The sequence below is a fragment of the Kribbella sp. NPDC055110 genome (genome assembly GCF_053607525.1).
Genome location: NZ_JBSGTS010000007.1, coordinates 1 through 57,671 on the forward strand (window position 1 = coordinate 1; position 57,671 = coordinate 57,671).

The window sequence follows — 57,671 nt, forward strand, 5'->3', positions numbered from 1 at the left end:
AACGACACTGCCTCGCCCCCCCCGCCCCCCACACGGAGTCCACCCGGCCGGCCCCGACGATGTCGGGGCCGGCCGTCCTCTCGTTGGTCGGTGTTCGAATCAACTCAGCTCTGAGCGAGCTGCATCATCTGCTTCGGCAGCGTCGTCATCTGCGCCGGGATCGGGAGCAGGCTGCCGATCACCGACAGCAGGCCGGCGGCCGCGCCCGCGATCGGCAGCGGCAGGGCCAGGCCCAGCGATGCCAGCAGCGCGTTCACGAGGGCCAGCACCGCGCCCAGGATATCCAGGCTCGGCACCGGAAGACCGGCCCAGGCCTGGATCGGTGTGCCGGCAGCGCTCATCGTGCCGGTCGGTTGCGCCTGCTTGGCCTTCCCCTTGCCAAGCAGTGACGTCAGGGCGAGCCCACTGGCGGCGTTCACGAACGTGCCGGTGGCCTCGTCGTAGTTCCACTTCTGCCCGTCGCCGCTACGGCAGGGCAGGACCAGCAGTGGAGCAGAAGCCGGCACCTTGGCCAGGTCCGCGCCGCTGTCCAGGCAGGCTCCGGTCGTCGCAAGGGCGCCACCGACGCTCTTGCTCATTGCGACCAGCAGCTGGCCGGACTCGGTGTAGATCCACTCCTGGGTCTTGCCCTCCTTGCCCGGGGCGCACGCCATCATGACCGCCATCGGGACCTTGTCGGCCGTGACGAAGGTCAGGCAGTAGCGCGTGTCGGAGCGAGTGGCGATCTGTTGGGCCACACCCACCGATACGCCCGGGGTCTTCGAACCACTGGGTGCCGGGTTCGCGGCTTGGGCCGGTACGGCGGTGGCAATGGCCACGCTGACCGCGAGCACCACCACGCCGGTGCGACTGAACAGCTTTCGGATGATCAAGACAACCTCCAGAGGTCGTGCCATCTCGTGGCGTCGGGTCGTCGGGACCCGTGGCGCGAGCCGGGTATGCCGGCAGTGACTCAGCGCGACGTTGACGCCACAACCAGTAAGGCACAGGTGTGACCGAGGGGGTTATGCCGATCCCGCGAAACTTGATGCCAATGGCAACTAACTGCCATCCGGATGTCGTTGCGCAAGGCATCGATATCCGGTTGCCGGGTCGCCGTGCGACCACCGTGCGGAGGCTGTGAGGCTGCTGAGATATTACAGCAATGCAGGGGATTTCGGATAGCTACTGATGCCAAGGGCAACGGTGTTGATCAGTGGGGCTGGTGGGTCTCGGCGGACTGCTCCTCGATCGCCGCAGGCTCATCGGAGGCGGCGTCAGTGGCGTCAGTGGTGGCCCCGTCGCGCTCCGTGGACACTTCCGGGACGCTGTCACCCGAGGTGACCTTGGCGCGCAGTTGGCGCATCTCCTTGCGGCGGCGCAGGTCGCGCCCGAGGCCCTTCTTGAGCAGCCACAGGCCGACGAGGAGGGCGGCGCCGGTGAGCGCGCCGAGGAAATAGATGGTCGGCACCGAGACGCCGAAGTCGACGCCGAAGACCTCCAGCTTGGTGGAAGCGGTCGACGAGACCGAGACGCCGAGCCCGAACAGCACGACCAGCACGATCAGGACGATTCCGAGAACGGCCATGGCGACCCCGCCTATCTGCCGGCTACTGCCGGCCCTTCAGGCCTCACTGCTCAGTAATGCGGAGAGCAGCGCCACGGCGCCGCTCTTGTCGAGTGGGTTGTTCTGGTTCCCACACTTGGGCGACTGTACGCACGACGGACATCCGTCCGTGCATTCACAGTGTGCAATCGCCTCGCGTGTCGCCGTCAACCACTCGCGCGCAGCGGCGTACCCGTGTTCGGCGAAGCCGGCGCCTCCGGGGTGGCCGTCGTACACGAAGACCGTCAGTTGGCCGGTGTCGGCGTGGCGGGCGGTGGAGACGCCGCCGATGTCCCAGCGGTCGCAGGTGGCGAAGAGTGGGAGCAGTCCGATGGACGCGTGCTCGGCGGCGTGAGCGGCTCCCGGTACGTCGTCCAGCCCGAGGCGCTCGACGACGGTGTCAGGCATGGTCCACCACACGGCCTTGGTCCGCAGGGTGCGCTCGGGCAGGTCGAGCGGCTGTTCGTCGAGTACGTCGCCGGTCGCGATCAGCTTGCGCTGGTACGAGATGACCTGACTCGTCACCTGGACCCAGCCGCGCGACAACTCCGCCGTACCCCAGGAGCACGTCTCCTCGGTGGCGAGGATGCTGATCTCGGTCACGTCCCGCGCGAAGGTCGTGTAGTCCGGAGAGGCCGGCTCGACGACCGCGGCGTGCTCCTCGAGGTCGAGCGACCGCACCAGGTACGACTCACCCGCGTGGACGTAGACAGCACCCTCGTGGACCGACGCGTGGGCCGAGCCGCCGTCGACCGTGCCGAGCAGACGACCGGTCTGGTCCTCCACGATCTGCACCGTCTTCCCGCCGGCCGACCGGATGTCGATGGCGTCGACGGCCCGCTCGCGGCGCGTCCAGAACCATCCGTGCGGCCGTTCGCGCAGTGCGCCCTGCCGCACGAGCTGTGCGATCACCTGTGGCGTCGTCTCACCGAAGACCTCGAAGTCGTCGGGTGTGAGTGGTAGCTCTTGGGCGGCCGCACACAGCTGAGGACCGAGCACGTACGGGTTCTCCGGGTTGAACACTGTTGCCTCGACCGGACGCCCGAAGATCGCTGCTGGATGCCGCACCAGGTAGGTGTCCAGCGGGTCGTCCCGTGCGATCAGCAGCGCGACCGCGTCCCCACCGGCCCGGCCTGCGCGTCCAGCCTGTTGCCAGAGCGATGCGCGCGTACCAGGCCAGCCAGAGAGCAGTACGGCGTCCAGCCCGGCAATGTCGATGCCCAGCTCGAGAGCGTTCGTCGCAGCGACGCCAGTGAGCTCACCGCTCTGCAGCATCCCCTCGAGCCGCCGCCGTTCCTCAGGCAGGTAGCCGGCCCGGTACGCCGACACCTGGTCGATCAGCGTCGGATCGACCTCAGCCAGGTTCTCCCGGGCCGTCAGCGCGACTGACTCGGCTCCACGCCGCGATCGGACGAAAGCGACCGTACGGACACCTGTGACGACCAGATCGGTCAGGAGGTCCGCCACCTCGGCTGTCGCGGACCGACGTACCGGTGCGCCGTTCTCGCCGCGCATAGAGGTCAGGGGCGGCTCCCACAAGCCGAACGCGATGCCGCCGCGCGGAGAGCCGTCCTCGAGCACCTCCACCATCGGCAGCCCGGTCAAGCGCTCACCTGACACCGCCGGCTCGGCCACTGTCGCCGAGGCGGAGACGAAGATCGGATGGGCCCCGTACTGCGCACACACCCGACGCAGCCGCCGCAGTACGCCGGCCACGTGCGCACCGAAGACGCCGCGGTAGTGGTGGCACTCATCAACCACGACGTACTGCAGGCAGCCCAGGAAGCGCGCCCAGCGTTGATGGTTCGGCAGGACCGACCGGTGCAGCATGTCCGGGTTGCTGAGCACGTACGTCCCGTGGTCACGCGCCCAGTCGCGCTCGGTCCGCTCCGAGTCCCCGTCCAGCGTCGTAGCCCGCAGACCGGGCACGGTGTACGCCGAGACCGCGCGGAGCTGATCGTGTGCGAGTGCCTTGGTCGGAGACAGGTACAACACAGAGGCCGTACGGCGGTGTGGTGAAGCCGCCTGCGCGATGCTCAACGTGGCAAAGGCCGGCAACAGGTACCCGAGCGACTTGCCGGACGCCGTCCCGGTCGCGACGACCACGTGTTTCCCGGCGTACGCCGCCTCAGCCGTCGCCACCTGATGAGTCCAAGGGGCCGTGATGCCGGCGTCCCGCAGCTGGTCCAGGACCTCGGACGGGACCCAGCGCGGCCAAGCACACGTCTGTCCCACTCGCGGCGGCACCGACTCGACGTGCGTCAGCCGGTCGTCGCGACCGGCGGCCAGGCGCTTCAGGACGGCAGCCGCCTCACCACCTGCACGCATACCCGGAGCCTAGGCCCTGGCACGGACAGACCGCCTTGCTGAGGACCAGCTGAGAGCTGCACGGTCGGATGCACGCGTTATTTCCGGACGGGAATCGACTTCGGGTGGGCGAGATGAAAGAGTTTTCGGCAACGGGTCTCACTCACGGTCCGTACATGGTTGAATGCAGCAGTTCACCGAGCGCATGCGAGTGAACCAGCATGCACTGCACGGGATCGGAGGCCGAAGTGGATCTGTCGCTGACCGCGCGCGCCGAGGGCGGGCGCACCGTCATCGAGGTGGCGGGGGAGATCGACGTCTACACCGCACCGAAGCTCCGCGAGAAGATCGCCGCGCTCGTCGACGAAGGGGTCTACGACCTCGTCATCGACCTGGAACGCGTGGAGTTCCTGGACTCCACCGGACTCGGCGTTCTCGTCGGCGGACTGAAACGGGTGCGCACCCATGACGGATCCCTGTCCCTGGTCTGTACCCAGGAACGGCTGCTGAAGATCTTCCGGATCACCGGCCTGACCAAGGTCTTCGACATCCACCCGGACGTCGCCTCGGCGATCTGACCCGGCGCAACGGTGTCCACCTCACTACGTTCGGTGATCGTCGCGCCCAGGTTCCGGCACAGCACTTGCCGGGCCGACCGGTTATGACGTAGACCACCCTGTCGTCAGGTCTGGTCAGGAACCCGTTAGAGTAACCCACCGCGCCAGGCACTGGCGCTGTGTCGTATTTCCCAACCCTTCGGTTGCGGCAGACGGGGCCGTCAAGCCTGGATGGGTTGCCTACAAGGAGGACGGATGTCCGCGCTGCTTGCTGCACAAGCGGTGGATCTTTCGTCGAGCAACACCACACTGGTGATCGTCGTCGGGGTGATCGCGATTCTCGCGGTCGTCATCGCGATGGTCTTCCGGGGCCAGGTGCTTGCCGCGAACGATGGCACCGAGAACATGAAGACGATCGCCGCGGCGGTTCAGGAAGGCGCTTCGGCGTACCTGAACCGGCAGTTCCGGACATTGTCGATCTTCGCCGTGGTCGCGTTTCTGTTGCTGTTCCTGCTGCCGGCGCACACCGACAGCGGCAACGAGACCACACTGAAGATCTTCCGCTCCGTGTTCTTCCTGGTCGGTGCGGGCTTCTCCGCCGCGATCGGCTACCTGGGGATGTGGCTCGCGACCCGCGCCAACGTCCGGGTCGCCGCCGCCGCGCGGGCCGAGGGCCGCGAGCCGGCCATGCGGGTCGCGTTCCGCACCGGCGGCACCGTCGGCATGGCGACCGTGGGCTTCGGCCTGTTCGGCGCCGCGCTGGTCGTGCTGCTGTTCAAGGGTGACGCCCCGACGGTGCTCGAGGGCTTCGGCTTCGGCGCCGCGATGCTCGCGATGTTCATGCGGGTCGGCGGCGGTATCTTCACCAAGGCCGCCGACGTCGGCGCCGACCTGGTCGGCAAGGTCGAGCAGAACATCCCCGAGGACGACCCCCGGAACGCGGCGACGATCGCCGACAACGTGGGCGACAACGTCGGTGACTGCGCCGGTATGGCGGCCGACCTGTTCGAGTCGTACGCCGTGATGCTGGTGGCCTCGCTGATCCTCGGTAAGGCCGCGTTCGGCGAGCAGGGCCTGATCTTCCCGCTGATCGTGCCGGCCATCGGCGCGCTCACCGCGGTCCTCGGTGTCTTCCTGACCCGTCCGCGGACCGGCGAGAACGGTCTGCGCACGATCAACCGTGCGTTCTACATCTCCGCGGTGGTCTCCGGCGTGCTCTGTGCGGTGGCGGCGTTCGTCTACCTGCCGAGCAGCTTCAAGGACCTCACCGGCGCGACCGAGTCGATCGCCGCGACCGATGGCGACCCGCGGCTGATCGCGACCATCTCGGTGATCATCGGCATCGTGCTGGCGGCCATCATCCTGGCGCTGACCGGCTACTTCACCGGCACCGAGGACAAGCCGGTCAAGGACGTCGGCAAGTCGTCGCTGACCGGCGCGGCGACCGTGATCCTGTCCGGTATCTCGGTCGGCTTCGAGTCCGCGGTCTACACCGCCGTGGTGATCGCGGCGGCCGTGTACGGCGCGTTCCTGGTGGGCGGGTCCGGTGTGGTCGCGCTGTTCGCGATCGCGCTGGCCGGTTGCGGTCTGCTGACCACCGTCGGCGTCATCGTCGCGATGGACACCTTCGGACCGGTCTCCGACAACGCGCAGGGCATCGCCGAGATGTCCGGTGACGTGGACGGCGAGGCGGCCCAGATCCTGACCGAGCTGGACGCCGTCGGCAACACCACGAAGGCCATCACCAAGGGCATCGCGATCGCGACCGCCGTACTGGCCGCGACCGCGCTGTTCGGGTCCTACACCGACGCGATCCGCAACTCGCTGGCCGAGAACTACGCCAAGTTCGAGGCCGACGCGCTGGTGTTCAACCCGGGGACGCTGGTCGGCCTGATCCTCGGTGCCGCGGTCGTGTTCATGTTCTCCGGTCTTGCGATCAACGCCGTCGGCCGCGCCGCCGGTGCGGTCGTCTACGAGGTCCGTCGCCAGTTCCGCGACATCCCCGGGATCATGGAGGGCACGGGCAAGCCGGAGTACGGCAAGGTGGTGGACATCTGCACCCGCGACTCGCTGCGGGAGCTGGCCACCCCGGGTCTGCTCGCGCTGACCGCCCCGATCGCCGTCGGCTTTGGTCTCGGCGCCGCGGCGCTGGCCGGCTACCTGGCCGGTGCGATCGGTTCCGGCACCCTGATGGCGGTCTTCCTGGCCAACTCCGGTGGTGCCTGGGACAACGCCAAGAAGCTGGTCGAGGACGGTAACTGGGGCGGCAAGGGTTCGCCCGCGCACGAGGCCACCGTCATCGGTGACACCGTCGGCGACCCGTTCAAGGACACCGCCGGTCCGGCCATCAACCCGCTGATCAAGGTGATGAACCTGGTCTCGGTCCTGATCGCCCCGGCCGTCGTCGGGATGTCGGCGATCGGCGACAACCCGAACAAGGCGCTCCGGATCATCATCGCGGTCGTCGCGGTGATCATCCTGGCCGTTGCCGTCTACATCTCCAAGCGCCGGGAGTCGGTCATCTCCGACACTCCGGCCGAGGTGAACGCCGCAGCCTGATCGCAGGAGCTGCTGAAACGGCCCGCCGGTTCCGACCGGCGGGCCGTTCCGTTTGTCTGGACCCCGACGGTCCGCTCACTTACTGTCATCATGTGAGGATTGCCCGAGTGCCCGCGCTGCTGCTTCTCGTTGTGGCAGGCGTTCTGGCCATCGTGCAACCGGCGAACGCGGCGACACCGCAACCGGATGTCGCTTATCTCGACACCGCCCACCAGCTCAACCTGACCATCATCGAGGCCGCCCACACCGCGGCGACCAAGGGCCGGACCTCCTGCGTACGGCGGGTCGCGGGTCAGCTGGAACGGGACCATCGCAAGCTCTCCGCGCAGGAACTCGACGTCGCCACGCGGCTCAACATCCTGCTGCCGACAGCACCTACGGCGGCCCAGCGCCGACAGCTCGACGTACTCGCGGCCAAAGCCGGGACCACCGCGTACGACGCCGCTTGGCTGACCCTGCAGCGCCAGGAGCACCAGCAGTACCTGGCACTGGTAGAAGGTGATCTGCCGATCAGTGCATCGCCTGCCGTCGAGGCACTGGCCGACGGCGCCAAGCCGGTGATCCAGATGCACCAGCGCGCGGTCACAGGTACCTGTCGCGTGGAAACCACCACACCGGTGGTGCCAACCGGCGAGGGCGGCCAGCAAGCAGCGGCCAACCTGGCCCGCTCCCGGGCCGCCCTGATTCTGATGGGGATCGGTGTCGTCCTTCTCCTGGTCGGCAAGTCGATCTCGATGAAGCGGCGTCTCGTGGGCATCGCTGCGCTGGCGGCGGGTCTGGTGATGATGTTCGGAGGACAGCCCACCAACACCGGACAGGTCCCGGCCGCGGGCAAGTCGTCCGCGGACCGGGAGGCCGCCGTACCTCCTGTCCGTCTGAAGCTGCCCGGTGTGCTGGAGGCGTCCGTGCTGCCGGTTGCGACTGGCGGCGACGGTCGACTGCAGGTGCCCCAGTCGTCAGCCGACGTGGGCTGGTGGGCCGCTGGTGCGGCGCCAGGCTCTGTTGGCGGCACAGTGCTGCTGGCTGGTCATGTGGACACGGCCAAGGGGCTTGGGGTGTTCGCACCGCTCTCCGGCGTACCGGTCGGCGCCAGGGTCGCGGTGACGGGTGGAGACGGCGGCGAGCACTGGTACCGCATCGTCGCGCGCCGTACCTACCGGCAGGAGGCCCTGCCGGCCGACCTGTTCCACGGTGCAGCCAAGCCCCGGCTGGCGTTGGTGACGTGCACGGGCTCCTATGACCGTACGGCGCACCGCTACAGCGAGAACCTGGTGCTCTACGGCGTTCCGGTCGACTGATCTTTTGGGAGTGACTTCCAGCAACGGTCGACCGAAGTACGCCGTACGTCGACTTTCGGCTGATGTGCGCACCCGCGGGATGGGGGATCGTCGGGGTTGTGCTCAGGGGGTTAACCGATAGCAGCCGCCCGCGGATCGACGGCAGAATCAACCCACGGGTGGACACACCGGGTCCGCCCGGGGTCCGATGCCCGGCACCCCTCTGGCCTCGATACTGATCTCATCACGACCCAACCCGCCCGACCGGGGACGAATTCACGCCAGGAGAACGAGGAGCGCGGCGATGATCGAGGCAAAAGGCCTCACCAAGCGATACGGCGCAACAGTTGCCGTTGACAACCTGTCTTTCGAGGTCAAACCCGGCAGGGTGACCGGCTTCCTCGGCCCGAACGGGGCCGGCAAGTCCACCACGATGCGGATGATCCTCGGACTCGACACCCCGACGTCCGGCGAGGTCACCATCGACGGCCAGCGGTACCGCGACCTGCACCGGCCGCTGACCAAGGTCGGCGCGCTGCTGGACGCCAAGTGGGTGCACCCGAACCGTTCTGCGCGCGCCCATCTGACCTGGATGGCCGCGTCCAACAAGTTGCCGAAGTCATCGGTCGACAAGGCGCTCGACATGGTCGGCCTGACGTCGGTCGCGAACAAGCGGGCCGGTGCCTTCTCGCTGGGTATGTCGCAGCGGCTCGGTATCGCCGGCGCGCTGCTCGGCGACCCCGAGGTGCTGCTGTTCGACGAGCCGGTGAACGGTCTCGACCCGGAGGGCATCGTCTGGATCCGGACCTTCATGCACCGACTGGCCGACGAGGGCCGCACCGTGCTGGTCTCCAGCCACCTGCTGTCCGAGATGGCACTGACCGCCGAGGACCTGGTCGTCATCGGCCGCGGCAAGCTGATCGCGCAGAGCACCACCCAGCAGTTCGTCGACCGCGCCAGCGGTACGACGGTGAAGGTGCGGACGCCGCAGCTCGACCAGTTCGCCGGCGTGCTGAACGAACAGCACCTGGCGACCCGGATCGAGGACGTCGAGGACGAGGGCAAGGTGTTGTTCGTCGAGGGCGACCTGACCACCGACCAGATCGGTGAGGCGGCCGCCGCGCACGGCATCGTGCTGCACGAACTGACGCTGCAGCGCGGTTCGCTGGAGCAGGCGTTCATGCAGATGACCGGTGATTCGGTCGAGTACCACGCACACGAGGAGATCGCCGCCGTGACCTCGCTCGACGCACCGGAGGCCGTCGAGGTGGCCGCGGGTCCGAAGGAGGACAACTGACATGTCGGTGATCGCAGTCGAGCGGATCAAACTCTTCTCCACCCGCTCGCCGTGGTGGTGCATGATCGTCGCGGCCGTCCTGACCCTCGGCCTGGCCGCGCTGGCCTCCGGCTTCAGTCAGGGCCCGGTGACCATCGGCCTCACCCAGGGCGGAGCGCAGCTCAGCCAGATGGTCATGATGGTGATGGCGGCCCTCGCGGTGACGACGGAGTACCGGTTCGGCACCATCCGGACCAGCTTCCAGGCGGTCCCGCAGCGTGCGGCGCTGCTGCTCGGCAAGACCGCGGTGGTCGCCGGGCTGTCGGCGCTCGTCGGGCTGATCGCGTCGTTCGGTGCCTGGGGCATCGGCAACATCTTCAAGGACGGTGCGGATCTGTCGATCAACACCGCCGGGGAATGGCGGCTGCTGGCCGGCCAGGGCCTGGTGTTCGCGCTGTCCGCGGTGATCGCGGTGGCGGTCGGCATCCTGATCCGGCAGAGCGCCGGTGCGATCGCGATCCTGATCCTGTGGCCGCTGCTGGTCGAGAACCTGTTCAACCTGATCCCGAAGATCGGCGACGACATGTCGCGCTGGTCGCCGTTCCAGAACGCCGGCTCGTTCCTGAACCAGGGGCAGGACTTCGGGGTCAACGGTCCGCAGGCCGACGCGCAGTACGCGTTGGGTCCGTGGTGGGCGTTGCTGTACTTCGCGGGCTGGGCGGCCGCGCTGATCACGATCGCCCTGCTCTCGGCGAGCAAGCGCGACGCATAACGAGTCCACCCCGGTCGGAGTTGAGGGGCCCCGACCGGGGCAGGGGCCCGGCCGGGCTGAGGGGTCCTGGTCGCGACGGCCCGTGGTGCATCCGGTCTCCGGGTGGGCCACGGGCCGTTTCCCTTTCTGGTCCCGAGGTGGCCGGGTGGCCCATCGACGGATTACGGTGCCGCGCATGACGGACTGGGCGCAGGTGCGTGAGGCGGGGTTCGCGGTTCCGGAAGGGCGGCCGCTGGGGGAACTGGTGGCCGAGCTGGTCGGGATGCTGCGGTCGCCGGATCCCGTCGTACGGGACCGGGAGGCGTACTCCGTGCTCGCGACCTGGATCTCGCGCGGCGTGCTGTCGCCGGACGAGCTGCGGGCGCTCGGCGACGAGATGGTGCCGCGGTTCACGGATCCGGAGATCCAGGCGCGGACGTTCGCGCCGTTGATCCTGGACGTGATCGTGACGACCGGGGTCTTCGAACCGAGCTGGGTGCCGCCGTTCGAGCGCTGGTACGTCGCCGAGGAGGACCTCCGGGGGTACGACGAGAAGCTCGGCTGGTTGCACGCCCTGGCGCACGGAGCGGACCTGCTCGGGACGCTCGGGCAGCACGCGGCGGTGGAGCCGGTGCAGATGCTCCGGCTCGGGATCGGGCGGTTGCTGACGCCGACGCCGTACGTGCTCCGGGACATGGAGGACGACCGGCTCGGGTACGCGCTCGCGGCGACGCTGACGCGGGCGGAGCTGACCGACACCGACGCGACCGACTGGCTCGATCCGGCGATCCGGCAGCTCTCGAACCCGCCGGTCGAGGGGATCGCGCCCGAGGTGACGAACACGATCCGCACGCTGCGGGCGCTGTACGTGCTCGCCGACCACGGGCTGCGAGTCGGGGATGCGAAGAAACTCACACGGATTCCGCACGCCGATCAAGTCAAGACAAAGCTCGCGGACGTGCTGCGGATCGTCACGCCGTACTATCTCTGAGCCAGATGTGGTCGGAGGCAACTAGCTGCCGGGTGAAGGCGCATCCGACTTTCGTCTCGACTTTCCCTGAATCCTCCCCGAGGAACGGCATGTCGTAGTCCAGGGCGGAGTACAGGTGGTTTCAGGTGGCAGTGGAGGCTCGGTCCGTGACAAGGTCTCTGCTGGCAGGCCATGGCCCCCTCCCATGGTGGTGTCAACGCCACTACCGGAGTAGTGCCAAGACCATCAGATCTGGTCCCCGGCGAGGTTAGCTTTGAGTAACAAGCCGTTGGGGCAGCGGGTTTAGAGAGGGCGCGTGGAAGTCATGGTTGCGACATACCTGAAGAGATGGGTCGGCAACCGCATTCTCAACAGGACCACTCGCAAGGGTGGTCTCGACCTGTCGAAGATGCGGATGTTCCCGCGCCAGGTCTCGATGCCGTTGCGCCGCGAGGGACTCGATCCGGTCCCGGAGCTGGCCCAGGTGCGCGAGACCGAGCCGGTGCACAAATTGGCTCATCTGTTCGGGCTGAACGTCTTCGTCGTGAGCGGTCATGCCGAGGCGAAGGTGGTGCTGGCCGACAGCACGAACTTCAGCAACGACATCCGGCCGCTGGTCGGCTCGGACCCGAACAAGCCGTCGGAGGGCATCGGGGGTCTCGGCTTCACCGATCCGCCGGACCACACGCGGCTGCGGAAGCTGCTCACGCCCGAGTTCACCAAGCGCAAGCTGGCCCGGCTGGAGCCGGCGATCGAGAAGATCGTCAACGACCAGCTGGACCTGATGGAGGCCAAGGGCCCGGTCGCCGACATCGTCGCGGACTTCGCCTTCAACGTGCCGTTCCTGCTGATCGCCGACCTGCTCGGCGTCGAGGAGTCCGACCGTGATCGGTTCCGCGCGCTCGGGCCGGCCCGGTTCGACCTGTCCGGCGGCGGTATCGGGGTGTTCGGGTCGGCGTCGGAGTCGCGGGACTTCCTGTTCGAGATCGTCCGGAAGCAGCGGGCGAACCCCGGCGACGGGCTGATCGGGTCGATCATCCGGGAGCAGGGTGACGACCTCGACGACATCGAGCTCGGCGGTCTGGCGGACGGCGTGTTCCTGGGCGGGTACGAGACGTCCGCGAGCATGCTGGCGCTTGGCACACTGGTGCTGCTGCGCGATCCGGCGAACTTCGAGCGGATCCGCAACGAGCCGGGTGCGGTCGACGTGATCGTCGAGGAGCTGCTGCGGTACCTGACCGTGGTGCAGGTCGCGTTCCCGCGGTTCGCCAAGCACGACCAGGAGCTGTTCGGTCATCAGGTGAAGAAGGGCGACCTGGTGGCAGTGTCGTTGTCCGGCGCGGATCGGGACAAGTTGGTCTTCGGCGCGGACGCCGAGGACTTCTATCCACGGCGTACGGTGTCGTCCGCGCATCTGGCGTTCGGTCACGGCATGCACCGGTGCGTCGGCGCCGAGCTGGCCCGGATGGAGCTCCGCGCCGCGTTCACAGCGCTCGCACACCGCTTCCCGGACCTGTCGCTGGCCGTCCCCGAGGAACAGCTCCGCTTCCGCGACTTCTCGATCGTGTACGGCGTCGAGTCGCTCCCGGTCCGCTTACACGCAGCCGCCGCCGAACAGGTCGCCGGCTGACCCAGCGCACAGGCCATGGGGACTGTGGACAAGTTATGACCTGTTCACAGCCCCCGAGCAATGGGCTCTGGTACGGCGAGCGGGTGGCTTACGTCAGCTGGAAGCGTTCGGCGAAGCGTGCGAGTTCGTCCAGGTCCGGGGTGGTGACGACCAGCCGCGTGACGCCTTGGGACTCGTACGCCGCCACGGCTTCTGGTGTCAGGTCGATGGATCCCCAGCGGGTGTACTCGACGTCGTTGCGGCCCGCCCTGGCCAGCTCCCATTGAGCCGCACGCTCGTCCGGCGTCAGCGCGCCTCCAGGAAAGTACCCGTCACCCCGGCTGCCGGCGCGGCGGGCGGCGGCGCGGCTGGAGCCGCCGATGTGGATCGGCAGTGTTGCCAGCGGATGCGGGAAGCTGCTGAGGTCGTCGAACTCGAAGAACTCACCCGAGTAGCTGACGCGATCACCTGACCACAGCAGCCGCAGTACGTCGATCGCCTCGTCCGTACGCCGCCCGCGCGACGCGAAGTCCACTCCCACCGCCCGAGCCTCGCCCGGCAGGCTGCCCAGGCCTACGGTGAGCAACCGCATCCGCCCCTTCGACAGCACGTCCAGGGTCGCCAGCCGCTTCGCCAGCACCACCGGGTGGTGGTACGGCAGCAACAGCACAGCTGTCCCGAGCAGGAGCCGTTCTGTGGACGCTGCGACGAAGCCGAGTAACTCCAGCGGATCGCCGTACGGCAGATCGGTCGGCATCTCGTAACCGCCGAAGGTGGCGCCGCGATACAGCGCCACATGCTCCGGCACGTACAACCCCTCGAACCCGCACTCCTCGGCCCGTCGCGCGAATGCGACCAGTCGCTCCGGATCCATCCCGTACGCCGGCGTGCTGTAACTGACCGCGAATCTCATCACCGCACCGTAGAACCTTGTCCCCGGGGTCAACGCAAACGATTGAGTTATCCGTACGCCGAGTGCGCTTCTTGTGGCACTAGGTGGTCGTTGGCTGGATCGGGTCGTGACAGAACCGGGGGTGGGTGGTCACAATGGGCGGTCCGGCCCGAAGTGCGGGTGACGGGACAGGGGAAGGGCCGTCGGCGGTATGGGCAATGGCGAGATGGCGGCGGACGATGCGCTGACCGTACGGATCGCCGCCGCGATGACTGCGGCGCAGTCGGGTGGGCATGCGACGGCGGCCGCAGAGATCGAGGCGATCCGGACCGAGCTGGCCGGTGTGCCGAGCTACCGGCTGGCGGCTGCGGAGTATGTCCGCGGTGTGACAGCGCACCACGCCAGCGACGCCGACGAGGCGTTGCGCGCGGTCGACGCCTGTATCGAGGTCGCCCGCGCGATCGACGAACCGGGATGGGAAGCGAACGCGCTGCCGATCCGCATCATCAACCTCGCCCGCAGCGGCCGCGGCGGTGACACGGTCAACGACCTGGTCGCGGCTGAGGCAGCCTTGAACCGCACCAGGGACGACGGCCTGACGGCCTGGGCGCACACCGGCCTCGGCTACGCGTACGACGTACTGCGGCTTTTCGAACTGTGCATTCCGCATTACGAGCTCGCCAGCCAACTGGAGGTCGATGTCTTCGAGCTGGCCGAGTCGCCGGCGATCAACCGGTTGAATCTCGCCGAGACGTACCTGCGCTGGGCACACGAGCTCGAACGGCTCGGCGATCCTTTGTATACAAGGGAGATCGAGGAGCGCCTGGCGTCCGCGGCGTACTGGGCGCGCGAGGCCCAGCGGGTGGTGGTCGACGACGAGACGCAAGAGTTCTGGAAACTCAGCGCTCGCTTGTGGATCGCCGCCGCCGCGACCACCGCGGATCCGGACCAGGCCGTCGCCGACCTGACCGAGATCCGCGACGAGATCAGCAAACTGGGCGAGACCGAGCGGCTCGCGATCGCGGGCGCCTACCTGGCCCGGGCCCTGCAGGCGCAGGGGAACTCCGACGAGGCCAAGGCCGCGGCGGATCGGGCGGCCGACGATCTGATTCCGTTGGCCGACCCATCGACCCACGTCCTGGTGCTCCAGACCCGCTCGGAGGTCGAGGCGGCCGACGGTACGCCGGGCGCGGCGGCCGGACTCGCGTACGCCCGATCGGTCGCGCGGGCCTGGTGGAAGGAGCGGCAGCGCGCGCTGAACGCCGTACGGCATGCGCTTGCTGCGCACGACCTGCCGGCCCGGCACGATGCCGAATGGCACGCGGCGCGGCAGGATCCGCTGACCGGGGTGGGGAATCGGCGGGCCCTGGACGAGCGGCTGACCGCGGCTCGGGACTCGGGCCGGGCGGTCACGTTGTTGGCGATCGACGTGGACGATCTGAAGGTCGTCAACGACACGTTCGGGCACGCCTGCGGGGACGAATTGCTGCAGGTTGTTGCAAATCTGCTGGTAGAACAGGCGCGAGCGACCGATGCCGTGATTCGATCGGGTGGCGACGAGTTCTTCGTGGTGCTCGACCAGCCCGACGCCAAGGGCGGTGCCTCGCTGGCCGAGCGGATCCGGATCGCCGTCGCGGCGATCGCGGCGACCACGGACAGACCGTGGCTGCGCCGGCTCGGGTTGAGCCTCGGGTACGCCGCGACCGCCGAGGGACTCGCCGTGGAGCAGCTGATCTCACAGGCGGACCGGCGCCTGTACAAGGAGAAGCGCCGCAAGAAATGACGAAGGGGGAGGTGTGGTGCGGGAGACGTCCGGGGTGACGACGCGGATCGCGGCAGCGATGACGCGGGCGCAGTCGGGCAGCCCGGCCGAGGCGTCACTCGAGCTGAACGCGCTGCTCGCGGAGCTGGACCCGCAGCCCAGTAGCGAACGAGCCGCCGCGGAGTACGTGCGGGCCGTCGCGGCGCATCACGCCACCGACTCGGTCGAGGCACTGGACGCCGTCGACAGCTGCATCCGGGTCGCCCGCGCGATCGACGAGCCGGGTTGGGAGGCGAACGCGATCGCGATCCGGATCGTCACCCTGATCCGGACAGGCGAGGGCGGGGACTCGGTCGCCGACCTGGTCGCCGCGGAGAACGCGCTGTCCCGGACTCGCGACCTCGGCCTGGCGGGCTGGGCGCACACCGGCCTCGGCTACGCCTACGATCTGCTCCGGCTGTACGAGCTGTGCATCCCGCACTTCGAGCTCGCCGCCGACGGCGACCACGACCCGCTCGGTCTGCCCGAGGCGCCGGCGATCAACCGGCTGAACCTGGCCGAGTCCAACCTGCGCTGGGCCCACGAGCTCGAGCGGCTCGGCGACACGACGTACGACGAGGAGATCAAGGAACGTCGACGCGACGCGCACCGCTGGGCGGGCGAGGCGGTGGAGGCGATCCTCGCCGCGGATCTGCTCGGGTACTGGCCGATGGCCGGACGGATGTGGCTCGCGGCGAGCAACGACACCGCCGACGCGGGCGAGGCGGCCGTGATCCTGAAGGACTGCCGGGACCAGCTGGCCAAGCTCGGCGATCTCGAACTGGCCGCGATCGCGGGCGCGTACCTGGCCAGGGCGTACCTGGCGCGCAACCGGATCGGCGAAGCGATGGACGCCGCGGACCGGGCGGCGAGCGACCTGCCGCCGACGTCGGACCCGCCCGTGGAGGCGCTGATCCGGCACACCGCCGTACAGATCAGCGCAGCAGCCGGAGACACTGGTGCGTCCTCCGGACTGCAGTACGCGCGGGCAATCAGCCGTGGCTGGTGGGCGGAGCGGTTGCGCGGGCTCTACGCCGTACGGAGTGCACTGGCCAACCACGAGCTCTCCATCCGGCACGACGCCGAGTGGCGGGCGGCGCGGGAGGATCCGCTGACCGGCGTGGGAAATCGGCGGGCGCTCGACGAGCGGATGTCGGTGGCGCAGGACTCCGGCCGCTCGATCGCGGTGGTCGCCATCGACGTGGACAACCTGAAGGTGATCAACGACAGCTACGGGCATGCCAGCGGCGACGAGGTGCTGCGGCGGGTCGGGACGCTGCTGACCGAGCAGTGCCGCGCGGAGGACGTCGTGGCGCGCGCGGGCGGGGACGAGTTCGTCGTCGTACTCGACAACCCGGACGAGCGGGGTGCACCTGAGTTGGTCGAGCGGATCAAGGCTGCGGCGGATCGTGAGGCGGAGCGGGCTTCAGAGCCCTGGTTCGCGATGTTGCGGTTGAGTGTCGGGCAGGCGAGCAGTACGGACGGTACGGCGGTTGCCGAGCTGCTGACCGAGGCGGATCGGCGCATGTACGCCGAGAAGCGCCGACGCCGGCGCGCTGGTCAGTAATTCAAGAAGCCTTCTATTACGAGGTTTCTGATCTGTGGGAGGTAGTCGGAGAGCACGTCGACGATCGGTCGGTCCATCAGGTCGGCCAGCGCGGCGAGGATCTGTCCGGTGCTCAGGTCGCCGTCGCACGCGCCGACGAAGCCGGCCAGGACCGTGTCGACCCGCTCGGCTCTCCGCATGCCACGCTGCCGTCTGAGCACGATAGTCGCCGGGTCCTCGGCTCCGGGCTGTCCGGTGGTCTCCTGGATGACGTCGTCGGCCACGCGCAGGTGCAGCCCGGTCAGGTCGGCCGGGAGGCCCTCGATGCGTTCGAAGCGGTGCAGTACGTGCGGGCCGATCGGGCGCTCGATCTCGTACGGCCAGGCCTCGGCGTCGAGCGATCCTTCGACGTTGTGCAGCGTGATCCAGCCCATGCCGATCGCCTCGACGTTGTGCTCGTCGAGATAGCGCATCCATTCGTCGTACCTCGTGGTGTACTGCGCTGAGCCGTGCAGGCCCGCGTCCCGGAGCCAGAGCTCGACGTACTCGGACGGGTCGAGTTGCTCGCGCTGAACCGCCCAGGCGGAGCGAGTACCTGTCCAGGCGGCGATCCGGTCCTGCCAGTCCTCGCCGCGAACACAGGTCCAGTTGGCGAGCAGTTGGCACCAGCCGCCGTCGGTCAGGTGGTCCGGCGCCTGCGTTATCAGCTGCTCGACGACTGAGTCACCGGCGTACTCCGTCTCGCGGTAGGTCAGGTCGCCGCCGGGCGGAGAGATCACGTACGGCGGGTTGCTGACGATGAGGTCGAAACGCTCGCCTCGGACGGGCTCGTACAGGCTGCCGTCGCGGAGGTCGAGGTCGATGTGGTTCAGCGCGGCCGTCGCTCTGGCGAGCTGAAGCGCGCGCGGGTTGACGTCGGTTGCTGTCAGTTGGTTGACGCGATCCGCCAGATGCAACGACTGGATGCCACACCCGGTGCCGATGTCGAGGGCCCGGTCCGCCTTGATCGGGACCGTGAGGTGGATGAGGCTCAGACTGGCCGGCGCGATCCCAAGCACATAGTCGGACCGCATCGCCTCCCGCCGCCCGTCCAGCCCCGGCGTCAGATCCGCCACCACCCACCAGTCCCGCCCATCCTCCGCAAACGGCCTGATATCGACGGCCGCCCGCACCTCACCTGCACTACGCTCAACGATGCCCAGAGCAACCAGATCGACTCCCGGAAACGCCTTATTTACAACGTTTTCCGGCACGGCTCGCTGGAGCAGAAACAATCGGATCATCGTGTCGAGCGCATCGCCCGCCGCCGTACGACGGGCCGCTGCCGCGGTCTCGTTCCGCGCCAACGCCGCGTTCGCCTGTACGCCGAGCCGCGCAGCAACCCCGTCGGTGGTGTACCCCGCCCCAACAAACGCCGCACGCAACCCCACCACCACACGCCCCGCAAACTCCCGCATCCCCACATCCTCGCACCCACCCACCCCCACCCCACCCCGCCCTTCACCCACCCCGCCCATCACCGCACCCGCGGCGCATCACCCCACCCGCGGCGCATCGCCCCACCCGCGGCCCATCGCCCCGCTCGCGGAGCATGACCCGCCCGCGGACCATGAGCCGCCCGCGGCGCATCACCCCCTCGCCCCACCCCTCGCCCCGCCCGCGGGCCATCACCCCGCTCATCACCTCGCCCCTCACCGCGCTCGCGGCGCATGACCCTGCCTGCGAGCGCGGTCACCCACCCGCGGCGCATCACCCCGCCCCTCACCCGGCCCGCGGCGCAGCACCCGGCCTGCGGCCATCGCCCCGCCCGCGGCGCAGCGCCCCGCCAGCCAACCACGTCTGCGCCGGCGGCGGCGTACGGGGATGGATATCCCCTCGTGTTGGGGGTTATCCCTTCGCATACCAGCAGAGAACCCCCAACACGAGGGGATATCCGGTCTTCGGATTGTTGCTGCGCTGCCCCGAAGATCCCCGGACGGGGCTGGGGGCCGGCGGGCATGGCGGGGTGCGGGGGCGGGGGCGGGGCGACGGTGGGGACTGGGAACAGGAGTTGGTGGGCGGCGACAGGGAATGTCAGGTTCTAGCCCACCATGGCCTGTTCCAAGTCGCGGATGTGGTGACCATCACCCACACATCGGATGCGCGAGACGGTTGATCCGTGCGGCGGTGGGTGATTGACGGGCGGGTCGACGGGTGCGGGCGCGGGTTGAGGGGGTGATTGACGGGCGGGTCGACGGGTGCGGGCGCGGGTTGAGGGGGTGATTGACGGGCGGGTCGACGGGTGCGGGCGCGGGTTAAGGGGGTGATCGACGGGTGCGGGCGGGTTGATGGTCGCGGGTGTTCAGCGCGCGGCGCGTCGCGCGGGGTGGTCGCGGGGCGGGGGAATGGGTGGGGTGCTGGCGGGGTGCGGGCAGGGTGACGGGCGGGGAACGGGTGGGGTGCCGGCGGGACGACGGGCGGGGAACGGGCGGGGTGACGGGCGGTGTGCCGCGAGGTGACCGGGGTGCGGGCGGGGTGATGGGGTGACCGGGGTGGCGGAGTGGTTGTCGGTGGGGAAATGGGCCGGGTGAGGGCGGGTTCACGGGGTGGGTCCCGCGTGGAAAGCGGCGGGGTGCGGGGATGTTGGTTGAGGGGCCACCCGTGGGGTGGTGGGGTGGCCCCTCGGGTGGAGTTAGGGGTTACAGGTGAGGTTGGCGTCCGCCCAGTCGGCGTGGTCGCTGGTGTTGCCGTCGCCTCCGTCGGTTACTTGGAGGGTCAGGGTTTGGGCGCCGGTTACGTCGACTGTGGTGGTGGCGGTTGGGGAGGTGCCGGTCAGCTGGTCTGAGGTGTAGCGGGCGGTGCCGTCGGTCAGGACCTTGAAGGTGACCTTGCCGCGGTCCTCCATTTCGTCGTCGATGCCCAGTTTGCTGGTGAAGCTGGTGCAGTTGCCGCCGAGGCGGACGCTCACCGACGAGGGGGCGTGGGCGCCGAGCCCCTTCGCGTACTGGACGCCGTCGAGCGTGATCGGGCCGCCGTCGCCGGCTGCGTCCTCGCCGTTGCTGTGGTCGCGCTCGACCGGGCCCCAGCCGTTGGTGGAGTCAAGGAACTCCAGGTCGCTGACCCAGTTCTCGCCGGTAGGTGCCGGTGGCAACGGCTTGTCGGCGATCGTGGCCGCGAAGAAGCCCAGTCCGCCGCCCGGCAGCTTGATCGCCTTCACGGTCTTCCCGGGATCGAGCGGTACGGCGGTGTAGAACACCCGGTAGTCCGTCGTCGTATTGCTCAACCCGGCCGCCGTGTACCGCCCCTTGACCGACACGGCCAGCTTGGCGCCTCCCGTTGTCGGGTCCTGGCAGCACCAGTTCGGCAACTGGAATGTGCCCTCGGAGGTCGACCCGTCGGTGTAGATGACCGTCACTGTCCCGCGAGCGTTCAGACTCGCACCGGCGCCTAGCAGTGCTAGATGTGATCCGGTGCCCGTCACGAGGATCGGAGCCGACTGGTTCTTCACCAGGTTCGGCGTACCGGGCGCACCGCTCGGCCAGGTGAAGTCGGCGCCCTGGACGTTCACGGTCGCACCAGGTGTGTACCCGGCCGTCGCGAGCGCCTCACCGTTGAAGCTGTTGCCCGATCCGTCGAAGTTCCCTTGTTTGTACGTCGACGCGTCGCTCACCCCGACCACGTTCGCGGCCTGCGACAACGAGGCGTACGGCAACTGCGCCGTACCGGTCGAGGTGTTCGCATAACTCTTGCCCTGAGCAACGTACGACGCGTTCAACGTCAACGTGAAGCTCGCGGGTTTCACGTCCGCGCCGGGCGTGACCTGCAGCTTGGTCGTCACGGTTCGGCCGGGATCCACCGACGCGAAGGTGTTCGCGCCGCTGACGCTCCACCCGGCCGGCACCTGTACGTCGAGCCGTACGTCGCGCACCGTCGTGGCGGTGCCGTTGCGGAACGACGCGGTCACCTCCGTCGCCTGGCCCGGAGCGTTCCACAATGACGGCGTGGTGAGTTCAGGCGTCCCGAAGGTGTTCGTGACATCCGGTCCACCCACTGCGGACGTGCCGGACAGCACGACCACGGCGCTCCGGGACGTTGGGATCGAGGCGGTCTGCACCTTCACCACGCCGTCCGCGTAGGTCCACTGAGCCGGGCGGCCGTCGATCGTGACGTTGTGCGGGGCGGAGCCGGTGTGGACGGTCAGCTCGTACGGGCGGGTCGCCGGCTTGCCGTCGTACGAGCCGATGCTGGCGCCGATCTTCACGGTCACGTCGCCGCGGCCCTGCGTCGGCGCGTCGACCGCGAACGTCTGCGTCGCGGACTTCCCGGACCGGGTCACGCGATCGTCCTCGTACATCGAGAACGACGACTTCCCGGACGGGTAGATGTCGACGCTCACCCGGTCGCCGAAGCCCTGCTCGGCGGCGTTGTTGATCCCGGACTTCCACATCGGCACCACCGCGCCCGCCTTCACGAACAACGGCAGCGTGTCGAGCGACGCGTGGTACCCGTTCACGGTCGTCGGGCCCTGGTACACACGGCCCGTCCAGTAGTCGATCCACCGGCCGGCGGGCAGGTAAATCCCGTTCTTCACTTCGTCCGCGCCGTACATCGGAGCGACCAGGAACTCCTTGCCGGCCAGGAACTCGTACTTGGTGGTGTCGTCCCAGGTGCGAGGGTCGGTCGGGTACTCCAGCACCAGCGACCGGTTCAGCGGCGCGCCGGTCCGGTGCGCTTCGGCGGCGTACGTGTAGAAGTACGGCAGCAGCCGCTCCCGCAGCTTCAGGTACTTGCGGTTGATCGAGGTGTACGGATCGCCGTACGCCCAGGGCTGCTTGTACGCCGGCGTCGACCAGCCGGACATGGTCATGAACGCGGGGTTGAACACCTTCCACTGCAGATCCCGCACGTACGACGTCGCGGAGCCACCGAAGATCCCGTCCACATCGCCTGCGCTGTAGGCGATGCCGGAGTTGCCGGACCCGGTGATCGCGGGGATCTGCCACTTGATGGCGTCGAGCGAACCGCTGTGGTCACCGGTCCACTGGACGGCACACCGCTGCGCGCCGGCCCAGCCCTCGACCATCCACGCGAACCCGCGGGCGTTGCTGTACTGCTCTATCCCGTCGTGCGCGGTGTCGCAGGCAGTCAGTGCGTACCGGTACCCCGGACCGACCCACGCGACGTCGAGCTTCCGGACGCGGACACCAGCCTCGCCGACCTCGGCGGGCTGCCGGTCCAGGTTCGACTGCGTCCACAGACCCATCTGGATGTTCCGTGCGCGCAGGTCGTCGCCGGCCTGTTTCAGTGCCGGGATGTCCCGCTTACCCCACCAGGTGCCGTCGACCTGCTCGGACTCGGTGTTGGCGGAGTACCCGCAGCCGTAGTCGTCGTTGACGAGCATCCAGCCGCCCGGCATGTCCTCGTCGTGGAACCGCTGCGCGACCTTGACCGCGTCCAGCGTCGTCACCTTGTCCGGGTTGACCTTCCAGTCGTTGCTGGGGTCCGGGTCCGTCCCGTAGTGACCGCGGTTGTAGCAGTCCGAGTCGCCGTACTCGAGCCCGTAGATCGGCGGCATGAACGGCCGGCCGGTGAGCTCGGTGTAGCGGTCGAGCGAGGTCTTCAGGTCGCCGACGAAGTAGTACGCGTCGAACCGCTTCTCGTCGTGACTAGTGACAACGGGACTAGTGAAGTTGTAACTACCCGGGCTGAACGTGTTCCGGAGTACGCCGTACCCCGCCGTGCTCATGTAGTACGGCGAGGCGTTCGGGTTGCCGCCGTCCTCCCAGTTGAAGTCCCGCGAGATCTTGATCGTCTGGTCGCGGTGCGAGAACCGGCCGTTCTGCATGCCGCCGCCGAAGAACTGCTCGTTCGCTCCGCGGCCGAGTGTCTGTGTGGTGGACGTGTCGGTCCAGGACAGCGGCGCCGCCTCGGCCCACACCAGCTGGCCGTTCGAGCGGTACACCGAGAACTTCAGCGGCTGCTTCTGAGCGCGGACCTCGATCTTGCCGGTGCTCAGCGAGTAGTACGTGCCGCGGTCCCTCCAGGTCGTCCGCGGCGTCCCGTAGTCGGTCTTGGTGACGATGTTCGAGCCCTCGCCGGTGTTGGCGGGATCGGTGAAGTTCCCGTCCGGCGCCATCCACAGCCGGAACACGTCGTCCTTGAGGAACACGACCCGGACCTTCGCGGGCCCGGCGCTGAGGGTGTACGTCGCCTGGTCGGCGGCGAACCCGCTGATGTCACCGAGCGTGGTGCCGGCGGCCTGCGCGGAACCGGCCGTGTACACCAGCGCACCGGCTAGCAATGCTAGGGCAACTACTGAACGTTTCATGCGGACAAAGATGCTCACGATTGCCTCACTTCACGCATCAATGAACAAGATGCGCACATTGAAGCTCACCGGCCCCGGATTGTCATCAGGTCAGCTTCATCAAGTTGAGACGGTGTCGCTATCACGGAGTGAAACTCCCCGATGACGATGAGTCGCATGACGAACAGGCGTCCCAGCAGCCCCAGCAGTCACGTCTTCACCAGGCGTCACGTCCTGTCGGCAGGTCTGCTGGCCGGACTGGCGGCCGGCGTCGCAGCCGCGACACCGGGCCTGGCGCAGGCTTCGCCGTTCGACCCGGACCGCCTCGGCCCCGACCGCCTCGCTCCTGACCGTCTCGGCGGGATCCGTTCGGCGGGTGATCCCGATTTCCACCCGGTGCGGTTTCGGCTGCCACAGCCGACTGGGCGGAAGGCGCTCGGGACGACCGCGATCCACCTGATCGACCGCTCCCGCCCGGATCCGAGCATGCCGAGCGGCCGGCGCGAGCTGATGATCAGCCTCTGGTATCCGGCCGGCATGTTCGGGGCAGCACCGTTCGCGAAATACATGCCGCCAAGGACCGCAGTCGAGGTGGACGACACTTGGACGAGTGATTACGGGCTCGCCCTCCCGAGCGGCTCGTTCGACTTCGCGAACACCGAGACGCATGCGCGCGTCGACGTACCGATGCAGCGGTTCCGGCATCCCGTCGTACTGTTCTCGCCCGGGTATCAGTACAGCCGCTTCGTGAACACCGCGCAGGTGGAGGATCTGGTCGGTCGGGGGTACGTCGTGGTGACGATGGACCACTCGCACGAGACGCCGGTGGAGTTCCCCGGCGGGCGGTTCCTGCCGGGCGCACCGACGGCAGAACCGGCTGATCCAGACGAGATCCGGAAGGCGCTCGTGACCCGGACCGCGGACGCGCGCTTCGTGCTGGACGAGTTGGAGCGGCTCGCCGGCGGCCAGAACATCGATGCCGGAGGCAAGGATCTGCCCAGCGGGCTCGCGGAGGGGCTGGATCTGCGCAAGATCGGCATGTTCGGGTTCGCGCTCGGTGGGTACACGGCCGCGAACACGATGCTCGAGGACGAGCGGGTGCTGGCCGGGATCGACCTGGACGGCACGTTGCAGGACGACCGGCTCAAGGGGCCGCTCGGTGAGGTCGCGGAGCGGGGACTGGACCGTCCGTTCCTGCTGTTCGGTTCGGCCGAGACGCAGCGGACCGATCCAGGTAAGGAGTACTACGACAAGTCGTGGGCGAGTTTCTGGGCGGCGCAGCGCGGCGGGAAGCTGAACCTGACATTGGGCAGCACCAAGCAGCGGGCCTTCACCGACTACCAGTTCATCTTTTCGCAGCTGTTCCATGAGATCTACGGCGAGGACCCGATCATCACGTCGGTGATGAAGGCGCTCGTGGGCAGCGCGAAACCGGCGCGCAGCGTGCTGGCGCAGCGCGAGTACGTCGCCGCGTTCTTCGACCAGACGCTGCGTCGCCGACCGTCCCTCCTGCTGCGTGGAGACTCCTCCAAGTTCCCCGAGGTCCGGTTCGCCCGCTGAGACGGCGTACTCTCGTTGGGCGCCCCAGGGCAGTCTGTGGCAGTCTCGCGACGCGCGGTGACGGTGGGTTGTTCGACACTTTCTGGAACCCTGAGAGGCATGAAGGGGGCCGCAGCGGTTACCGTGCGTTGAGAAATGCGTTGCCGTCGGCCGTACCCTGTCCTCGGACGGGGTCGGTCTGTGCCCGGGGGAACAGACGACGGAGTAGGGGCGTTGTCGGCAGGACGAGAGTAGGGAGCGCAGTGGCAGGGGCAGCAGGGACGAAAACAGCCGTAGGGACCCGTCTCGTGATCGTGGAGTCGCCGAAGAAGGCGCGGATGATCGCGGGTTTCTTGGGGTCCGGGTACGTGGTGGAGTCCAGCTTCGGCCACATCCGCGACCTGCCGAGCGGGGCGGACGAGATCCCCGCCAAGTACAAAGGTCTCCCGTGGGCCCGGCTGGGCGTGAACGTCGACGACCACTTCGACCCGTTGTACGTCGTGCCCGCCGACAAGAAGGCCCAGATCCGCAAGCTCAAGGACCTGCTCAAGGACGCCGACGAGCTCTTCCTGGCGACAGATGAGGACCGCGAGGGCGAGGCGATCGCCTGGCACCTGCTCGAGGAACTGAAGCCGAAGGTCCCGGTCAAGCGGATGGTCTTCCACGAGATCACCCCGAAGGCGATCCAGGAAGCGGTCGGCAACGCCCGGGACATCGACGAGGCGCTCGTCGACGCCCAGGAGGCGCGCCGGATCCTGGACCGGCTGTACGGGTACGAGGTCTCGCCGGTGCTGTGGAAGAAGGTCATGCCGAAGCTGTCGGCGGGCCGGGTGCAGTCGGTCGCGATCCGGATGGTGGTGGACCGCGAGCGTGAGCGGATCGCCTTCCGCAGCGCGTCGTACTGGGACCTCGATGCGACCCTCGACGCCGGTGAGAGCCGGACGCCGCGGCAGTTCGGTTCCCGCCTGGTCTCGGTGGACAGCAAGCGGGTGGCCCAGGGCCGCGACTTCAGCTCGGTCGGTGAGATCAAGAGCGCGAACACGGTCCACCTGGACGAGCAGACCGCGACCGCGCTGGCGTCCGCGCTGCGCGACTCGCAGTTCACCGTCCGGTCGATCGAGTCCAAGCCGTACACCCGCCGGCCGTACGCGCCGTTCCGGACCACCACGCTGCAGCAGGAGGCCGGCCGCAAGCTCGGCATGTCCGCGTCGCAGACCATGCAGGTCGCCCAGCGGCTGTACGAGAATGGCAACATCACCTATATGCGTACCGACAGTGTCACGCTGTCGGACACCGCGATCACCGCGGCCCGGGCCCAGGTCCGGGAGCTGTACGGCGCGTCGTACCTGCCGGACAAGCCGCGCGTCTACACCTCCAAGGTGAAGAACGCCCAGGAGGCGCACGAGGCGATCCGGCCGGCCGGTGAGGTCTTCCAGACTCCGGCGCAGACCGGTCTGAGCGGTGCCGAGTTCCGGCTCTACGAGCTGATCTGGATGCGGACGATCGCGTCCCAGATGAAGGACGCCGCAGGGAACAGCGTGTCGATCAAGATCGACGCGACCGCGTCCAGCGGCGAGAAGTGCGAGTTCACGTCGTCCGGCCGGGTGATCACGTTCCACGGGTTCCTCAAGGCGTACGTCGAGGGGCAGGACGACCCGTCCGCCGGGAGCGACGACCAGGAGACCCGGCTGCCGAACGTCGAGGAGGGCGACGTCCTGCCCGCGATCGACGTTGCCGCCTCGGGGCACGAGACGAAGCCGCCGGCGCGCTACACCGAGGCGACGCTGGTCGGCGGGCTGGAAGAGCGCGAGATCGGGCGGCCGTCGACGTACGCCTCGATCATCGGCACGATCCAGGCCCGCAAATACATCTACAAGAAGGGCCAGGCGCTGGTTCCGGCCTGGCTGGCGTTCGCGGTCGTCCGGCTGCTCGAGGAGCACTTCACCCGGCTGGTGGACTACGCGTTCACCGCGACGATGGAGGACGTGCTCGACGAGGTCGCGGCCGGTGACCTGCAGCGCGAGGGCGTGCTGTCCCGGTTCTACTTCGGCGACGACGACCTCGAGGGCCTGAAGTCGATGGTCACCGACCTGGGCGACATCGACGCCCGGGAGATGTCGACCTTCGGCGTCGGCGGGGACGACAGCGGGATCGTCGTCCGCGTCGGGCGGTACGGGCCGTACGTCGAGGACAAGGACGAGCGGCGCGCGAACGTGCCCGAGGACCTGCCGCCGGACGAGCTCACCGTCGACAAGGCGAAGGAGCTGCTGGAGCAGCCGTCGGGCGTCGAGCACGAGCTGGGTACGGCGCCGGACAGCGGTCTGCGCGTGGTGGCGAAGGCGGGCCGGTTCGGTCCGTACGTGACCGAGGTACTGCCGGAGGACGCGCCGAAGAGCGCGAAGCCGCGGACCGGGTCGCTGCTGAAGTCGATGACGCTGGAGTCGATCGGGCTCGACGACGCGATGAAGCTGCTGTCGCTGCCGCGCGTGGTCGGGAAGGACCCGGAGTCCGGTGACGAGATCACCGCGCAGAACGGGCGCTACGGGCCGTACCTGAAGAAGGGCACGGACTCGCGGTCGCTGTCGTCCGAGGAGCAGATGTTCGACATCACGCTCGAGGAGGCGCTGGCGATCTACGCCGAGCCGAAGCAGCGGGGCCGGCGGGCCGCCGCGCCGCCGCTCAAGGAGCTGGGCGAGGACCCGGAGTCGAAGAAGCCTGTGGTGGTGAAGGAGGGCCGCTTCGGTCCTTATGTCACCGACGGGGAGACGAACGCGACGCTCCGCAAGGACGACTCGGTGGAGACCATCTCGCTGCTGCGCGCGGCCGAGCTGCTGGCGGAGAAGCGCGCCCGCGGTCCGGTGAAGCGTGTGGCGAAGAAGGCTCCTGCCAAGAAGACCGCGGCCAAGAAGACGACGACTGCTGCGAAGAAGACTGCGGCGAAGAAGACGGTGGCCAAGAAGACCGCCGCAAAGAAGACGACCACCAAGAAGACAGCCGCGAAGAAGAGCTGACCGGCCTCAGCCGCCGAAGCTGCTGAAGCCGCGGATGATGAAGTAGAGCACGAACGCGAAGAACGCAGCGAAGAGGATCGCGACCGGTACCGCCACCCACAGCGGCGGCCGCCGGGCGCGGAGCGAGGCGCCGGTGGTCTGGCTGACCACCTGCTTTGCGACGACGCGGCCGTTGCGCCACTTGCCGGCGACGGTCACCTGCTCGCCGTCGGCGACCTGACCCTCCAGCGACACCCCGCGCAGCTCGACCAGCGCGGGCTGCAGCAGCTTCCCGACGGAGTCGTGCTGCTCGAGCTGGAAGGTCAGTACTTGGACGGACCCGTTGTCGCCGCGCAGCTCGGAGCGGAACTGCACGTTCCGCACCACACCGCTCAGCTCGGCGGCGCCGCGGCGTACGACGGCATTCGACTGATCACTCATCGCAGTTCCCCAAGGTGTGAGACGTCGTACGCGGAAAGTACATTGGTTTGGGTGCTCACCGGGCGACGGCTCGGTAGCTGAAGCCCGATTGCAAAGGAGCGCGGATGACGAGTGCGGTCGAGGTCAGCGCGCAGCGGTTGCGGGAGCGGGGGGAGCGGGTCACGCCGGCGCGGCTTGCGGTGGTCGAGGTGCTGGCGGGGACCGAGGAGCATCTGAGCGCCGAGCAGATCGGTGAACGCGCCGAGCAGCTCCGCCCGGGCATCCACCGCGCCACCGTCTACCGGGCGCTCGACGCGCTGGGTGAGTTCGGTCTCGTCACGCACGTGCATCTGGGCCGGGCGGGTACGACGTACCACCTGGCCGGGGACCTCGCGCCGCGACACCTGCACCTGCGCTGCTCCGAGTGCGGCACCGTGTACGACGCTCCCGGCGACGTGCTCGAGTCCGCCCGCAAGAAGCTCGCCCGCGAACTCGGCTTCCACCTCGCGCCCGAACAGGTGGCCCTCGTCGGAGTCTGCAAGAACTGCCAGGGCTGAGGCACTCTGTCCATATCTGTTCATCGGTGTGGATTCATGAACAGAGTTGGCTTAGGGTCGACTCCTGTGACGGACTATGTCGAGGACTTTGCTTCCGGGTCGAACGTGCTGGCGCCGCGGGCCTGGCTGGATGACGACTCCGGGCGCGTGCCGCTCAGCGGGGACTGGAGCTTCCGGCTGTCCCCGACCGTGGCGGACGCGCCGGACGACCTGAAGGACCCGGACACCTCCGGCTGGGACACCATCGCGGTGCCGGGCCACTGGCAGCTGAACGGGTACGGCGCGCCGGCGTACACGAACGTGGTCTACCCATTCCCGCTCGAGCCGCCGTACGTGCCGACCGACAACCCGACCGGCGACTACGTCCGGACCGTGACGGTGCCGGCGGACTTCGAGGGCGCGCGGATCGTGCTCCGGTTCGAGGGCGTGGACTCGCGGTTCGCGGTGTACGTGAACGGCGAGCTGGTCGGCTGGTCGTCGGGATCGCGGCTGCCGTCGGAGTTCGACGTCACGTCGTTGGTTGCTCCGGGCAAGGAAGCGCGGATCGCGGTACGGGTGCACCAGTGGTCGGCCGGTTCGTACGTCGAGGACCAGGACATGTGGTGGCTGTCCGGGATCTTCCGTGAGGTCAACCTGCTCGCACTGCGACCGGACGCGCCGACGGACGTCTTCGTCAAGGCCGCGTGGGACCACATCGACGGCGCCGGCACGCTGCTCGTCGAGTCCGACGTACCGGGCACGGTGTCGGTGCCTGAACTGGGCCTCGAGGTGGCGACGGGTGAGCATGTGCGCGTCGAGGGTGTGCAGCCCTGGAGCGCCGAGGTGCCGCGGCTGTACGACGCCGTACTGCGGACCGCGGGCGGTGACGTCCGGCTGCGGATCGGGTTCCGGACCGTCGCGATCGTCGACGGGATCTTCACCGTCAACGGCAACCGGGTGCTGTTCAACGGCGTCAACCGGCACGAGTTCCACCCGGACCGGGGCCGCTCGCTGACCGAGCAGGACATGCTGGACGACGTACTGATCATGAAGCGGGCCGGGATCAACGCGGTCCGCACCAGCCACTACCCGCCGCACCCGCACTTCCTCTCGCTGTGCGACTCCTATGGCCTCTATGTGATCGACGAGTGCGACCTCGAGACGCACGGGTTCGGATACGAGCCGCAGCCGCCGAAACTGCCGAACCCGGTGATGGACGAGCGGTTCCGCGACGACATGGTGCTTCGGATGCGCCGGACCGTCGAGCGGGACAAGAACCACCCGTCGATCGTCCTCTGGTCGCTCGGCAACGAGTGCGGGATGGGTTCGAACCTCAAGGACATGTACGACCTGGTGAAGGAGCTCGACCCGTCGCGGCCGGTGCACTACGAGCGCGACACCGAGGCGGAGTTCGTCGACATCTACTCGCGGATGTACACCTCGCCCGAGGGGTGCGCGGAGATCGGCGCGGACACCTCTCTGTATCGGAACCTGCCCTTCATTCTGTGTGAGTACGGGCATGCCATGGGGAACGGGCCGGGCGGGCTGCTCGACTACCGCGAGGTCTTCGAGAAGTACCCGCGCTGCCAGGGCGGATTCATCTGGGAGTTCATCGACCACGGTCTGCGGACCACGATCGACGGGCGCGAGGTCTACGCGTACGGCGGGGACTTCGGGGAGTCGATCCACGACGGGAACTTCGTCTGCGACGGACTGCTGTTCCCGGACCGGACGCCGTCGCCCGGGATGCACGAGTACATCAAGGTGATCGAGCCGCTGCGGATCGTTGCTGACGGCAATCGTGTGTCGATCACCAACCGGTACGAGGTTCTCGACACGGGCCACTTGAGCTTCAGCTACGTCGTGGAGACCGAGGGCTCGCAGGTGGACGGTGGGACCTTGTCGGTTCCGGTGATCGCCGCCGGTGAGACCGTGACGGTTGAGTTGCCGTCGGTGGATGCGTCGCGGCCCGAGACCTGGGTGACCGTGACGGCTTCTTTGACCGAGGCGACGCCGTGGGCCGAGGCCGGGCACCGCATCGCCTGGGGCCAGATCCGGCTGGACGAGCCGGCTCGCCCAGCGGGGGTGGGTGCTGCGGGTGGCGCGCCGGTGACTGATGGCGTGGCTGGGGTTGACGGGATCACCGTTGCGGGTGTGAAGAACGCTCGGCTGGAGGTTTGGCGGGCCCCGATCGACAACGACGCGATTCCTGGTGTCGCGGCGACGTGGCGTGAGGAAGGGCTGCACCGGGTGCAGCACCGGATCGTGTCGCAGGGTGAGCGCGACGGGGCCTGGGAGGTCGTCACCCGGACCGCGCCGCCGCAGTTGCAGTGGGGCCTGCGCAGCACCTGGCGCTGGACCTCTGTCGACGACGGCGTGGTGCTGGAGTTGAGCGTCGTACCGGAAGGGCTGTTCCCGGAAGTGCTACCGCGGCTCGGCATCACGTTCGAACTGCCGAAGGTGCAGCAGGTCGAGTGGTTCGGCACCGGCCCGAACGAGGCGTACGTCGACACGCGCGCGGCCGCCGCGGTGGGTAAGTACTCCGCCACGGTCGCCGAACTGCAGACGCCGTACGTCCGCCCGCAGGAGAACGGCCACCGCATCGACACCCGCTGGGCCACGCTCGACGGCCTGCGGATCGAGGCCGTCGACCAGCTCTTCGGCCTGACCGTCCGCGACTGGACGTCGGCCGACCTGGAGAACGCGACCCACACCGCGTTCCTCACCCCGGGCGACACCACCCACGTCACCATCGACATCGCCCAAACCGGCGTAGGCACCGCCGCCTGCGGTCCCGCCCTCCCCGACCGCGACAAACTCAAGACCGCCCCCGCCACCCTGACCCTCCGCTTCAAGCCCTGACACGAACCGCCACGCAGGCAGAACTGCCCGTTCGAGCGCGAAAACGGGCAGCACGCCGACTTCTGCCTGCGTGGGCGCCCGGTTCGCCCGCGGTCAGCCCGCACCCGGCGCAGCGGTCGCGAGACCTGCGTCGGCTGCGGCGGCCAGTAAGCGCTTGTCATAGGTGACGAGGGCGGTCAGCGGAAGCCCGTCGAGGACGAGGGTCTGGGCGCTCGCGAGGTGGATCGCGTCGAGGGTCCGCAGCAAGGGGTCCGAGTACGCGGCTGCTGTCGCCAGGACCGTGTCGTCAACGGGAACCCGGTCGAGTCTGGCCAGCACGGTTGGAACTGCGGAAAGCCGGCCGGGATCCGTTCTGCGCAAGGCCCGGGGAACCTCGGTGAGGACCAAGGCCGACGCCACGAGCTCCTTGTCTGTCTGTGCGGCCAGCCAGGCGTGCAGGGCAGCCGTCTCCTTCTCGGGCCGGACCAGCTTCACGATCGCGGCCGAGTCGAGGTAGATCACAAACGCTCCTCGCGAAGGTCCGAGACGACGTCGGTGGAGTCGATCGACAGATCCGGATCACCTGGCGGAAGCGGTAGTGGTCCTGGATCGCTCGCGGGGATCAGCCGGCCACGGCGAACCAGGTCGGCGCGGATGCTGGTGTTGTCGTCGATCGGCACCAGGCGAGCTGCTGGGCGGCCGCTGACGGTGATCTCGAGGGACTCGCCGTTCGCAACCCGCGCCAGGACGGCGCTGGTGTGCTGATTGAGCTCGCGTACTGGAATGCTCTCCATGGAACCAAGTGTAGAACGCCATGTTCTACACCCGCCAGTCAGCTTGCGCTGGTTTAGCGCGGGTCGTCTCGGTCGGCGGTGCGGGTGGGCGGATCTCCGCCACTCATCAAGGGGCGCTGGGTGGGTGCGGTCACGCTCAGCCGCGGGGCGTGGGCGACCGGAGGAGCGGGTTGGTGAGTGGCTGGGGTCCGCTCGGCTCAGATTGCGATGGATGGGCGGGGGTGGGGGCGGGTCGTGGGTGGGTGATAGGCCGCCCAGGCGCGGGTCAGGCGGTGGACTGCTTCGGTGAGGTCGTTCGGGCGTGCGCGGAAGTGCAGGCGGACGTGGGCGTCGCTGTTGCCGGTGACGTCTAGGCCGGAGCCGGGGAGGATTGCCAGGCCGTGGCGGAGGGCGGTCTGGGCGAAGGACGTGCCGTCTCCGTACGGGAGGTGCGCCCAGAGGCACTGGCCGCCAGTGACTTTCGGGATGTCCCAGGTTGGCAGGTGCTGCGTTAGCAACCCGCGTAGATGGTCGTGGCGGGACTTAAGCATGGTGGCGAGGGCGGGCGCGTCCAGTAGCGGTAGTAGGTGTACGGCGGCCAGTTGGGTTGGGACGTTGCCGCCTAGGTCGTGGACTGCGCGGAGGCGGGCCAGGCGGTTGATGAGGGGTGGGGTTGCGCGGATCCAGCCGATGCGGAGGCCGCCCCAGATGCTTTTGCTGAGCGAGCCGATCGAGATCACGGAGTCGCCGTACGCCGCCATCGGCGTGGGCAGCGCCTCACCTGGGAACCCGAGGTCGGCCGGTACTTCGTCCTCGATCACCGGGATGCCCGCGCCGGCCACCCGTTGACGTGCGAGTGCGGACATCACCGAGCCGGTCGGGTTCTGGTACGTCGGGATCACGTACGCAAGCGCGGGCCGCCGCTCCCGGATCGCCGTCTCGAGGCCTTCGAGTCCCACCGGCAGACCACGCAGTACGGCGCCTTCCGCGCGGAACACCTCCAGCGCGCCCGGGTACGTCGGCGCCTCGACGAGTACAGGGTCCCCAGGTGAAAGCAGCGCATGCCCGAGCAGTGAAAGCGCCTGCTGGCCCCCGTTGGTCACCAGGATCTGCTCGTAAGCAGTCGGTACGCCGCGAGCCGTGTAGCGATCCGCCAGCGCCTCGCGGAGCGCCAGGTGCCCGTACGGGTAGTAGCCGATGTCGTCGGTGATGCGGGCGAGCTTTGGTGCGATCGCGGCGAATGCCTCCGCCAACTGCGGCGGCGGATCGCCCGGTGCGGCACAGATGGCCAGCAGTACGTCGTCGTCCCGGGCCTCCAGCGAGTCCAGGAAGATGGGATCGACCGGCGCGTCCTCGGGCGGTACCTCGGACGGAACGCCCGCGACCCGTGTCCCGCTGCCCTGCTTCCGCGCGATCCGCCCTTCGGCCCGGAGCAGGTCGTAGGCGGCGACCACCGTCGTACGGCCGACCGCCAGAGCACCAGCCAGCGCGCGGTCCGGCGGCAGTAGCACGCCCTGCGGTAGTTCGCCGTCGTCGATCAGTTGCCGCAGGCGGGCCGCGAGCAGCACGTACAGCGGGCCGCGGCCGGACGACCAACGGCCCAACCGGTCGACTACCTCGATTGGTCTCATCTGCGAACCAATTCTGCCGGATTGGCTCTCCACCGACCAGCCCGAGTCCAGAACGATGGCGGTATGCCGACCTTCCCGAGCAATCCGATCATCTCCCTGACCGCCGAGCAGCCGCGGCACGAACTGGGCGAGAGCTACGGCCCGGACCTCCGGCTCGCGGACCTCCTCACCCCGGAGCTGGGCGACCTAGAACTCGGCTACGGCACGGCTGCCGGCGACCTTCGGCTCCGTACGGCGATCGCGGACCGGCACGGCGTACGGCCCGAGGACGTGGTCGTCACCGTCGGCGGGATGCACGGGATCTTCCTGCTCGCCTACCTGCTGGAGGGAGAGGTGGTGACGACGGCGCCGCAGTTCCCGATGACGCGCAATGCGTTCGACACGGTCGGTGCTTCGGTACGGGTCGTGCCGCTGACCTTCGACGAGGGCTACCGGCTGACTGTGGACGCGGTGCGCGCGCAGTTGACGTCGGAGACGCGGCTGGTCAGTTTGGCGACGCCGCAGAACCCGTCCGGTGTCGCCGTACCGCAGGAGACCCTGCGCGAGATCGTGGATGCGATGAGCGAGGTCTGTCCCGATGCGTATCTGATGGTGGACGAGACCTATCGGATCGCGTCGTACGGCGACGATCCGGTCGCGGACACGGCGCTCCGGCTCGGGCCGAAGGTGGTGTCCGTCGCGTCGCTGTCGAAGTGTCACGGGGCGGCCGGGTTGCGGATCGGGTGGGTGATCAGCACCGACGGCGGGCTGGTCGAGCAGTTGACGACGGCGAAGTTCAGCACGGTGGTTTCGGCGTCCACGGTCGCCGAGGCGCTGGCGATTCGCGTGTTCGAGGAGGAGGACCAGATCCTCGCCGTACGGCGGCCTTGGCTGGAGCAGAACCTTCTGATCACGCGGGACTGGGTGAACGCGAACAGTGAGCTGGTCGAGTGGGTTCGGCCGGACGCGGGGACGTTGTGTGTGATCCGGCTCAAGCCGTCGGTCGATCTCGAGCGGTTCCGGCGTGCGGCGGCGGAAGGGGGCGTCCGGCTGGCCGCGGGGGACTGGTTCGGGGACGAGCCGCGGGTGTTCCGGCTCGGGTTCGGCTTCCTGCCGGCGGGTGAGTTGAAGGCCGCACTGGATGCGCTGCGCGAGGCTGTCCACGCCGCCCACTAGGCTGGCGGTGTGCCGGAGGTTTATGACCCGCTGACTGATCCTGCACCGGCGCACGATGTGCGGGCGGTGTTGCGGATCCGGGCGTTCCGGCGGCTGTGGATCGCGTTCGGGCTGTCGAGCCTGGGTGACTGGATCGGCCTGCTGGCGCTGACCGCGATGGCGAAGTCGTTCGCCGGCGACAACTACCAGGCGGCCAACTTCGCGATCGGCGGCGTGCTGTTCCTGCGCGTGCTGCCGGCGCTGGTGATGGGCCCGGTGGCGGGCTGGATCGCGGACCGGCTGGACCGGCGCTGGACGATGATCGTCGGCGACCTGGTCCGGGCCGCCTTCTTCGTCAGCATCCCGATCGTCGGCACGCTGACCTGGGTGCTGGTGGCAACGGTGCTGATCGAGATCGTCAGCCTGATCTGGGGTCCGGCCAAGGACGCCAGCGTGCCCAACCTGGTGCCCCGGCACCGGCTCGAGGCGGCCAATCAGCTCAGCCTGATCACGACGTACGGGACGGCGTTGCCGGCCGCTGTCATCTTCACCGCGATCACGCTGGTGTCGCGCTGGGCCGGCGACTTCGCGATCGACCTGGCCGTGTACGTGAACGCCGCGACCTTCGTCATCTCGGCGTTCGCGATCGTGTCGGTCGCCGAGATCGGCCGCGCGATCCACGAGCACGAGGACCATCCGACGCTGTGGCGGACGATGGTCGAGGGCTGGTCCTATGTCACCGGCACTCCGGTGGTTCGCGGTCTCGTGGTCGGGATCTCCGGCGCGTTCGCGGCCGGTGCGGTCGTGATCGGCCTCGGCCGCACGTACGTCGAAGGGCTGGGCGCCGGCGACCCCGGGTACGGCGTGCTGTTCGGTGCCGTGTTCGGCGGTCTCGCGCTCGGCATGGGGTTCGCGCCGCGGATCTTCTCCGGGCTGTCCCGGCGCCGGCTGTTCGCGGCCGGGCTGGTCGGGTCGGGGATCTGCCTGGCCGGGCTGGCGTTGATCCAGCAGATCGAGATCGCCACGATGATCGCGATCCTGCTCGGGTTCTGCGCCGGCGGCTCGTGGGTCTCCGGGTACACGTTGCTCGGTCTCGAGGTGCCGGACGCCGTGCGCGGGCGGACGTTCGCGTTCGTCCAGTCCGCCGTCCGGACGGTGCTCGCGATCACGCTGGCGATCGCGCCGTTCGCCGCGGGTGCGATCGGGCGGCACACGTGGACGATCGGCGGCCGTTCGGCGACGTACAACGGCGCCTCGCTGACGATGGTCGCGGCGGCGGTCCTGGCCGGCGTGATCGGCCTGCTCGCCTGGCGGCAGATGGACGACCGCCCGGGCGTTCCGTTCTGGCGCGACGTCCGGCGCAGTTTCGGCAAGACCCGCGGCGACTATCCGACGACCGGCCTGTTCATCGCGCTCGAGGGCGGCGAGGGTGCCGGCAAGTCGACCCAGTCCGCGATGCTCGTGAATTGGCTGGAGGAACAGGGCCAGCAGGTGCTGCTGACCCGCGAGCCCGGCGCGACCGACCTCGGCAAGACGCTGCGGCAGATCGTGCTGGACCCGGCGACCGGTGACATCTCGCACCGCGCCGAGGCGCTGCTGTACGCCGCCGACAAGGCCGAGCACGTCGACTCGGTGATCAAGCCCGCGCTGAAGGCCGGCGCGGTCGTGATCACCGACCGGTACGTCGACTCCGCGCTCGCGTACCAAGGCTCCGGCCGGGACCTGGACCTGTCCGACGTCGAGCGGGTGAATCGTTGGGCCACCAACGATCTCCGCCCGAACCTCACGATCCTGCTGGACCTGCCGCCGACCAGCGGGCTCGGCAGGTTCAAGGAGCGGGACCGGATCGAGGCGCAGTCCGACGCTTTCCACGAGCGGGTGCGGAACGCGTTCCTCGAGCTGGCCGCCGCCGAGCCGCAGCACTACCTGGTCCTCGACGCGAGCCAGGACCGTGAGGACATCGCGAAACAGATCCGCGCCCGACTCCAACCGATGCTTCCCAAGGTGGGCCTATGAGTGTCTGGGACGACCTGGTCGGGCAGGAGCCCGCGGTCGCCGTACTGCGGAGGGCCGTCGACGGAGCTGCCGCCGTACTGCGGGGCGAGCGCGGTCCCGCTGTTGCCGGGATGACGCACGCGTGGCTGATCACCGGGCCACCCGGATCCGGCCGGTCGAACGCGGGCCGGGCGTTCGCGGCCGCATTGCAGTGCGCGAACAACGGCTGCGGCGAGTGCAACGAATGCCGTACGGCGCTCAGCGGCGCGCACCCGGATGTGTCGCTGATCCGCACCGAACTGCTGTCGATCCGGGTCAGCGAGGTCCGTGAGCTGGTCCGCCGGGCCGCGATGAGTCCGACACAGGGCCGGTGGCAGGTGATGGTCGTCGAGGACGCGGACCGGCTCACCGAGCAGGCCGCGGACGCGTTGCTGAAAAGCATCGAGGAGCCGTCGCCGCGGACCCTCTGGGTGCTGTGCGCGCCGACGGTCGAGGACGTCGTACCGACGATTCGGTCGCGCTGCCGGCTGCTGGTGCTGCGGACGCCGCCGGTCGCCGCGGTCGCGGAAATGCTCAGCCGGAAACTCGACATCAGCCAGGATCTGGCCTGGTTCGCGGCGCGGGCCGCGCAGGGGCACATCGGCCGGGCGCGGGCGCTGGCCCGTGACGAGGCGGTCCGGGAGCGGCGCAACAAGGTGCTCGAGGTGCCGTTCGCGCTGCGCGATCTCGGGGCCTGTCTGAAGGCGGCGCAGCAGCTCGTCGAGGCGGCCAAGGAAGAGGCCAAGGCCAGCGCCGAGAAGGTCGACGAGAAGGAGCGGGCCGCGCTCGAGCAGGCGCTCGGCGTCGGCACGAAGGGCGCCCGGCCGCGCGAGGCCAACGCGGCGCTGAAGGAGCTCGAGGACCAGCAGAAGGCCCGCGCGAAGCGGTGGGAACGCGACGTTCTGGACCGTTCGCTGGTCGACCTGATGGCGCTCTACCGGGATGTGCTGGTGGTGCAGACCAGGTCCGGCAGCGAGTTGATCAACGCCGAGCTGCAGCGCAACATCGAGCAGCTCGCGAGCCGGACGACGCCGGAGCAGACGGTCCGCCGGATCGACGCGATCGCGATGTCCCGGGACGCGATCGAGGCGAACGTGGCGCCGCTGATCGCGCTCGAGGCGATGACTGTCGGTCTGTTCGAGGGCCGCAGCGACGGCTTCACGATCCCGAGGCGTCCGCAGCGCTGAGTCGTGCATCACGGACGTCCGATAACTGGGCAGAACCTGTAACACCGAGACCAGCGGGTCCGATGACTGGGTGACGGGCGGAACAGGCCGCTCAGCCTCACCTTGCCCGCGAAACGGACCCAGATGACCCAGCCGCCCTCCCCGATCCAGCCTGTGCGGCCGTCGCTGCCGTCGGCTGAGTCCTGGTTGGAGGGCGTCCCGACGCCGAAGGGCCGGCAGAACGGGTACGCCGTCGCCGCGTTCGCGACCAGCCTGCCCGGGCTCGTGCCGATCGCGGTCGTGCTGGCCGCGGTGGCGCTGCGGCGGATCAAGCGGGCCGGCGGGAGCGGGAAACGGCTCGCGTACGGCGCCTTGGCGGTGTCGCTGTGCTGGGTGATCGCGATCGGCGTCGCGGTCACGCTCAACCTGGTCGGCGAGCACCGGCGCGGGATCGGCCGAACCGTGTCGATCTCGCAGGTGGAGGTTGGCCGCTGCTTCGACGCGGACCTGGAGGCCGCGACGCTGCGGCTGGTACGGATCGCGAACTGCGCCGCGGCGCACACCGGGGAGGCGTACGCGAAGGTGCAGGCCGCGTTGGTCGGGTTGTCGACCGCTCAGACCGGGACCGTCGCGACACAGCAGTGCGCCGGCGCGTTCGTCGAGTTCGTGGGGACGCCGTACGAACGGTCCGAGCTGGACATGTACTACGTCGTACTCGAGGACCGCGCAGTTGCTGACGGCAACGTCCTGTGCCTGGTCGGCATGCCCGGGACCCATCTGACGGGTACGATGCGCGGATCACAGCGGTAATGCCCGCGGGGGATTCAGTGGGGGTAGCGTGACTCAGCCACCGTACGGCCCGGAGCCGGAACGACCACACGACCGGCCACAGGACCGGCCGCACGATCCGACGCGGGTGTTCCCGTCGTACGGGCGGCCGGAGCAGCCGCAGGCGCCTGGGGGTTCTGGTGCGCCGTGGGCTGCGCCTGGGCAGCCGTCGTACGGGGCGCAGCAGTCGCCGTACGGCCAGCCGGGGTCCGGGCAGGCACCGGGCGGTCAGGCGTACGGGCAGGGATACGGGCAGGGGCAGTATCCGTCGGCGTACGGGCAGGCGCCGGGGCCGTACGGGAACGGATATGGGTACGGCGGTTACGGGTACAGCGGCTCCGGTGGGACGAACGGGCTGGCGACCGCGGCACTCGTCACGGGGCTCGGCGGGTTCGTCATCGGGGTGTCTGCACCGGTGGCCATCGGGCTCGGGATTGCGGCGCTGGTGCAGATCAAGCGCAGCCGGCAAGAGGGCAAGGGGATGGCGATCGCCGGACTGGTGATGGGCTCCCTGGTGACGCTCGGCTACACGCTGCTGATCGTGCTCGTGGTCGCGCTCGGTTCGTCCGACAACAACGACAGCGGACCGGATCCGGTGGTGTCGAACTCCGGCCCGACCACGTACGTCGACGAACTGTCCGTCGGCGAATGCTTCGACCAGGGCAGCCAAGACGACGAGGTCGTTCGGCAGCCCTGTCCGGACGCGCATGACGCCGAGGTCGTCGGGATCGTCACGATTCCCGGTACGACGTACCCGGGTGACAGCGCCATCAACAAGGCGGCTGACCGTGCGTGCGCTCCGGTGTTCGGCACGTATGTCGGGAAGTCGCGCGACCAGTCCGAGCTGTACCTGGACTGGTGGACACCCAGCAAGGGGGCATGGGACGACGGCGATCACCGGGTCGTGTGCGCAGCGTTCGGCCCCGACGACAACAAACTCACCGGCAGCGTGAAGAACAGCCACCGGTAGGGGCGTAGCCGGCGCGCCGGGGGTGGTGGACAGGTTATTTCCTGGGTAGCGCGACCACTTCCTGTGCAACGCCCGTACACGTTCCTGCCCAGCGCCCCGTACTCTGACGGCGTGGGCATGGTGATGGCGGTGTCGTTCGAGCGGTACGGGCGGCTTTACTACCTTGATCCGGGGGAGTTTCGGCCTCGGGTGGGGGAGAAGGTGCTCGTGCCTACCGACGACGGGCCTGAGGTGGCGGAGTGTGTTTGGGCGCCTCAGTATGTGACCGAGGACGTCGGTGGGCTGCCGTTGTGCGCGGGGATCGCGACCGCCACGGACCTGGACCGGGACGAGCAGAACCGGCAGCGGCGGGCGGACGCGCGGGTGATCGCCAAGCGGACGATCCGGGAGCACGACCTGCCGATGAAGGTGGTCGGGATCGATTTCGTCGACCGGCGCCCGGACATCGACCAGTTGGTGATCGTGTACTTCTCGGCGCCGCACCGGGTCGATTTCCGTGAGCTCGTCCGGGACCTTGCGCGGGCGCTGCGGGCGCGGATCGAGCTGCGGCAGGTCGGTGCCCGCGACGAGGCGCGGCTGCAGGGCGGTATCGGGCCGTGCGGGCGGGACCTGTGCTGCGCGACGTTCCTGAAGGACTTCGAGCCCGTCAGCGTGCGGATGGCGAAGGACCAGGATCTGCCGCTGAACCCGTTGAAGATCTCCGGCGCGTGCGGCCGGCTGATGTGCTGCCTGAAGTACGAGCACCCGCTGTACCAGGAGTTCAACGCGAAGGCTCCGGCGCTCGGGACCGCGGTGGAGACCCCCGCGGGTGATGGAGTGGTGGTCGGGCACAACGTGCCGAGCGACACCGTCGTCGTTCGGCTGGCGGCGAGTGGCCGGCGATGCGCGTGCAGCCGGGCGGACGTCTGCTCGCCGCGGCAGCAGTACGAGGCCTCCGGTACGACGACCCCGGACGCGGCACCCGTCGTACCGGAAACGAGTGCCGTACCGGAGCAGACCGTCGTACCCGAGCAGGCCGTCGTACTCGAGCAGGCCTTCGTACCCGAGGAAGCCGTCGTACCCGAGGAAGCTGAGCAGACCGCCCGTGCGGAGCGGCGGGCGCGGAAACCACGCCGCCGGCGCCGCCTGCACCACGACGACGAGGGAGAAACCGCGCAGTGAGATTCCGCAGGTCGACCGTACTGGTGGCAACTCTGGCGGTGCTCGCGAGCGGATGTGGGGTAGCGAGTCGTGCGCAGGACGCCGGCAGCGGTACGGCGCCCGGCGTCGGCAGCAACCCGCCGAGCGGACCGGTGGGCCCGATCCCGGCGGGGCTGGAGAAATTCTACCAGCAGCAGCCGGACTGGGAGAGCTGCGGCACCAGCCAGCAATGCGCGACCATCGAGGTCCCGCTCGACTACGCCAAGCCGACCGGTCAGACCATTGAGCTGCGCGCCCGGAAGGTGCTCGCCAAGGATAGCGGCGGTCGGATCGGCACGCTGTTCATCAACCCGGGCGGCCCCGGCGCCTCCGGGCAGGACTTCGCCGCGCAGGCGCCGATGCTGTTCGGGTCGTCGCTGCTGCGGAAGTTCGACATCATCGGCTGGGACCCGCGCGGTGTCGGCGAATCCACTCCGGTGAAGTGCCTGGACACCGCGCAGCTGGACGCGATGATCGCCGCGGACGGGAGCCCGGACACTCCCGCCGAGATCGCCGACATCGAGAAGCAGTCCAAGGTCTTCGCGGCCGGCTGCAAGCAGCGCTCCGGCGAGCTCCTGCCGCATGTGAACACCAAGGACGCCGCCCGCGACATCGACGTACTGCGTGGCATCGTCGGGGACCCGCAGCTGTACTACCTGGGGATGTCGTACGGCACCTTCCTCGGTGCGACGTACGCCGAGCTGTTCCCGAAGAACGTCGGCCGCCTGGTGCTGGACGGCGCCGTCGACCCGTCGATCTCGTCCCAGGAGATGGGGATGGCGCAGGCGAAGGGGTTCGACAAGGCGCTGGATGCGTTCGCGGAGGACTGTGCGCAGCGCTCCTGCAAGCTCGGCAGCAGCAAGAACGAAGTACTGGCCAAGGTCGACCAGCTGATCAAGAACAGCGACGCGCACCCGCTGTCGGGCGACGGGCAGCGCGAGGTCACGCAGGCCCTGGTCATCCTCGGCCTGGTCTACCCGCTGTACCTGAAGGAGTTCTGGCCGCGCCTCGAGGACGCCGTCGTCGACGGGCTCGCCGGGAACGGCTCCCGGCTGCTCGCGATGGCCGACGAGTACACCGACCGCAAGCCGTCCGGGTACTCCGACAACGCGAACGAGGTCCAGATCGCGGTCAACTGTTCCGACCGGCCGGACGCCACCTCGATCGCGCAGATCCAGGCGGAGGTGCCGGAGTTCAAGGCGGCGTCACCGCGGTTCGGCGAGTTCCTCGCCTGGTCGTCGGCGTCCTGCGTCAACTGGCCGGTGAAGCCGACGGACAAGCCGCACGCGATCAAGGCGGCCGGTTCGAAGCCGATCATGGTTCTCGGTACGACGCGCGACCCGGCCACGCCGTACGAGTGGGCGGTCGGCCTGGCGCACCAGCTCGAGAACGGCATCCTCGTCACCCGGGACGGCGACGGCCACACGGCGTACCTGTCGGGCAACGCGTGCGTGAAGAACGTCGTGGAGAGCTACCTCGTGCAGGGCAACACACCGGCTGCCGACATCAAGTGCTAGTTGGGGCGGGTGTCGCCCGGGTTGACCGGGAGCTTCAGCGTGTCGGTGGCCTGCTGGAGGACGGCGCGCAGTCCGGCCTCGTCCTGCGGGCGGCCGCCGACGGTGATCTCGACCGCTGACGTCTTGCCGCTGTCGAGCGAGACCCAGCGCGACAGACCCATCCGGGGACCGCGGGCCTTGTCGACGTACGTGTAGATCAGCGTGCCGTTGTCGCGGCTGAGCACCTTCAGGTCGCGCTCGTCGATGCTGCGCTCACGGTTCGCGACCAGCTGGTCCGGGGTCTGCTTGCTGCCGCGCGTGTCGAACCGGATCTGCCAGACGCCGGTCGAGTCGACGAATTTCGGGCGGGTGCCGCTCTGGGCGCTCTTCCACCCGCTCGGGACCTCGGACGACACCGGGTCGCCGTCGGTGCCGAAGTTCTGTACGACGTACTGCAGCCCGTCGGCCTGCAACCCGTCGCCGCGGCTCGGGGTGCTGGACGGCGACGGACTCACGATCCCCACCGGCGTGTCATGGGCGGTGAACGGATTGCCGCCGTTCACTGCGACGACCGTGCCGAACACGGCGACGCCGACGGTCATTCCCGCCAGCGTCATCAGCAGCGCCTGGTGCCTGGGCGTGAGCATCCCGACCTCGCTTCCCTCTCTCCCGCCTGATTATCGCTGACGAGAGGGGCGTCACCGCAAACTGCCGCGTACGCTGGCACGTCGTGGAGATGTCCGACCCCGCGTTCCGGCAGGCCTTGCAACGCTACGACGACGGTACGGCGGAACGCGCCGACCTGAAACTGCTCACCAAGGAACTGTTGCAACGCCTGGTCGCGAAAGCCCCCGGCCACGCGGTGGAGGTACGGGTCCCGCCGTACGGCGCGGTGCAGTGCATCGAAGGCCCGCGACATACCCGCGGTACGCCGGGCGCGGTCATCGAGATGCCGCCGGACCTGTGGATCGACGTGGCGCTCGGCCGCACCACCTGGCCCGACGCGCGCATGACCGGCAAACTCCGCGCCAGCGGCGAACGCACCGACCTCTCCGCCCTGCTGCCCCTGATCTGAAACAGGTTCGTCGGGGCCGGTCGGACCCGTCAGTATGGCTCGGTGGCAGCAAGTCTGAGCGCGCAGCTGGCCCGGTTGCGCGTCGATCTGACTCCGTGGCGTGGTTCCCGCGACTTCCGCATCCTGCTGGTCGCCGGGTCGGTGTTCTTCCTCGGCGGCATGGTCGGGTACGTCGCCCTGCCGTACAAGCTCTACCAGCTCACCGGATCGAACTTCGCGGTCGGCGCGATGGGCCTGGTGACGATCGTCCCGCTGGTCGTGTTCGGCCTGTACGGCGGTGCGCTCGCCGACCACGTCGAACGCCGTACACTGCTCGTCGCCACCGGCCTCGCGCAGGTCGTGATCTCCGCGATGATGGTCGCGAACACGCTGCTCCCGCATCCGCAGGTCTGGCTGATCTACGTCTGCGGCGCGCTGAACGCGGTTGCCACGTCGCTGCAGCGGCCTTCGCGGGAAGCGCTCCTTCCGCGGGTGGTGAAGCACGACGAGATCCCGGCCGCAGTCGCGTTGAGCTCGCTGACCTCGCAGATCGGTCAGCTCGCCGGTCCGGCCGTGGGCGGTGTGCTGGTCGGGTCGGTCGGCGTGACCTGGGCGTTCTCGGTCGAGCTGGCCGGCATCGTGTTCGCGACGCTGCTCTACGCCCGGCTCGGTTCGTACCGCGCCGGCGAGCAGTCCACGGCGCCGAGTCTGCGGGCGATCGGCGGCGGAATCGTCTACGCGTTCCGGCGCAAGGACCTGTTGGCGACGTACCTGGTCGACATGGTCGGGATGTTCCTCGCGATGCCGATCGTGCTGTTCCCGGCGTTCGCGACGGACATCCTCAAGGAACCGAAGCTGCTCGGCCTGCTGTACAGCGCGGAGGCGATCGGGGCGATGTGCGCCAGCCTGACCAGCGGCTGGGCGAAACACGTCCACCACCAGGGCCGGGCGGTGGTGCTGGCCACGATCGGCTGGGGCGCCGCGGTCGGGATCGCCGGGCTGGCGCCGAACATCTGGTTCGCGATCGCGTTCTTCGCGGTGGCCGGCGCGGCCGACATGGTGTCGGTGCTGTTCCGCTCGGTGATCTGGAACCAGACGATCCCCGACGAGATGCGCGGCCGGCTGGCCGGGATCGAGATGCTCGGCTACTCGCTCGGCCCGCTCGGCGGACAGGCCCGCTCCGGGCTCGTCGCCGACCTCACCACGGTGCGGACCGCGATCGTCAGCGGTGGCGTGCTCTGCGTCGCCGGCGTGGTCGCCACGTCCGTCTGGCTGCGCGAGTTCTGGCAGTACGACGCCCGTACCGACGAACACGCGGTCCGCGAAAGGGAGCTCCGGTCTGCGGGTTAAGGTGCCTGTCATCATGCGTATCCGCCCGGTAGTAACCGCCTCCGCGCTGACCGTCGTACTGCTCGCGGGCTGTGGTGGTCCCGCGGACGAGAAGGCGCCGAACGTGCCGCCGCTGGTGTCGACCGGTACGCCGCCGACCTCGGAAACCCCTTCTGCGACGCCTTCGGTGACACCGTCCGAGACGTCCAAGGTCGCCGACACCGTGTGCGTGCGGATGGACGCCACCTTGGTGCAGACCGCGCTCGCGGTGCCGGTCGCGAACATCCAGCCCAAGGCGCCACCGGCCGAGATCGACATCCCGACGTACGACGTCTGTCAGTTCACGCTCAGCACCAGCCCGAACGGACCGGTGCTGCGGGTCGGGGTCTCGGTGCTCCCGGCCACGCCGGCGACGTTGGCTGCGACTCAGAAGGCGTACAACGCGCATCCACGCGAGCCTGCTCTGCCTGCCAAGATCGGCCAGGGCGGGTACGGCACGAGTACGTTCCTGGTGTTCCTGCTGGGCGGCAAGCTGTACAAGTTGTCCGGACCGAAGGCGACCCTCGCGAAGTACGTCGCGCTCGGTCAGGAGGTCGTCCGGCAGGCTCCCGGCCAGCCGGACGCCGATCGGCTGATCACGCGCTCGGACTGTGACCGCGCCACGGCGGCGGCCGAGAAGGTGCTGGGTGCACCGGCGATGGCCCGGCGCGACGGTGAGACTCTCGCCGGCGACCTGGTCTGCGGCTGGGTGACCTCGACGAGTGCGCTCTCGACGTCAGTGCGCCGAGAGGCAGACGCCAAGGCGCTGATGGCCCCGATCCGCAAGGCCGCCACCTCGCAGTCGATCCCGCTCGGTGACGAGGGGTACGTCGACACCGCCACCGGCCGTACGACGATCCGCGTCGGCGACGACAAGATCGTCGACCTGGTCCCGCTCCCGGCCCGCAAGCTCAACCCGGACCTGATGACCCAGTTCGCGCTCGCGATCGCCCCGCGCTACACCCGCTGAGACGCGCTACCTGCGATCTGGTCGCAGGTGTCAGGGTGACCGCGCGCAAACAGGTTCTAGCTCGGTTCGAGTGGGGTTATGTAGCCGACCAGGGCCTGATTGAGTTCCGTGATCCACCGTTCGCGGTGGGTGGCGGGGGTCGTGACGATGGTGCCGAGCGGTTCGTCCCGCGGTGACCGGCTCCGGCTCGGGCCGCTGGGCAGCGCTCGCGACCGCGGTGATGCGCCGCCCGGCACTCATCGGCGGCGCCGTCCTCGCGCTGACCTTGGTGCTCTCGGCACCCGCCTTGGGCCTGCGCCTGGGCCTGCCGGACGCGCGGATCCTCCCCGCGGACGCGAGCAGCCGGATCATGGCGGACCAGGTGCGCGAGAACTTCGGCCAGGAGGAGTCCGATGCCCTGTACGTCGTGATGCCCGAGATCACCGATCCGGCGCGACTGGCGCCGTACGCGAAGACCCTTGGGCAACTGGACGGGGTGGCGCAGGTCGACACCTACGTCCGCAACGGCGGGGCGTACCTGACTGTCATCCCGACCGACGAGGTGCTCCAGGGCAACGTCGGGCACCTCGTCGAACAGGTCCGCGCGGCCGAGGCGCCGTACCCGGCGATGATCGGTGGTTCGCCGGCCGAGATGTCGGACTGGCGTGCGGCGCTCACCGAACGGATCCCGCTGGTGCTCGGGTTGATCCTGCTGCTCAGCGTGCTCGTCCTGTACGTCGCGACCGGCAGTGTGCTGCTGCCGTTGAAGGCGACCGTGCTGAACCTGCTCAGCCTCTCGGTGATGTTCGGCGTCGTGGTGTGGGTGTTCCAGCACGGCAACCTGTCCGGGCCACTCGGCTTCACCGCGACCGGGGTACTGGAGGCGAGTATGCCGACCCTCATGTTCTGCATCGTGTACGGACTGTCGATGGATTACGAGGTGTTCATCGTGTCGCGGATCCGGGAGGAGTACTTGCGGACCGGGGACACCGAGCAGGCGGTGGCGACCGGGCTGCAGCGATCGGCGCCTTTGGTCACGAGCGCGGCCGCCGTACTGGCGCTGTCGTTCGCGGTCTATGCGACCGGCGGGGTCGTGTACCTGAAGATGATCGGGATCGGGATGGCCGTCGCGGTGCTCGTGGACGCGACGGCGATCCGGGGCATCCTGTTGCCCGCGTTCATGAAGCTTGCCGGGCGGGCGAACTGGTGGAGTCCGATCAGCCGACCTTCGCGATCGTGGTGATGGCCTCGGTGATTTCGGTGGGGGTGCGGGCGGCGTAGCCGAGGACTAGGCCGGGAGCGTGCGGGAGTTGGCAGTGCCAGGAGAGCGGGTGAGTTTTGACGCCGGCTTCGAGGGCGGCTGCGGCCAGTTCGGTGTCGTCTCCGTCTTCGAAGGTGATGGTGAGGTGCAGGCCGGCGGCGGCGCCGTGGATGGTTGCGGTGGGCAAATGGTTGCGGATCGCGGTGACCATCGCGTCGCGGCGGATGCGGTGGCGGCGGCGGAGGAAGCGGAGTTGGCGCTCGAGTTCGCCGGACTCCATCAGAGCGGCGAGAGTGAGCTGCGGGAGGCCCGCGTTGCCGAGGTCCGCGAGACGCTTACGGGCGATCAGTTCTTCCTTGTACTGCGGGGGCGCGAGCATCCAGCCGATCCGCAGCGCGGGGGCGAGCAGCTTGGAAATGCTGCCGGCGTAGATGACCTGGTCGGGCAGCATCGAGCGAAGCGCCGGGACAGGAGGTCGGTCGTACCGGTGCTCGGCGTCGTAGTCGTCCTCGATGATCAGTCCGCCGTCCGTCGCCCACTGGATCAGCTCGCGACGACGTTCGCCGTCCAGTACGACGCCGGTCGGGAAGTGGTGCGCCGGTGTCACCATCACCGCGCTCACGCCGGAATCCCGCAGTACGTCGACCTGCAGCCCGCGATCGTCGACGGGGATCGGCGGGGTCCGCATGCCCCAGTTCTGCAGGTGCTGACGGGAGCCGAGCGAGCCGGGGTCCTCGACCGCGATCTCGTGGATGCCGTGCCGCTCGAGCATCTGAGCCACGAGTCCGATCGCCTGAGCCACGCCGGCCACGATGATCAGGTCGTCCGGGTCCGCGGCGATCCCTCGGTACTGCGCCAGCCACGCCGCGACCGCGCGTCGCAACGTCGGCGTACCCGCGGGATCGCCGTACCCGAACTCCACCGACTCCAGGTCTCCGAGCACCGCACGCTCCGCGCGCAGCCAGGCGCTCCGCGGAAACGCCGCCAAGTCCGGCACGCCCGGTGTCAGATCGATCCGCGCCGGGGCCGCCCGCAGATTGTCGAAGATCTCGTCACCCAGGTTTGCATAACGACAGGAGGTAGTCGCCGGTTTCTCCTCTTCTGGAGGCGCGCCAGGCGGGCGGGGACGTATGCGTAGATGACTACGTCCTGTCGTTCGGTTCGCGCTGATCGCCGCGGCGACGACGATGGTTCCGCGGCGGCCGTGGGTGGAGACGTGGCCGTCCTCGGTGAGTCGCTGGTACGACTCGGTGACCACGCCGCGGGACAGGCCCAGGTCGGTCGCGAGGGTGCGGGTCGCGGGGAGGCGGGTGCCGACCGGGAGGTGACCGGTCGAGATCGCCGTCCGGAGGCGGTCGGTGAGCCAGTCCGCGAGACCGCCGGCGGGCGCTTCGGCCGGGTCGAGCTGGAGGAAGTCCGCTCCGCCATTGGACCTGCCACTTATTGCCGGATTGGACCTGTTCACAGGACCATTGTGGCGCGACCTTGGATGTATGGGAACCGACTACGTCCACGGCTACACCCCGGCGGAGACCCACCGGCTGTCCGACCAGGCCGGCACGCTCGCCGACCTGCTGCACGGCGGCACCACGTACCCACCCGGCAGCCGCGTGCTGGAGGCCGGCTGCGGGGTCGGAGCACAGACGGTCCAACTGGTCACGCGAAGCCCCGGCATCGACCTGCTCTCGATCGACATCTCCGAAGCGTCGCTCGCCCAGGCCAAGTCCCGGGTCGCCGACCACGCGCCGGACGCGACGGTGGACTGGCGGCACGCGGACCTCCACGACCTGGCCGACTCGCCTGAGAAGTTCGACCACGTCTTCGTCTGCTTCGTCCTCGAGCATCTGCCCGACCCTGTTGCCGCGCTCACCGGACTCCGGGAGCTCCTCAACCCCGGCGGCACCATCACCGTGATCGAGGGCGACCATGAGTCCGCCTTCTTTCACCCCCGCAGCGCGCAGGCCCAAGCCGTCATCGACTGCCTCGTCGACCTGCAGGCTGCTGCGGGCGGTGACTCGCTGATCGGGCGGCGGCTCCAGCCGTTGCTCGAGCAGGCCGGGTACGACGACGTACAGATCGGACCGCGCACCGTGTACGCGGACCAGAGCCTCCCGCATCTCGTCGACGGCTTCACCCGCAAGACCTTCATCGCGATGGTCGAGTCCGTCTGCGACCGCGCGATCGCCGCCGGGCTGCGGACCGAGGCCGAGTGGACCGCGGGCATCCGCGACCTCGAGAAGTCCGCCGCGGCCGGCGGCACCTTCCACTACACGTTCTTCAAAGGAGTGGGTAGGACATGATCGCCTTCCTCGTCCTGATCGGATTGATCTGCTGGGCCCTCGATCGCAACCGGCGTCGGCAGATCCGGCCGACGATCGGCGGCTGCACCGACCGCGATCTGCAACGGCTGGTCGCAGATCTGAGGGCGCAGGGGTGCGGTCCCGGGCCCAGTTCATGAACGCCTGGTAAACAATAGGTATGCCCCCGACTGAGCAGCTCGAGATCGAGACGAAGTACGACGTCGACGCGAGCCTGGCTCTGCCGGCGCTGCACGAGCTGCCCGGGGTCGCGAGTGTCGCGCAGCCGGTCGAACTCGATCTGGAGGCGGTGTACTACGACACCGCTGGCCTCGACCTGGCCGCTCACAAGGTGACGCTTCGCCGACGGACCGGTGGCGAGGACGACGGGTGGCACGTGAAGTTCCCGGCATCGTCCGGTGGACGGCTCGAGGTCCACCATCCGCTCGGCCGGTCGGTGCGCAACGTGCCGATCGCCGTCGTCCGGACGGTCCGCGTGCATGTCCGCGACCAGCAGTTGGCACCGGTCGTGACACTGCAGACCCGGCGTATCGTCCATCGGTTGCTCGACGCGGACGGCGGTGTCCTCGCGGAGCTCGCCGACGACCACGTGACCGCGACGGTCGCGGGCGGCGAGCCGGAGACCTGGCGGGAGTGGGAGGTCGAGCTGGTCGACGGCGAGCGCCTGCTGCTCGAGGACGCGGATGAGTTGCTGCGGGCCGCGGGCGCCCGTCCGGCGAGCGGTCCGAGCAAGCTCGCGCGGGCGCTCGGCGATCGCGTTCCGGCGTACGACGAATGGGCCTTGCCGAAGAAGCCGCGGACGTCGGACGTGTTCCGCGCGTACGCCGGCGCGCAGGTGCGGGCGATCCACGAACGGGACCCCGAGGTGCGCCGGGACGTCCCGGACGCGATCCACAAGTTCCGGGTCGCGACACGGCGGCTGAGGTCGGCGCTGGCGACGTACCGTCCGGTGATCGATCGCGCGGCCGGCGACGTGTTGCGGGCCGAGCTGAAGTGGCTGGCCGGTGAGCTCGGTGCCGCTCGGGACGCGGAGGTGCAGCGCGAACACTTCGCGGCCGAGGTCGCGGAGCAGCCGGTCGAGCTCGTGATCGGGCGCGTCGCGGGGCGGATCGACGATCATCTGCGGCGGGTCTACAAGGACGGGCGCGCGGGGGCGCTGGCCGCGTTGGAGAGTGCGCGGTACTTCCAGCTGCTCGATGCGCTCGACGAACTGGTCGCGAAGCCGCCCGTGACCGGGGACGACCGGAAGGCGAGCAAGCAGCTCGGCGAACTCCTCGACCACGACTACCGGCGGATGCACAAGGCGGTACGCCGTTCGCAGCAGGCCGAGACTGTGGCGGAACAGGACCACGAGCTGCACGAAGTACGAAAGTCGTCCAAGCGACTGCGGTACGCCGCGGAGTCCGCCGTACCCATCCTGTCCGACGACGCCGTCGAGCTGGCCGCCCGCGCCGAACAGGTCCAGGAAATCCTCGGCGAACACCAGGACTCGGTCGTCTCCCGCGACCTCCTCCACCACCTGGCCCTGGAGGTCTACGCCGAAGGCGGCAACCCCTTCACCTACGGCCGCCTCCACGCAGTGGAAGAAGCCCGCGGCAACATCTCCCGCGAAGCGTTCTACAAACTCTGGCCCACCCTCACATTCCACTGAGCCTTTCCGGAACATTTCTGGCACCAGGTGACTGATTTGTTCCGGAAAGGTCGGGTGGACGTGCGAGACGGACCCGGCGGGAGGGTGCCGGGCCCGTCTCGGGGGGCGGGGGTGGGGCTGCCAGGCAGGACCGCGTCGATTCAGCAGGGCCTGCCTGACAGGTCTAGTGCTTCACCGCCTTCTCGGCGCCGGCGCCGGTCAGGGAGCGGACCTCCATTTCGGCGAAGCGGTCGATGTCGACCTGCTCCTTGCTGGTGATCGTGCCGAGCCAGCCGAGCAGGAACGCCAGCGGGATCGAGACGATGCCGGGGTTGTCCAGCGGGAACAGGTGGAAGTCGATCCCGGTGTCGGTGATCATCGACAGGCTCTTGTGCGTCTTGGCGTCCACTTTGCCGGAGACGACCGGGCTGAAGACGATCAGGATGATCGTCGAGGCCAGACCGCCGTAGATGCTCCACAGGGCGCCGCGGGTGTTGAAGCGCCGCCAGAACAGCGAATAAAGGATCGTCGGCAGGTTCGCACTCGCCGCGACCGCGAACGCGAGCGCGACCAGGAACGCGATGTTCTGCCCGTTCGCGAAGATGCCGCCGATGATCGCGACGATGCCGATCACGACCGCGGTGTACCGCGCCACCCGGACCTCGCCGTCGCCGCTGATCTGGCCCTTCTTGATGATCTGGCCGTAGATGTCGTGCGCGAACGACGTACTCGCGGTGATGGTCAGACCCGCCACCACGGCCAGGATCGTCGCGAACGCGACCGCCGAGATCACCCCGAGCAGCACCTCGCCGCCGAGTTCGAAGGCGAGCAGCGGTGCGGCCGAGTTGGCCTTGCCGGGTGCGGCCTTGATGCGGTCCGGTCCGACGATCGCGGCAGCGCCGTACCCGAGGACCAGCGTGAACAGGTAGAAGATGCCGATGATCCAGATCGCCCAGCTGACGCTGCGCCGCGCCTCCTTGGAGTCCGGCACCGTGTAGAACCGCATCAGCACGTGCGGCAGGCCGGCGGTGCCGAGCACCAGGGCGAGCGCGAGCGAGATGAAGTCCAGCTTGGTGACACCGGTGACGCCGTACTGCAGGCCCGGGCTGAGCAGCTTCTCGCCGGCCGCCGGGCTCTTGTCGACGGCTGCACCGAGCAGTCCGGACAGGTTGAAGGTGTACTTCGCCAGCACCCAGATCGTCATGATTCCGGCGCCGATGACCAGCAGCACGGCCTTGACGATCTGCACCCAGGTGGTGCCCTTCATGCCGCCGACGAGCACGTAGGTGATCATCAGGATGCCGACCACCGCGATCACGATGCTCTGCCCGGCCCGGTGACTCACCCCGAGCAGCAGGGCGACGAGACCCCCGGCGCCTGCCATCTGCGCCAGCAGGTAGAAGAAGCAGACGCCGAGGGTCGAGATCGCGGCCGCCATCCGGACCGGCCGCTGCTTGAGCCGGAACGACAGTACGTCGGCCATCGTGAAGCGGCCGGTGTTCCGTAGGAGCTCGGCAACTAGTAGCAATGCAACTAGCCACGCGACCAGGAAGCCGATCGAGTACAGGAAGCCGTCGTAACCGTTCACCGCGATCGCGCCGGCGATCCCCAGGAACGACGCGGCGGACAGGTAGTCGCCGGAGATCGCGATGCCGTTCTGCGGGCCGGTGAACGACCGGCCGCCGGCGTAGAAGTCGGCCGCCGTCTTGTTGTTGCGGGAGGCCCGGAACACGATCGCCAGGGTGGCGACCACGAACAGCGCGAAGATGATGATGTTGACGGTCGGGTTTCCGATGTCCGTTGCCAGTGGCAACATCAGCGGGGCGGTCACTGCGGTTCTCCCTCGATCTGGTGGCGCAGCTTCGCGGCATCGGGGTCGAGCCGGCGGTCGGCCCAGCGGACGTAGGTCAGCGTGATCGCGAACGTCGACACGAACTGGCCGAGGCCGAACAGCAGGGCGACGGTGATGTTGCCGCCGACCTTGTGCGACATGAACCCGTGCGCGTAGTCGGCGAGCAGGACGTAGACGAAGTACCAGACCAGGAACAGCGCGGTCATCGGGAACACGAAGCGCCGGAACCGGCGACGCAGCTCGGAGAAGTCCGGTGACAACTGGACCTCCCGGTACGTCGTCAGGTCGCCATCGCGCGTATCACTCATCGCGAGACCTCCAAAGAGGGATCGAGCCGGGCGGATTGAAGCCGGCGAGGTTGCTGGCTCGTACTGTGGCCTGGGTCACGGCACTCCCGACAGCACCGGCGCGCACCGGTCGCTCAGCGGAGCACACCAGTCGCTCGGTGGATCACTCAAGTGCGGTGAACGGTAGGAATCGCGCGACGAACGGCGGACGCCCAGCACTCACCAACCAGCGGCTCGCGATGCCCGCTAGGCGTGACGTGCGTGTCGCGCGGCGCTCGTCGAGCGGTTGGTGAGTGGCGCAGGTCCGCGATCCACATCGACCGCTTCCGGGGTGTGCAGCCGGACCATGCTGCGGGCGGTGCCGGCCGGGATGCGGTCCGGGGTGAGCTTGGAGACCACGATGACGGTGAGGAACGCGAGTGGCATCGTCCATGCGGCGGGCTGGCCGACGAGCGCCCGGGGCCAGCCGCCCTGCGGTGCGCCGGACACGTTCACGAGCGCTGCTGCACTGGCCGCGATCCCGCCGACGACCAGGCCGGCCGCGGCGCCGGTCGTCGACATCCGCCGCCACCAGATCCCCAGCACCAGCAGGGGACAGAACGTCGACGCGGCCACCGCGAACGCGAGTCCGACGGTGTCGGCGAGGCTCAGCGCGCCGGTCACCGTGAACGCCAGGTACGGCACGATCATCGCGATCAACGCTGCGATCCGGAAGCTGTTCACCGCCACGTAGTCACCACCGGTCCACCGGTGCAATCGGCTCCGCAAAAGGTCCTGGTCGATCACCCCGGCGATCGCGACGGTCAGCCCCGACGACGTCGACAGGAACGCCGCGAACGCCCCCGCCGCGACCAATGCACCGAGCAGATCCCCTGTAGTACCAGGGAAAACTCGGCCAGGCAGCTCGAGTACGACGGTGTCCCCGCCCGTGCTCACCAGGTCGGGCGCGAACGTCCGCCCGAGTACGGCGTACATCGGTGGGAAGAGGTAGAACAACCCGAGCAGTGCCAGGACGACGACCGTGGTACGCCGGGCCGCGCGGCCGTCGGGGTTCGTGTAGAAGCGGACCAGGACGTGCGGCAGCCCCATCGTCCCGAAACAAAGGGCCAAGAGCAACGAATAGGTCGCGTACAACGGGTGGTCGCGACCGCCCGCGCGGGACAGCGGCTCGGCCCATTCCGCGGCTGCTCCGTGCAGCGAGTCGAGGACGCCGACGGGCTGGTGCCAGACGAGCAGGATGACGAAGATCGGCGTCGCCAGCGCGGTCAGCTTGAGCCAGTACTGGAAGGCCTGCACGAACGTGATCGACCGCATCCCGCCCGCGGCCACGTTGATCACCACGATCACCGCGACGATCATCGCGCCCACCTGCGGCGGTGCGCCTGTGACGGTCTGGACGGCGAGGCCGGCGCCGTGCAGTTGCGGTAGCAGGTAGAGCGTCCCGATACCGACGACGAGGCCGGCGCAGATCCGTCGTACGACGGGGGACTCGAAGCGGGTCTCGGCGAAGTCGGGCAGCGTGTACGCACCCGACCGGCGCAGGGGAGCGGCGACCAGGACCAGCAGCATCAGGTAGCCGACGGTGTAGCCGACCGAGAACCACAGCATGTCGGCGCCGTTCACCAGTACGAGTCCGGCGACGCCGAGGAACGACGCTGCGGACAGGTACTCACCGCTGATCGCCGACGCGTTCCAGCGTGGGGTCACCGCGCGGCTGGCGACGTAGAAGTCACTGGTGGTCCGCGAGATCCGCAGACCGAACAGCCCGATCCCGATCGTTGCCAAGACCACCAAACCGATAGCAGTCAGGCTGAGCGCCGGCGACACGCTATTGCCGCCCTACGAACTCGGTGAACTCTGTCTCGATCCGCTCGGCGTTGCGGACGTAGATGCGCGCGGCGACGTACACCACCGGGTACACCAGGATGCCGAGGATCACCCAGGGCAGTGGCAGGCCCAGTACGGACAGCGTGCGGGTCGGAGGGACCAGCCAGAACAGCAGGGGGATGCTGCCGAGCACGAGCACCACACTGCCGATGACGGCCAGCGTGAGCCGTAGCTGGGACTGGATCAGCGACTGCATGTAGACCTGGCCGAGGCGGGTCTGCTCGTCGATCTCGCGCGTACCGGTGGGCATGATCGGACGCCGGGCTGCGCTGGTTCGCGGGCTGGTGACGCGGACCCGGCGTGGTCCTTCCGGCGTACTCATGTCATCTCAGTGACGTCGAACGGACCAGGAGGTCGCGGAGCTCGCGCGTGTGCCGCCGACTGACCGGGAGCCAGTCGTCACCGACTCGGACCGCGCAGCGGCCACCGTCCACCCGCATCTCGTCCACGTGCTGCAGAGCGACCAGTGTGCTGCGGTGGATCCGGGTGAAGCCTGCGTCGCGCCAGCGTTCCTCCAGCGTGCTGAGCGGGACGCGGACCAGGTGCGAGTTCTGGCCGGTGTGCAGGCGGGCGTAGTCGCCCTGCGCTTCGACGTACCGGACCGTGGAGCGCTGGACGAACCTGGTGACGCCGGCGAGCTCCACCGCGATCACCTCGTCGTCCGTCTCCTCCGGTGACGGCAGTGCGGGCGGTGCGCCCTGGGTCAGCACGCGCTGGATCGCCTGCGACAGGCGTTCCGGGCGGACCGGCTTCATCACGTAGTCGGTGGCCTCCAGTTCGAACGCCGCCACCGCGTGCTCGTCGTACGCCGTGACGAAAACGATCTGCGGCCGGCTCGCGAACTTGGACAGCACCTTGGCCAGGTCGATGCCGTCCAGCCCGGGCATCTTGATGTCGCAGAACACCACGTCCAGGTCGCTGGCCTGCAGGATCTTCAGCGCGTCCGGTCCGTTGGAGGCCCTCCTGATCTCACCGATCCGCGGGTCCTGTTCCAGCAGATACACCAGTTCTTCCAGGGCAGGCTCCTCGTCATCCGCAACCAGCGCACGCAGGGGAGAGTCGGCCATAAGGCGAACACTACGGCGACGCATGCACTCCTGAGGAGTATTTGGGGATCCGGAAGGTCACCTTGGTTCCGGCGTCCACAGCGGTCTCCACGACCAGGCCGTACGTGTCGCCGTACACCTGCCGCAGCCGGGCGTCGACGTTGCCGAGACCCACCGAGTCACTACCAGACTCACCGGACAGGGCCGCCCGGATTACCTCCGGGTCGCTGCCGGCGCCGTCGTCCTCGACGCTGATCTCCGCCTCGTTGATCCGGTCGCGCGCGCGGATCGTGATGTTGCCGACTCCCGTCGTACCCTCCAGGCCGTGGCGTACGGCGTTCTCCACCAGGGGCTGGACGACCAGAAACGGGATGACCACCGGCAGCACCTCAGGAGCGATCTGCAACGACACCTTGAGCCTGTCGCCGAAGCGGGCCTGCTCCAGCACCAGGTAGCGCTCTACGTTGCGTAGCTCGTCCGCCAGCGTGGTGTACTCGCCGCCACGCCGCAGGGCGTAGCGGGAGAAGTCTGCGAACTCCAGGAGCAGCTCACGCGCCCGCTCTGGGTCAGTGCGTACGAACGAGGCTATGGCCGCTAGAGCGTTGTAGATGAAGTGCGGGCTGATCTGGGCGCGTAGTGCGCGCAGCTCCGCCTCCATGGCCCGCGTGCGCTCCTTGTTGAGCTCCGCGAGCTCTACCTGACCAGAGACCCACCTGGCGACCTCCTCGGTCGCTCTGACGAGTGCTGCGGAGGTGTTGTTGCTGTACGCGACCAGTACGGCGACCACGCGCTCCTCGGTGACGATCGGTGCGACGACCGCCGTACGGATCGGGCATTGCGGGTCGCCGCATGCCACGTCATGTGCGCCGAGTACCGCCGTACGGCCGGAGCGGAGGGTCGGTGCGGCGAGGTCTTTGGCGTCGCGGCGGTGGTTGCTTTCGTACGGTCCACCTACGCCGTCCCACGCCAGTACGCCGGAGGAGTCGCAGATCGCGATGGCCGCCGTACCCAGGAGGTCTCTCAAATGGCGGCTGGCCTTGCCGGCCGCGGCAGGTGTCAGGCCCTC

45 protein-coding genes (1 of these 45 running past the window's edge) are annotated in these 57,671 nt (G+C 68.8%); 27 read left to right on the top strand and 18 right to left on the bottom strand.

Features of this window, described 5'->3' with window-relative positions; all coding sequences use genetic code 11:
• Positions 1-104: 104 nt before the first annotated feature.
• The 3 genes from ACWF0M_RS13025 to ACWF0M_RS13035 all read right to left on the bottom strand — a co-directional run bounded on the left by ACWF0M_RS13025 (position 105) and on the right by ACWF0M_RS13035 (position 3,913).
• Positions 105-872, bottom strand: coding sequence for a hypothetical protein (locus tag ACWF0M_RS13025; RefSeq protein WP_452235845.1), 768 nt, complete (start codon positions 870-872; stop codon positions 105-107).
• Positions 873-1,192: 320 nt separating this feature from the next.
• The gene (locus ACWF0M_RS13030) at positions 1,193-1,567 is read right to left on the bottom strand and encodes a hypothetical protein (protein ID WP_452235846.1); all 375 of its coding nucleotides are present in this window, start codon (positions 1,565-1,567) and stop codon (positions 1,193-1,195) included.
• Positions 1,568-1,603: 36 nt separating this feature from the next.
• Entirely contained in the window at positions 1,604-3,913 is a 2,310-nt protein-coding gene (locus ACWF0M_RS13035) for a DEAD/DEAH box helicase (protein WP_452235847.1), read from the bottom strand.
• Positions 3,914-4,140: 227 nt separating this feature from the next.
• Here ACWF0M_RS13035 and ACWF0M_RS13040 point away from each other — a divergent pair, with 227 nt between their 5' ends.
• The 7 genes from ACWF0M_RS13040 (at position 4,141) to ACWF0M_RS13070 (ending at position 12,912) form a co-directional block, all read left to right on the top strand.
• Entirely contained in the window at positions 4,141-4,470 is a 330-nt protein-coding gene (locus ACWF0M_RS13040; RefSeq protein WP_130387202.1) for an STAS domain-containing protein, read from the top strand.
• A 234-nt stretch (positions 4,471-4,704) separates the two neighbouring features.
• Positions 4,705-7,008, top strand: a complete 2,304-nt coding sequence (locus tag ACWF0M_RS13045; RefSeq protein ID WP_452235848.1) for a sodium-translocating pyrophosphatase — start codon at positions 4,705-4,707, stop codon at positions 7,006-7,008.
• A gap of 92 nt (positions 7,009-7,100) precedes the next feature.
• On the top strand, positions 7,101-8,306 hold the full coding sequence (locus ACWF0M_RS13050) for a DUF4142 domain-containing protein (protein ID WP_452235849.1): 1,206 nt from the start codon (positions 7,101-7,103) through the stop codon (positions 8,304-8,306).
• A gap of 283 nt (positions 8,307-8,589) precedes the next feature.
• Positions 8,590-9,582, top strand: coding sequence for an ABC transporter ATP-binding protein (locus ACWF0M_RS13055; protein WP_452235850.1), 993 nt, complete (start codon positions 8,590-8,592; stop codon positions 9,580-9,582).
• A gap of 1 nt (position 9,583) precedes the next feature.
• Positions 9,584-10,333 (top strand): hypothetical protein, encoded by a 750-nt coding sequence (locus tag ACWF0M_RS13060; protein ID WP_452235851.1) that lies wholly within the window; start codon positions 9,584-9,586, stop codon positions 10,331-10,333.
• Between the two features lie 175 nt (positions 10,334-10,508).
• Positions 10,509-11,303, top strand: coding sequence for a DUF2785 domain-containing protein (locus ACWF0M_RS13065; RefSeq protein ID WP_452235852.1), 795 nt, complete (start codon positions 10,509-10,511; stop codon positions 11,301-11,303).
• A gap of 304 nt (positions 11,304-11,607) precedes the next feature.
• Positions 11,608-12,912 carry a cytochrome P450 gene (locus ACWF0M_RS13070; protein WP_452236095.1) on the top strand — a complete coding sequence of 435 codons (1,305 nt, stop codon included), beginning with the start codon at positions 11,608-11,610 and terminating at the stop codon, positions 12,910-12,912.
• A gap of 88 nt (positions 12,913-13,000) precedes the next feature.
• Here the strand turns inward: ACWF0M_RS13070 and ACWF0M_RS13075 are convergent, their stop codons facing one another.
• Positions 13,001-13,804 (bottom strand): TIGR03619 family F420-dependent LLM class oxidoreductase, encoded by an 804-nt coding sequence (locus ACWF0M_RS13075; protein ID WP_452235853.1) that lies wholly within the window; start codon positions 13,802-13,804, stop codon positions 13,001-13,003.
• Positions 13,805-13,994: 190 nt separating this feature from the next.
• On the opposite strand from ACWF0M_RS13075, the gene ACWF0M_RS13080 reads away from it, so the two are divergent.
• Entirely contained in the window at positions 13,995-15,566 is a 1,572-nt protein-coding gene (locus ACWF0M_RS13080) for a diguanylate cyclase domain-containing protein (protein ID WP_452235854.1), read from the top strand.
• A gap of 16 nt (positions 15,567-15,582) precedes the next feature.
• Positions 15,583-17,151, top strand: a complete 1,569-nt coding sequence (locus ACWF0M_RS13085; protein WP_452235855.1) for a diguanylate cyclase — start codon at positions 15,583-15,585, stop codon at positions 17,149-17,151.
• On the opposite strand, the gene ACWF0M_RS13090 is transcribed toward ACWF0M_RS13085, so the two are convergent.
• Positions 17,145-18,587 carry a DUF7059 domain-containing protein gene (locus tag ACWF0M_RS13090; protein WP_452235856.1) on the bottom strand — a complete coding sequence of 481 codons (1,443 nt, stop codon included), beginning with the start codon at positions 18,585-18,587 and terminating at the stop codon, positions 17,145-17,147. The genes ACWF0M_RS13085 and ACWF0M_RS13090 overlap by 7 nt on opposite strands.
• A 1,214-nt stretch (positions 18,588-19,801) precedes the next feature.
• On the bottom strand, positions 19,802-23,437 hold the full coding sequence (locus tag ACWF0M_RS13095; RefSeq protein ID WP_452235857.1) for an NPCBM/NEW2 domain-containing protein: 3,636 nt from the start codon (positions 23,435-23,437) through the stop codon (positions 19,802-19,804).
• Positions 23,438-23,593: 156 nt separating this feature from the next.
• On the opposite strand from ACWF0M_RS13095, the gene ACWF0M_RS13100 reads away from it, so the two are divergent.
• Both ACWF0M_RS13100 and topA read left to right on the top strand, forming a co-directional pair.
• On the top strand, positions 23,594-24,976 hold the full coding sequence (locus ACWF0M_RS13100) for a hypothetical protein (protein WP_452235858.1): 1,383 nt from the start codon (positions 23,594-23,596) through the stop codon (positions 24,974-24,976).
• Between the two features lie 287 nt (positions 24,977-25,263).
• The gene (gene topA / locus ACWF0M_RS13105; protein WP_452235859.1) at positions 25,264-27,966 is read left to right on the top strand and encodes a type I DNA topoisomerase; all 2,703 of its coding nucleotides are present in this window, start codon (positions 25,264-25,266) and stop codon (positions 27,964-27,966) included.
• Positions 27,967-27,972: 6 nt separating this feature from the next.
• Here topA and ACWF0M_RS13110 read toward each other — a convergent pair whose 3' ends face one another.
• The gene (locus tag ACWF0M_RS13110) at positions 27,973-28,386 is read right to left on the bottom strand and encodes a hypothetical protein (RefSeq protein ID WP_452235860.1); all 414 of its coding nucleotides are present in this window, start codon (positions 28,384-28,386) and stop codon (positions 27,973-27,975) included.
• Positions 28,387-28,490: 104 nt separating this feature from the next.
• Between ACWF0M_RS13110 and ACWF0M_RS13115 the strand changes: the two genes are divergently transcribed.
• On the top strand, positions 28,491-28,922 hold the full coding sequence (locus ACWF0M_RS13115) for a Fur family transcriptional regulator (RefSeq protein ID WP_452235861.1): 432 nt from the start codon (positions 28,491-28,493) through the stop codon (positions 28,920-28,922).
• A gap of 66 nt (positions 28,923-28,988) precedes the next feature.
• Positions 28,989-31,763, top strand: a complete 2,775-nt coding sequence (locus tag ACWF0M_RS13120; protein ID WP_452235862.1) for a glycoside hydrolase family 2 TIM barrel-domain containing protein — start codon at positions 28,989-28,991, stop codon at positions 31,761-31,763.
• 93 nt (positions 31,764-31,856) lie between these two features.
• Here ACWF0M_RS13120 and ACWF0M_RS13125 read toward each other — a convergent pair whose 3' ends face one another.
• The 3 genes from ACWF0M_RS13125 to ACWF0M_RS13135 form a co-directional block, all read right to left on the bottom strand.
• Positions 31,857-32,264: a type II toxin-antitoxin system VapC family toxin gene (locus ACWF0M_RS13125; RefSeq protein ID WP_452235863.1), complete on the bottom strand. Its 408-nt coding sequence runs from the start codon at positions 32,262-32,264 to the stop codon at positions 31,857-31,859.
• Positions 32,261-32,536 (bottom strand): type II toxin-antitoxin system Phd/YefM family antitoxin, encoded by a 276-nt coding sequence (locus ACWF0M_RS13130; RefSeq protein ID WP_452235864.1) that lies wholly within the window; start codon positions 32,534-32,536, stop codon positions 32,261-32,263. Before ACWF0M_RS13130 ends, ACWF0M_RS13125 begins: the two co-directional genes overlap by 4 nt.
• Positions 32,537-32,733: 197 nt before the next feature.
• Positions 32,734-34,146, bottom strand: a complete 1,413-nt coding sequence (locus ACWF0M_RS13135; protein WP_452235865.1) for an aminotransferase-like domain-containing protein — start codon at positions 34,144-34,146, stop codon at positions 32,734-32,736.
• Between the two features lie 63 nt (positions 34,147-34,209).
• Here ACWF0M_RS13135 and ACWF0M_RS13140 point away from each other — a divergent pair, with 63 nt between their 5' ends.
• The 7 genes from ACWF0M_RS13140 to ACWF0M_RS13170 all read left to right on the top strand — a co-directional run bounded on the left by ACWF0M_RS13140 (position 34,210) and on the right by ACWF0M_RS13170 (position 42,974).
• The gene (locus ACWF0M_RS13140; RefSeq protein ID WP_452235866.1) at positions 34,210-35,301 is read left to right on the top strand and encodes a pyridoxal phosphate-dependent aminotransferase; all 1,092 of its coding nucleotides are present in this window, start codon (positions 34,210-34,212) and stop codon (positions 35,299-35,301) included.
• 9 nt (positions 35,302-35,310) lie between these two features.
• Positions 35,311-37,296, top strand: a complete 1,986-nt coding sequence (tmk, locus tag ACWF0M_RS13145) for a dTMP kinase (protein WP_452235867.1) — start codon at positions 35,311-35,313, stop codon at positions 37,294-37,296.
• On the top strand, positions 37,293-38,501 hold the full coding sequence (locus ACWF0M_RS13150; RefSeq protein ID WP_452235868.1) for a DNA polymerase III subunit delta': 1,209 nt from the start codon (positions 37,293-37,295) through the stop codon (positions 38,499-38,501). Before tmk ends, ACWF0M_RS13150 begins: the two co-directional genes overlap by 4 nt.
• Before the next feature lie 123 nt (positions 38,502-38,624).
• On the top strand, positions 38,625-39,290 hold the full coding sequence (locus ACWF0M_RS13155; protein ID WP_452235869.1) for a DUF4190 domain-containing protein: 666 nt from the start codon (positions 38,625-38,627) through the stop codon (positions 39,288-39,290).
• 28 nt (positions 39,291-39,318) lie between these two features.
• Positions 39,319-40,278: a DUF4190 domain-containing protein gene (locus ACWF0M_RS13160; RefSeq protein WP_452235870.1), complete on the top strand. Its 960-nt coding sequence runs from the start codon at positions 39,319-39,321 to the stop codon at positions 40,276-40,278.
• Between the two features lie 117 nt (positions 40,279-40,395).
• A complete protein-coding gene (locus tag ACWF0M_RS13165) occupies positions 40,396-41,439 on the top strand; it encodes a PSP1 domain-containing protein (RefSeq protein WP_452236096.1) in 1,044 nt (347 codons plus the stop codon).
• Positions 41,436-42,974, top strand: a complete 1,539-nt coding sequence (locus tag ACWF0M_RS13170; protein WP_452235871.1) for an alpha/beta hydrolase — start codon at positions 41,436-41,438, stop codon at positions 42,972-42,974. Before ACWF0M_RS13165 ends, ACWF0M_RS13170 begins: the two co-directional genes overlap by 4 nt.
• Here the strand turns inward: ACWF0M_RS13170 and ACWF0M_RS13175 are convergent.
• Positions 42,971-43,600 carry a hypothetical protein gene (locus ACWF0M_RS13175; protein WP_452235872.1) on the bottom strand — a complete coding sequence of 210 codons (630 nt, stop codon included), beginning with the start codon at positions 43,598-43,600 and terminating at the stop codon, positions 42,971-42,973. The genes ACWF0M_RS13170 and ACWF0M_RS13175 overlap by 4 nt on opposite strands.
• An 89-nt stretch (positions 43,601-43,689) precedes the next feature.
• Here ACWF0M_RS13175 and ACWF0M_RS13180 point away from each other — a divergent pair, with 89 nt between their 5' ends.
• The 4 genes from ACWF0M_RS13180 to ACWF0M_RS13195 all read left to right on the top strand — a co-directional run bounded on the left by ACWF0M_RS13180 (position 43,690) and on the right by ACWF0M_RS13195 (position 47,567).
• Positions 43,690-44,028 (top strand): sterol carrier family protein, encoded by a 339-nt coding sequence (locus ACWF0M_RS13180; RefSeq protein WP_452236097.1) that lies wholly within the window; start codon positions 43,690-43,692, stop codon positions 44,026-44,028.
• A 42-nt stretch (positions 44,029-44,070) separates the two neighbouring features.
• Positions 44,071-45,357 (top strand): MFS transporter, encoded by a 1,287-nt coding sequence (locus tag ACWF0M_RS13185; RefSeq protein ID WP_452235873.1) that lies wholly within the window; start codon positions 44,071-44,073, stop codon positions 45,355-45,357.
• Between the two features lie 13 nt (positions 45,358-45,370).
• The gene (locus ACWF0M_RS13190; RefSeq protein ID WP_452235874.1) at positions 45,371-46,345 is read left to right on the top strand and encodes a hypothetical protein; all 975 of its coding nucleotides are present in this window, start codon (positions 45,371-45,373) and stop codon (positions 46,343-46,345) included.
• A 172-nt stretch (positions 46,346-46,517) separates the two neighbouring features.
• Positions 46,518-47,567 carry an MMPL family transporter gene (locus tag ACWF0M_RS13195; protein ID WP_452235875.1) on the top strand — a complete coding sequence of 350 codons (1,050 nt, stop codon included), beginning with the start codon at positions 46,518-46,520 and terminating at the stop codon, positions 47,565-47,567.
• Here the strand turns inward: ACWF0M_RS13195 and pdxR are convergent.
• Positions 47,542-49,050 (bottom strand): MocR-like pyridoxine biosynthesis transcription factor PdxR, encoded by a 1,509-nt coding sequence (gene pdxR, locus ACWF0M_RS13200; RefSeq protein ID WP_452235876.1) that lies wholly within the window; start codon positions 49,048-49,050, stop codon positions 47,542-47,544. The two genes, ACWF0M_RS13195 and pdxR, sit on opposite strands and share 26 nt — an antisense overlap.
• A gap of 28 nt (positions 49,051-49,078) precedes the next feature.
• Between pdxR and ACWF0M_RS13205 the strand changes: the two genes are divergently transcribed.
• Genes ACWF0M_RS13205 through ACWF0M_RS13215 form a run of 3 tightly spaced genes read left to right on the top strand, consistent with a single transcriptional unit; the run spans position 49,079 to position 51,554 of the window.
• Entirely contained in the window at positions 49,079-49,885 is an 807-nt protein-coding gene (locus tag ACWF0M_RS13205) for a methyltransferase (RefSeq protein ID WP_452235877.1), read from the top strand.
• Entirely contained in the window at positions 49,882-50,043 is a 162-nt protein-coding gene (locus ACWF0M_RS13210; protein ID WP_452235878.1) for a hypothetical protein, read from the top strand. Before ACWF0M_RS13205 ends, ACWF0M_RS13210 begins: the two co-directional genes overlap by 4 nt.
• 20 nt (positions 50,044-50,063) lie before the next feature.
• Positions 50,064-51,554, top strand: a complete 1,491-nt coding sequence (locus ACWF0M_RS13215; RefSeq protein ID WP_452235879.1) for a CYTH and CHAD domain-containing protein — start codon at positions 50,064-50,066, stop codon at positions 51,552-51,554.
• Positions 51,555-51,717: 163 nt separating this feature from the next.
• Here ACWF0M_RS13215 and ACWF0M_RS13220 read toward each other — a convergent pair whose 3' ends face one another.
• The 6 genes from ACWF0M_RS13220 to ACWF0M_RS13245 all read right to left on the bottom strand — a co-directional run.
• A complete protein-coding gene (locus ACWF0M_RS13220) occupies positions 51,718-53,349 on the bottom strand; it encodes a solute symporter family protein (protein ID WP_452236098.1) in 1,632 nt (543 codons plus the stop codon).
• Between the two features lie 11 nt (positions 53,350-53,360).
• The gene (locus ACWF0M_RS13225; protein WP_452235880.1) at positions 53,361-53,693 is read right to left on the bottom strand and encodes a DUF485 domain-containing protein; all 333 of its coding nucleotides are present in this window, start codon (positions 53,691-53,693) and stop codon (positions 53,361-53,363) included.
• Between the two features lie 225 nt (positions 53,694-53,918).
• On the bottom strand, positions 53,919-55,463 hold the full coding sequence (locus ACWF0M_RS13230; RefSeq protein ID WP_452235881.1) for a sodium/solute symporter: 1,545 nt from the start codon (positions 55,461-55,463) through the stop codon (positions 53,919-53,921).
• Between the two features lie 37 nt (positions 55,464-55,500).
• On the bottom strand, positions 55,501-55,881 hold the full coding sequence (locus ACWF0M_RS13235; RefSeq protein ID WP_452235882.1) for a hypothetical protein: 381 nt from the start codon (positions 55,879-55,881) through the stop codon (positions 55,501-55,503).
• 1 nt (position 55,882) lies between these two features.
• On the bottom strand, positions 55,883-56,626 hold the full coding sequence (locus tag ACWF0M_RS13240) for a LytR/AlgR family response regulator transcription factor (RefSeq protein WP_452235883.1): 744 nt from the start codon (positions 56,624-56,626) through the stop codon (positions 55,883-55,885).
• A gap of 10 nt (positions 56,627-56,636) precedes the next feature.
• A protein-coding gene (locus ACWF0M_RS13245) for a histidine kinase (protein ID WP_452235884.1) crosses the window boundary here: on the bottom strand, positions 56,637-57,671 show its 3' portion. It continues 96 nt past the right edge of the window; only the last 1,035 of its 1,131 coding nucleotides appear in the window; its start codon lies beyond the right edge, outside the window; it ends in the stop codon at positions 56,637-56,639.

Bases quoted from the DNA above. Each gene is read 5' to 3' on its own strand.
- ACWF0M_RS13065 (WP_452235852.1), top strand. From the start codon at position 10,509: ATGACGGACTGGGCGCAGGTGCGTGAGGCGGGGTTCGCGGTTCCGGAA.
- ACWF0M_RS13030 (WP_452235846.1), bottom strand. From the start codon at position 1,567: ATGGCCGTTCTCGGAATCGTCCTGATCGTGCTGGTCGTGCTGTTCGGG.
- ACWF0M_RS13060 (WP_452235851.1), top strand. From the start codon at position 9,584: ATGTCGGTGATCGCAGTCGAGCGGATCAAACTCTTCTCCACCCGCTCG.
- ACWF0M_RS13110 (WP_452235860.1), bottom strand. From the start codon at position 28,386: ATGAGTGATCAGTCGAATGCCGTCGTACGCCGCGGCGCCGCCGAGCTG.
- ACWF0M_RS13235 (WP_452235882.1), bottom strand. From the start codon at position 55,881: ATGAGTACGCCGGAAGGACCACGCCGGGTCCGCGTCACCAGCCCGCGA.
- ACWF0M_RS13035 (WP_452235847.1), bottom strand. From the start codon at position 3,913: ATGCGTGCAGGTGGTGAGGCGGCTGCCGTCCTGAAGCGCCTGGCCGCC.
- ACWF0M_RS13165 (WP_452236096.1), top strand. From the start codon at position 40,396: ATGGTGATGGCGGTGTCGTTCGAGCGGTACGGGCGGCTTTACTACCTT.
- ACWF0M_RS13175 (WP_452235872.1), bottom strand. From the start codon at position 43,600: ATGCTCACGCCCAGGCACCAGGCGCTGCTGATGACGCTGGCGGGAATG.
- ACWF0M_RS13070 (WP_452236095.1), top strand. From the start codon at position 11,608: ATGGTTGCGACATACCTGAAGAGATGGGTCGGCAACCGCATTCTCAAC.
- ACWF0M_RS13130 (WP_452235864.1), bottom strand. From the start codon at position 32,536: ATGGAGAGCATTCCAGTACGCGAGCTCAATCAGCACACCAGCGCCGTC.
- ACWF0M_RS13080 (WP_452235854.1), top strand. From the start codon at position 13,995: ATGGGCAATGGCGAGATGGCGGCGGACGATGCGCTGACCGTACGGATC.
- ACWF0M_RS13155 (WP_452235869.1), top strand. From the start codon at position 38,625: ATGACCCAGCCGCCCTCCCCGATCCAGCCTGTGCGGCCGTCGCTGCCG.
- ACWF0M_RS13150 (WP_452235868.1), top strand. From the start codon at position 37,293: ATGAGTGTCTGGGACGACCTGGTCGGGCAGGAGCCCGCGGTCGCCGTA.
- ACWF0M_RS13205 (WP_452235877.1), top strand. From the start codon at position 49,079: ATGGGAACCGACTACGTCCACGGCTACACCCCGGCGGAGACCCACCGG.
- ACWF0M_RS13115 (WP_452235861.1), top strand. From the start codon at position 28,491: ATGACGAGTGCGGTCGAGGTCAGCGCGCAGCGGTTGCGGGAGCGGGGG.
- ACWF0M_RS13210 (WP_452235878.1), top strand. From the start codon at position 49,882: ATGATCGCCTTCCTCGTCCTGATCGGATTGATCTGCTGGGCCCTCGAT.
- ACWF0M_RS13220 (WP_452236098.1), bottom strand. From the start codon at position 53,349: ATGTTGCCACTGGCAACGGACATCGGAAACCCGACCGTCAACATCATC.
- ACWF0M_RS13225 (WP_452235880.1), bottom strand. From the start codon at position 53,693: ATGAGTGATACGCGCGATGGCGACCTGACGACGTACCGGGAGGTCCAG.
- ACWF0M_RS13135 (WP_452235865.1), bottom strand. From the start codon at position 34,146: ATGAGACCAATCGAGGTAGTCGACCGGTTGGGCCGTTGGTCGTCCGGC.
- ACWF0M_RS13190 (WP_452235874.1), top strand. From the start codon at position 45,371: ATGCGTATCCGCCCGGTAGTAACCGCCTCCGCGCTGACCGTCGTACTG.
- ACWF0M_RS13215 (WP_452235879.1), top strand. From the start codon at position 50,064: ATGCCCCCGACTGAGCAGCTCGAGATCGAGACGAAGTACGACGTCGAC.
- ACWF0M_RS13180 (WP_452236097.1), top strand. From the start codon at position 43,690: ATGTCCGACCCCGCGTTCCGGCAGGCCTTGCAACGCTACGACGACGGT.
- ACWF0M_RS13055 (WP_452235850.1), top strand. From the start codon at position 8,590: ATGATCGAGGCAAAAGGCCTCACCAAGCGATACGGCGCAACAGTTGCC.
- ACWF0M_RS13240 (WP_452235883.1), bottom strand. From the start codon at position 56,626: ATGGCCGACTCTCCCCTGCGTGCGCTGGTTGCGGATGACGAGGAGCCT.
- ACWF0M_RS13045 (WP_452235848.1), top strand. From the start codon at position 4,705: ATGTCCGCGCTGCTTGCTGCACAAGCGGTGGATCTTTCGTCGAGCAAC.
- ACWF0M_RS13140 (WP_452235866.1), top strand. From the start codon at position 34,210: ATGCCGACCTTCCCGAGCAATCCGATCATCTCCCTGACCGCCGAGCAG.
- ACWF0M_RS13075 (WP_452235853.1), bottom strand. From the start codon at position 13,804: ATGAGATTCGCGGTCAGTTACAGCACGCCGGCGTACGGGATGGATCCG.
- ACWF0M_RS13100 (WP_452235858.1), top strand. From the start codon at position 23,594: ATGACGAACAGGCGTCCCAGCAGCCCCAGCAGTCACGTCTTCACCAGG.
- ACWF0M_RS13090 (WP_452235856.1), bottom strand. From the start codon at position 18,587: ATGCGGGAGTTTGCGGGGCGTGTGGTGGTGGGGTTGCGTGCGGCGTTT.
- ACWF0M_RS13095 (WP_452235857.1), bottom strand. From the start codon at position 23,437: ATGAAACGTTCAGTAGTTGCCCTAGCATTGCTAGCCGGTGCGCTGGTG.